This window comes from Stenotrophomonas sp. NPDC077461 (assembly GCF_049545475.1).
In the GTDB taxonomy this organism is placed as follows: domain Bacteria; phylum Pseudomonadota; class Gammaproteobacteria; order Xanthomonadales; family Xanthomonadaceae; genus Stenotrophomonas; species Stenotrophomonas nematodicola.
On sequence record NZ_JBMWDO010000009.1, the window covers coordinates 170132 to 210529 of the forward strand.

46 protein-coding genes are annotated in these 40398 nt (G+C 67.2%); 16 read left to right on the top strand and 30 right to left on the bottom strand.

Going from position 1 to position 40398, the window contains the following annotated elements; translation table 11 throughout:
- Positions 1–62 precede the first annotated feature (62 nt).
- Entirely contained in the window at positions 63–977 is a 915-nt protein-coding gene (locus ACPEH8_RS15735; RefSeq protein WP_153164945.1) for an oxygenase MpaB family protein, read from the bottom strand.
- Between the two features lie 309 nt (positions 978–1286).
- Here ACPEH8_RS15735 and ACPEH8_RS15740 point away from each other — a divergent pair, with 309 nt between their 5' ends.
- Positions 1287–1901 (top strand): hypothetical protein, encoded by a 615-nt coding sequence (locus ACPEH8_RS15740; RefSeq protein WP_206147344.1) that lies wholly within the window; start codon positions 1287–1289, stop codon positions 1899–1901.
- Positions 1902–1940: 39 nt separating this feature from the next.
- Here the strand turns inward: ACPEH8_RS15740 and ACPEH8_RS15745 are convergent, their stop codons facing one another.
- From ACPEH8_RS15745 to ACPEH8_RS15780, 8 genes are all read right to left on the bottom strand, one after another.
- Positions 1941–2285, bottom strand: coding sequence for a hypothetical protein (locus tag ACPEH8_RS15745; RefSeq protein ID WP_136003510.1), 345 nt, complete (start codon positions 2283–2285; stop codon positions 1941–1943).
- A 26-nt stretch (positions 2286–2311) separates the two neighbouring features.
- Positions 2312–3085, bottom strand: coding sequence for a LytR/AlgR family response regulator transcription factor (locus ACPEH8_RS15750; RefSeq protein WP_017356522.1), 774 nt, complete (start codon positions 3083–3085; stop codon positions 2312–2314).
- Entirely contained in the window at positions 3075–4334 is a 1260-nt protein-coding gene (locus ACPEH8_RS15755) for a sensor histidine kinase (protein WP_136003508.1), read from the bottom strand. Before ACPEH8_RS15755 ends, ACPEH8_RS15750 begins: the two co-directional genes overlap by 11 nt.
- Before the next feature lie 196 nt (positions 4335–4530).
- Positions 4531–6180, bottom strand: a complete 1650-nt coding sequence (locus ACPEH8_RS15760) for a M28 family metallopeptidase (protein ID WP_423667374.1) — start codon at positions 6178–6180, stop codon at positions 4531–4533.
- 70 nt (positions 6181–6250) lie between these two features.
- Entirely contained in the window at positions 6251–7504 is a 1254-nt protein-coding gene (locus ACPEH8_RS15765) for an RNA polymerase sigma factor (protein WP_136003505.1), read from the bottom strand.
- 49 nt (positions 7505–7553) lie between these two features.
- Positions 7554–7961, bottom strand: a complete 408-nt coding sequence (locus ACPEH8_RS15770) for a VOC family protein (RefSeq protein WP_017357120.1) — start codon at positions 7959–7961, stop codon at positions 7554–7556.
- Between the two features lie 22 nt (positions 7962–7983).
- On the bottom strand, positions 7984–8406 hold the full coding sequence (locus ACPEH8_RS15775; RefSeq protein WP_313275024.1) for a VOC family protein: 423 nt from the start codon (positions 8404–8406) through the stop codon (positions 7984–7986).
- Between the two features lie 30 nt (positions 8407–8436).
- The gene (locus ACPEH8_RS15780) at positions 8437–8856 is read right to left on the bottom strand and encodes a YciI family protein (protein WP_026070933.1); all 420 of its coding nucleotides are present in this window, start codon (positions 8854–8856) and stop codon (positions 8437–8439) included.
- A gap of 326 nt (positions 8857–9182) precedes the next feature.
- On the opposite strand from ACPEH8_RS15780, the gene ACPEH8_RS15785 reads away from it, so the two are divergent.
- On the top strand, positions 9183–9557 hold the full coding sequence (locus ACPEH8_RS15785) for a YciI family protein (protein ID WP_017357123.1): 375 nt from the start codon (positions 9183–9185) through the stop codon (positions 9555–9557).
- A 9-nt stretch (positions 9558–9566) separates the two neighbouring features.
- Here the strand turns inward: ACPEH8_RS15785 and ACPEH8_RS15790 are convergent, their stop codons facing one another.
- Positions 9567–11645, bottom strand: a complete 2079-nt coding sequence (locus tag ACPEH8_RS15790; RefSeq protein ID WP_136003503.1) for an NHL repeat-containing protein — start codon at positions 11643–11645, stop codon at positions 9567–9569.
- A gap of 149 nt (positions 11646–11794) precedes the next feature.
- Between ACPEH8_RS15790 and ACPEH8_RS15795 the strand changes: the two genes are divergently transcribed.
- Positions 11795–13318 carry a hypothetical protein gene (locus tag ACPEH8_RS15795; protein WP_423667377.1) on the top strand — a complete coding sequence of 508 codons (1524 nt, stop codon included), beginning with the start codon at positions 11795–11797 and terminating at the stop codon, positions 13316–13318.
- Positions 13319–13341: 23 nt separating this feature from the next.
- Here ACPEH8_RS15795 and ACPEH8_RS15800 read toward each other — a convergent pair whose 3' ends face one another.
- Positions 13342–14115, bottom strand: a complete 774-nt coding sequence (locus tag ACPEH8_RS15800; protein ID WP_136003500.1) for a lytic transglycosylase domain-containing protein — start codon at positions 14113–14115, stop codon at positions 13342–13344.
- Between the two features lie 496 nt (positions 14116–14611).
- Between ACPEH8_RS15800 and ACPEH8_RS15805 the strand changes: the two genes are divergently transcribed.
- Entirely contained in the window at positions 14612–16213 is a 1602-nt protein-coding gene (locus ACPEH8_RS15805; protein WP_166472565.1) for an EAL domain-containing protein, read from the top strand.
- 13 nt (positions 16214–16226) lie between these two features.
- Here the strand turns inward: ACPEH8_RS15805 and ACPEH8_RS15810 are convergent, their stop codons facing one another.
- The 3 genes from ACPEH8_RS15810 to ACPEH8_RS15820 all read right to left on the bottom strand — a co-directional run bounded on the left by ACPEH8_RS15810 (position 16227) and on the right by ACPEH8_RS15820 (position 19654).
- Positions 16227–17156 carry a polysaccharide deacetylase family protein gene (locus ACPEH8_RS15810; RefSeq protein WP_017355661.1) on the bottom strand — a complete coding sequence of 310 codons (930 nt, stop codon included), beginning with the start codon at positions 17154–17156 and terminating at the stop codon, positions 16227–16229.
- Positions 17157–17264: 108 nt separating this feature from the next.
- Positions 17265–18464 carry an MFS transporter gene (locus ACPEH8_RS15815; protein WP_423667380.1) on the bottom strand — a complete coding sequence of 400 codons (1200 nt, stop codon included), beginning with the start codon at positions 18462–18464 and terminating at the stop codon, positions 17265–17267.
- Positions 18461–19654 carry a serine hydrolase domain-containing protein gene (locus ACPEH8_RS15820; RefSeq protein ID WP_153164952.1) on the bottom strand — a complete coding sequence of 398 codons (1194 nt, stop codon included), beginning with the start codon at positions 19652–19654 and terminating at the stop codon, positions 18461–18463. Before ACPEH8_RS15820 ends, ACPEH8_RS15815 begins: the two co-directional genes overlap by 4 nt.
- 219 nt (positions 19655–19873) lie before the next feature.
- On the opposite strand from ACPEH8_RS15820, the gene ACPEH8_RS15825 reads away from it, so the two are divergent.
- Positions 19874–20776 carry a LysR family transcriptional regulator gene (locus ACPEH8_RS15825; protein ID WP_423667383.1) on the top strand — a complete coding sequence of 301 codons (903 nt, stop codon included), beginning with the start codon at positions 19874–19876 and terminating at the stop codon, positions 20774–20776.
- Positions 20777–20951: 175 nt separating this feature from the next.
- Positions 20952–22562 (top strand): ABC-F family ATP-binding cassette domain-containing protein, encoded by a 1611-nt coding sequence (locus ACPEH8_RS15830; protein ID WP_423667386.1) that lies wholly within the window; start codon positions 20952–20954, stop codon positions 22560–22562.
- A 12-nt stretch (positions 22563–22574) separates the two neighbouring features.
- On the opposite strand, the gene ACPEH8_RS15835 is transcribed toward ACPEH8_RS15830, so the two are convergent.
- On the bottom strand, positions 22575–23906 hold the full coding sequence (locus ACPEH8_RS15835; protein WP_153164955.1) for a GTP-binding protein: 1332 nt from the start codon (positions 23904–23906) through the stop codon (positions 22575–22577).
- Positions 23907–23973: 67 nt separating this feature from the next.
- Between ACPEH8_RS15835 and ACPEH8_RS15840 the strand changes: the two genes are divergently transcribed.
- A complete protein-coding gene (locus ACPEH8_RS15840; protein WP_017355668.1) occupies positions 23974–24345 on the top strand; it encodes a MerC family mercury resistance protein in 372 nt (123 codons plus the stop codon).
- Between the two features lie 48 nt (positions 24346–24393).
- Here ACPEH8_RS15840 and ACPEH8_RS15845 read toward each other — a convergent pair whose 3' ends face one another.
- Positions 24394–24717, bottom strand: a complete 324-nt coding sequence (locus ACPEH8_RS15845; protein ID WP_229296516.1) for a hypothetical protein — start codon at positions 24715–24717, stop codon at positions 24394–24396.
- 148 nt (positions 24718–24865) lie between these two features.
- On the opposite strand from ACPEH8_RS15845, the gene ACPEH8_RS15850 reads away from it, so the two are divergent.
- A complete protein-coding gene (locus tag ACPEH8_RS15850; RefSeq protein ID WP_423667389.1) occupies positions 24866–25303 on the top strand; it encodes a hypothetical protein in 438 nt (145 codons plus the stop codon).
- 196 nt (positions 25304–25499) lie between these two features.
- Here the strand turns inward: ACPEH8_RS15850 and ACPEH8_RS15855 are convergent, their stop codons facing one another.
- The gene (locus tag ACPEH8_RS15855; RefSeq protein ID WP_423667392.1) at positions 25500–26069 is read right to left on the bottom strand and encodes an REP-associated tyrosine transposase; all 570 of its coding nucleotides are present in this window, start codon (positions 26067–26069) and stop codon (positions 25500–25502) included.
- Between the two features lie 127 nt (positions 26070–26196).
- On the opposite strand from ACPEH8_RS15855, the gene ACPEH8_RS15860 reads away from it, so the two are divergent.
- Entirely contained in the window at positions 26197–26649 is a 453-nt protein-coding gene (locus tag ACPEH8_RS15860) for a hypothetical protein (RefSeq protein WP_312710708.1), read from the top strand.
- Here ACPEH8_RS15860 and ACPEH8_RS15865 read toward each other — a convergent pair.
- Positions 26637–27497, bottom strand: coding sequence for a hypothetical protein (locus tag ACPEH8_RS15865; RefSeq protein WP_136003485.1), 861 nt, complete (start codon positions 27495–27497; stop codon positions 26637–26639). The genes ACPEH8_RS15860 and ACPEH8_RS15865 overlap by 13 nt on opposite strands.
- 129 nt (positions 27498–27626) lie before the next feature.
- Between ACPEH8_RS15865 and ACPEH8_RS15870 the strand changes: the two genes are divergently transcribed.
- Positions 27627–28499: a class I SAM-dependent methyltransferase gene (locus ACPEH8_RS15870; protein WP_423667424.1), complete on the top strand. Its 873-nt coding sequence runs from the start codon at positions 27627–27629 to the stop codon at positions 28497–28499.
- 12 nt (positions 28500–28511) lie between these two features.
- Here the strand turns inward: ACPEH8_RS15870 and ACPEH8_RS15875 are convergent, their stop codons facing one another.
- On the bottom strand, positions 28512–29090 hold the full coding sequence (locus ACPEH8_RS15875) for a hypothetical protein (RefSeq protein ID WP_136003483.1): 579 nt from the start codon (positions 29088–29090) through the stop codon (positions 28512–28514).
- A gap of 152 nt (positions 29091–29242) precedes the next feature.
- On the opposite strand from ACPEH8_RS15875, the gene ACPEH8_RS15880 reads away from it, so the two are divergent.
- From ACPEH8_RS15880 to ACPEH8_RS15895, 4 genes are all read left to right on the top strand, one after another.
- Positions 29243–29434, top strand: a complete 192-nt coding sequence (locus ACPEH8_RS15880) for a hypothetical protein (protein ID WP_136003482.1) — start codon at positions 29243–29245, stop codon at positions 29432–29434.
- Between the two features lie 170 nt (positions 29435–29604).
- Positions 29605–30006, top strand: a complete 402-nt coding sequence (locus ACPEH8_RS15885; RefSeq protein WP_229296518.1) for a PAAR domain-containing protein — start codon at positions 29605–29607, stop codon at positions 30004–30006.
- Positions 30003–30434: a DUF4123 domain-containing protein gene (locus tag ACPEH8_RS15890; RefSeq protein ID WP_136003478.1), complete on the top strand. Its 432-nt coding sequence runs from the start codon at positions 30003–30005 to the stop codon at positions 30432–30434. The genes ACPEH8_RS15885 and ACPEH8_RS15890 overlap by 4 nt, the downstream gene beginning before the upstream one ends.
- A gap of 67 nt (positions 30435–30501) precedes the next feature.
- Entirely contained in the window at positions 30502–30975 is a 474-nt protein-coding gene (locus ACPEH8_RS15895; protein WP_166472556.1) for a hypothetical protein, read from the top strand.
- A gap of 46 nt (positions 30976–31021) precedes the next feature.
- Here ACPEH8_RS15895 and ACPEH8_RS15900 read toward each other — a convergent pair whose 3' ends face one another.
- From ACPEH8_RS15900 to ACPEH8_RS15945, 10 genes are all read right to left on the bottom strand, one after another.
- Positions 31022–32164, bottom strand: a complete 1143-nt coding sequence (locus ACPEH8_RS15900) for a YncE family protein (protein WP_423667395.1) — start codon at positions 32162–32164, stop codon at positions 31022–31024.
- A gap of 269 nt (positions 32165–32433) precedes the next feature.
- Complete coding sequence (locus tag ACPEH8_RS15905; protein ID WP_423667398.1) at positions 32434–33156, bottom strand: hypothetical protein; 723 nt, start codon at positions 33154–33156, stop codon at positions 32434–32436.
- A 91-nt stretch (positions 33157–33247) separates the two neighbouring features.
- Entirely contained in the window at positions 33248–33985 is a 738-nt protein-coding gene (locus ACPEH8_RS15910) for a hypothetical protein (RefSeq protein WP_423667401.1), read from the bottom strand.
- A gap of 91 nt (positions 33986–34076) precedes the next feature.
- Positions 34077–34799 (bottom strand): hypothetical protein, encoded by a 723-nt coding sequence (locus ACPEH8_RS15915; RefSeq protein WP_423667404.1) that lies wholly within the window; start codon positions 34797–34799, stop codon positions 34077–34079.
- A 210-nt stretch (positions 34800–35009) separates the two neighbouring features.
- The gene (locus ACPEH8_RS15920; protein WP_423667407.1) at positions 35010–35747 is read right to left on the bottom strand and encodes a hypothetical protein; all 738 of its coding nucleotides are present in this window, start codon (positions 35745–35747) and stop codon (positions 35010–35012) included.
- Positions 35748–35760: 13 nt separating this feature from the next.
- A complete protein-coding gene (locus ACPEH8_RS15925) occupies positions 35761–36315 on the bottom strand; it encodes an Imm52 family immunity protein (RefSeq protein ID WP_313274999.1) in 555 nt (184 codons plus the stop codon).
- Between the two features lie 180 nt (positions 36316–36495).
- Positions 36496–37191 carry a Tox-REase-5 domain-containing protein gene (locus tag ACPEH8_RS15930; protein WP_423667410.1) on the bottom strand — a complete coding sequence of 232 codons (696 nt, stop codon included), beginning with the start codon at positions 37189–37191 and terminating at the stop codon, positions 36496–36498.
- The gene (locus tag ACPEH8_RS15935) at positions 37191–37556 is read right to left on the bottom strand and encodes a hypothetical protein (RefSeq protein WP_017356934.1); all 366 of its coding nucleotides are present in this window, start codon (positions 37554–37556) and stop codon (positions 37191–37193) included. Before ACPEH8_RS15935 ends, ACPEH8_RS15930 begins: the two co-directional genes overlap by 1 nt.
- A gap of 205 nt (positions 37557–37761) precedes the next feature.
- A complete protein-coding gene (locus ACPEH8_RS15940; protein ID WP_262072049.1) occupies positions 37762–38088 on the bottom strand; it encodes a hypothetical protein in 327 nt (108 codons plus the stop codon).
- 199 nt (positions 38089–38287) lie between these two features.
- Complete coding sequence (locus ACPEH8_RS15945) at positions 38288–38602, bottom strand: SymE family type I addiction module toxin (RefSeq protein WP_423667413.1); 315 nt, start codon at positions 38600–38602, stop codon at positions 38288–38290.
- Positions 38603–38935: 333 nt separating this feature from the next.
- Between ACPEH8_RS15945 and ACPEH8_RS15950 the strand changes: the two genes are divergently transcribed.
- Positions 38936–39142 carry a hypothetical protein gene (locus tag ACPEH8_RS15950; protein WP_423667416.1) on the top strand — a complete coding sequence of 69 codons (207 nt, stop codon included), beginning with the start codon at positions 38936–38938 and terminating at the stop codon, positions 39140–39142.
- 95 nt (positions 39143–39237) lie between these two features.
- Entirely contained in the window at positions 39238–40011 is a 774-nt protein-coding gene (locus tag ACPEH8_RS15955; protein ID WP_423667418.1) for an HNH endonuclease, read from the top strand.
- Positions 40012–40128: 117 nt separating this feature from the next.
- Here the strand turns inward: ACPEH8_RS15955 and ACPEH8_RS15960 are convergent.
- The coding region (locus ACPEH8_RS15960; RefSeq protein WP_423667421.1) for a transposase at positions 40129–40398 on the bottom strand (270 nt) is incomplete at its 5' end.

A 40398-nucleotide genomic window follows, 5' to 3' on the forward strand; every position in this document is an offset into this window, starting at 1 on the left:
ATCGCGGTGCGATGATCGGAAAACGGGCGCTTCGGCGCCCGTTTTTTATGCGCGCCACTCTGTCACCACCTCGTGAGCACGCTGGCCGGCACACCGACGCGGGCGCAGGCGCGGGTGGCCACACCATCCGGCAGCGCGCGGCGGAACAGCGGCGCCATGCCACGCAACAGGCGGGCCGAGGTCTGCGCCTGCGCCCGTTGCAGCGCAGTGCGTTCCAGCATCGACACCGCCCACGGCGGCAGCAACGCGGCGCCCGCACCGAGGAACAGATCACGCGACAGCCCCGCCATCGGCACCGGCAGTCGGATGCCGGCGAGCACCGCCAGCACCTCGCGCGAGCGCGCATCGAAGCGCAACCGCGGCAGCTCCCGCACGAAGTACGCCGCCACCTCCGCTTCCGAGGCCGGCACTGCGGTCGCCCCCAATGCCTCGGCCACGCGGCGGTACTCGTCGTAATAGCGGTCGGCAACCGACGCCGGTACCTCACGGCAATAGCGGCGGCAGCCCTGCAGGAAGCCGTACGCCTCGGTGACGTGAACCCAGGTCAGCAGATCCGGATCGTCGGCGGCGTAGGCCTGCCCGTCCGGGGTATGCCCGCGCACCTGCGCATGAATGCGTTTGACCCGGGCAACCAGCGTCTCCACTTCGCCGGCGGGGGCATAGCTCGTGCCCGCCACGAAAGCGGTGGTGCGGCGCAGCCGGCCGACCAGGTCGCCGCGGAAGTTGGAGTGGTCGTACACCCCCGCCAGGGCCAACGGGTGCAGGGTCTGCAGCATCAGTGCGCACAGGCCGCCGGCGAGCATCCCGGGCAGCTCCGCATGCACGCGCCAGGTGGCGCTGTCCGGGCCAAACCAGCCCGGATCGCCCTGCGGATGGTCGTAGTCGATGTTGCTCTGGCCGCGCGGGAACGCGTCCAGGACCCAGCGTCGGATGGGCGCCGCAATGGGGCGGGAGAGACGGTTGAGCAGCGGCGGCATCGCAGGTCCGGTCGGCGGGAGAAACGACCGCTGGCTGCGCGGTCGGCCTCGATTCTGGCCGATCCCGGCCGGGGCGGCGACCCACCCCGGTCACGGCGCGTTTCATGTGCACCCGCAACATGAATCACCCTGCGACATCTTGTCGCAGGCTGCGCGCGCAATGATGCACTGCATCACGCCACCCGCATTCAGAAAAACGGTCGGCCACCCTTCGCGTTCTCCCCATTGCACCGTCCGCTGGAAGTGCTAGAACTGAATCCGCCTCAAGTTCGTCCAATGCGCTGCCGCACGTTCCAGAAGGAGCACGTCATGATCGCTTTGTTCAAGGGTTTGGGTTTGCTGTTGCAGGACAACGAGCTGTACAACAGCCCGTTCGAAAAACAGGTCGCGCATTGGCGTAACAAGAGCGAGCAGCAGATCCGCGAGGAAGTGGCCGTGCTCGCCAAGGCCAAGGGTCAATGGCTGATGGCTTCGATCGTCGGGTGGCAGGCGTCCTCGCTGCTCATCCTCGGCCTGATCAGCAACTACCTGTGGAAGGACGACTTCCATATCACCTTCACCCGCGTGGTGATCGTGTTCGGTTCCTGGGTCTCGATCCTGTTCGTGATCTGGTTCATGGCCAACATGTTCGACCACAAGGCCGGTTTCGAGCGCTGGATGAAGGCGTTCAACAGCCGCGAGCGGATCACCGCCGATGCCGACAGCGTCGAGTGCGTGGCCGATGCGCTGGAGATGGCCCAGCACTATCCGGAAGTGCTCAACTACAAGCAGGTCGTCAGCGCGCGGCGCGAGCTGCGCCACGAAGACATCCGCATCATGCGCGAGATCGGCCGGATGCATCAGCATTCCGAGCTGGTTGGCCGCCTCAATCATGTCGGCGAGCAGGACCCCGGCAACAATCTGCACCTGCAGCCGGCCTTCTGACCGGCCCGTGAAGTGGGGGGAGCCACGATGCCACCGTGATCAGTCACGGTGGCATCGTTCTTTGCGGACCTCGCTGACGCACAGCTTGAAACCGGTCGGCAGGTCGGGCATCGCCCGGGTCTGCCCCACCGCCACCGCGAACTGCTGCAGTGGCGGCTGCGCGCACGCCGCCTCCAGCGTACAGCGCGGATCCAGCACCAGGTAGTGGCATTGCCCGCTACGGCTGGCAATGCACGCGAAGCGCGCAACGCCATCCACGACCGTGGTGCGGCTGTACAGCGTATCCACCCCGTTGGCGCTGACGCGGGTGACGGAGGTGTTGCCGGACTGCTGGCAGGCCGCGAGGAGCAGCAGACAGGCAGCGGCAAGAGCGGGCGTACGCATACGGGACGACTCCGTGCGGGAGCGGCTTACATGCCGCGGAACAGGCTCATGAACGGTTGGCTGACGTTGAGGATCTCCGGCCGGCATTTCAGCCGCAGCTGGCCCCGTCCGGTGTCATCACGGCTCACCGCCGCCACCGCCTGCATGTTGACGATGGTGGAACGGTGGACCTGACGGAAGCGCTGCGGATCCAGCACCTCCAGCAACTCGCGCAGCGGCGTGCGCAGCAGGCTTTCGCCCTGCGCGGTGACCACCGTGGTGTATTTGCTGTCGGCGCGGAAGTACACCACGTCCTCCAGCATGATCAGGTGAGTATCGCGGCCGTTGCTGGCGGTGATCCAGGCCAGCGGCGGGGCCGTGGACCGTGCCGCCGGCTGCTGGCCCAGCCGCTGCAGCAGCTGTTCCAGCATCGCACTGTCCGGGCGCCCGGCCTGCATGCGGGTGAGGATGCGCTCGCGCGTGGCCAGCAGGCGCTCGTCGCTGACCGGCTTGAGCAGGTAGTCCACCGCGCCCTGCTCGAACGCATCGATGGCGTACTGGTCATAGGCGGTCACGAACACCACCTGGGTGCGCGGGCTGATCTCGGGCAGCGCGCGCGCCACCTCGATACCGCTGATGCCGGGCATGCGGATGTCCAGCAGCGCCAGGTCCGGCTTGAGCTCCGCCAACCGCTCCAGCGCGCTGGCGCCGTCTTCGCATTCGGCCACCAGCCGCAGGTCCGGCCACAGGCGTTGCAACTGGCTGACCAATGACTGGCGCAGCAGGTCTTCGTCTTCGGCGATGAGGGCATCAAGCTGCATGGATTGCCTCGCGTGCGTCATACGGCAGGGTGATGGTGGCCGCCACGCCGCTGGGGAAGTTGGCCACGATCGCGACACCGGCGTGTTCACCGCAGGTCAGGCGCAGGCGCTCGCGCAGGTTCTTCAGCCCGATGCCGGTGCCACTGGTGGTGTGGCCGAAGCCCAATCCGTCGTCGGCCACGGTCAGGGTGACATGGTCATCGAAGGCACGCGCGATGATCCATACCGTGCCGCCGCCGGGCTTGGGTTCCAGGCCGTGCTTGATGGCGTTCTCCACCAGGGTCTGCAGCGCCATCGACGGCAGCGGCAGCACGTTCAGTGCCGGCGGCACGTCCACCTGCAGCAGCAGGCGTGCGCCCATGCGGATCTTCAGGATCTCCAGGTACGCCTGGGTACGCTCCAGTTCCACGCCCAGCGTGGACATCGACTCGTCCACGCGGGGCAGCGAGCTGCGCAGGTACTGGATCAGGTGGCCCAGCATCTGGTCCGCGCGCGGCGGATCGGTGCGGGTCAACACCTGGGCGTTGGCCAGCGTGTTGTAGAGGAAATGCGGTTCCACCTGCGCGTGCAGCAGGTTCAACCGCGCCACGCTCAGTTCCTTCTCGGTGGCGGTCTGCGCGGCGGCGGCCTGTTCGTCGCGGCGCTGCTCGGCGACGCGGCGGGTAATCGCACGCCCGACTGCTTCGGCGTTCTCGTAGTTGCTGCCTTCATCGACAGCGAGCAGGTCGGCCCACACACCGGCGTCGGGTTCGAACAGCAGGGTCACGCTGCTGGTGCCCTGCCCCGGCGTGACGGTGGCCAGTACGCTGTTGCGCTTGATCGCCAGGCGCGCGGGCAGATTCCAGCGCGACGGCGGGCGGCCGTTGTAGGGGTCGACACGGCGCACGTAGGCGCGCACCTGCAGGCTGCCGGCAGCGCTCTCCATGTCTTCCACGCGGGGCAGCTCGGCCAGCGCCGCCTCGACCAGCGCAAAGGCCGGGCCGGCATCCATCGGCAGTTCGATCTGCCGGCGCTGTCGGCTGGACAGGGTGGTGCCGTCCAGGCGTCCGGCCACCAGCCACACCCGGCGGATGTGGGTGATGCAGCTGCCCAGAGCGGTCACCATCAGGAACATCGCCAGCAGCCCGAACACCCAGCCAGGGCCGTCGCGCATGCCGCTGAAGATGCCACTCCAGACGAAGCCGGCCACGATGACCGCGGCGGTCCAGGCCAACAGAATGCGGACGATCAGAGCGAGACTGGCAAGCACGGCGGCGTTTCCGGCAAAGGGGTGAAGCGAGCATAGCCCTGCCGCCCGCAAGGACAAGCCGCATGCGACGAAGCCGGGAATCGGGAGGATGAAGCGGGATCAGCCGGGTCTGGCTGTCGGAACGGTTGCCACGACAGCCGACCTGCGGCCGGCCTGCCGGGATGCCCCGCCGGCGGGACCGGCGGGGCGTGCAGCGTTACTTGCGCTCGGCCGCGCTGGCGTCACGCGGGGCGCGGAACTGCGAATCGGCGCTCCAGTTCGGCCAGGCGTTCGAGTTGGCCAACTGGTTGCCCAGCGTGTACAGCACTTCCAGATCGCGTGCCGCGCCGGCAAAGGTCCAGTCCGGCTGCCATTCGTCGCCCTGCTGGTGGTAGCGCTTGGCGGTGTAATCGTCGGAGGCCTTCTTGCCGGCCGCCACACCCCCGTCCACCCAGTCCTGGCCCGCCGAGTACGACACCGCCGGCACACCGCGCTTGGCGAACGGGAAATGATCGGAACGGAAGAACAGGCCGGCTTCCGGTTTGGGATCGGGGGTGTAGCGGATATCCCAGCCCTTGGCCACGTCCTTGAGCTGGTCCAGCAGTTCCAGCTTGGCCGAGCCGTAGATGCCGAAATCGCGCGACGGACTGAACGGCGCCATCCCGTCCATGTTGATCACCGCCACCGTCTTGGCCAGCGGGTACAGCGGATGGCTGGCGTAGTACTCCGAGCCCAGCAGGCCCTTTTCTTCGGCGGTCACCGCCAGGAACAGCACCGAGCGCTCCGGGCGCTTGCCCTTGGCGAAGCCGCGCGCCAGCTCGATCAGCGAGGCGGTGCCGCTGGCGTTGTCCAGCGCGCCGTTGAAGATGGTGTCGCCGTCGGCATCGGGCTTGCCCACACCGATGTGATCCCAGTGCGCGCTGTAGACCACGGTCTCGTCCGGGCGCGTGCTGCCTTCCAGGCGGGCGGCCACGTTGTGCGAGGTGATCACTTCGGTCTTGACCGCGTAATTTGCCGAGAAGGTTTCACCCTTCAGTTCCACCGGCTTGAAGTCGCGGGTCTGCGCCTGCTTCTTGAGCGCCTCGAAATCCAGGCCGGAACGCTTGAACAGTTCGACCGCCAGATCGCGCTGAATCCAGCCTTCCAGCAGCGGATGCGCCTCGGCCGGCCTGTCGCGGACCACATCGAACATGGTGTTGGTGTTGGAGCCGGCCACGGTCGCCCAGCCGTACGACGCCGGTGCGGTCTCGTGCACGATCAGCACGCCGAGCGCGCCCTGGCGTGCGCCTTCCTCGTACTTGTAGGTCCAGCGGCCGTAATAGGTCATGCCCTTGCCGTCGAAATCGCCCTGACCGGTCTCGAAGTCGGGATCGTTGATCAGCACCACGGCGATCTTGCCCTTCAGGTCGACGCCCTTGAAGTCGTCCCAGTTGCGCTCATCGGCCTTGACGCCGTAGCCGAGGAAGACCAGCGGCGCGTTGCGGATATCCACTTCGCTGGCGCCGTTCATGGCCGCGCGCACGGCGATTTCCTTGCCCTGGCTGAGGGCCTGCGGCGTGCCCTTGCTGCTCAGCGACAGGGTCGGGGTACCCACAATATCGCCCTTGAGCAGCGGCACGGCCTGGGTCCACAGGCGCTTGCCGTCCTTGAGGTCGCCGCCCGGCTGCAGGCCGGCCGCAGCGAACTGCCTGCTCAGGAACGCGACGGTTTTTTCTTCACCGGCGGTGGCCGGCGAGCGGCCCTCATAGGCGTCCGATGCCAGTTCCTTGACGTCGGCGGAGATCCGCGCGCCATCGAATTTGGGGGTGGCCGCCATCAGGGCCGACGACACCGACAACGCCAACAGGCTGATTACCACTCGCTTCACGCTGCACCTCAGTACGGGACGACAATCGCCCGAGTGTAGGACAGCCGACGCGGTTTGCGGCAGTGCCGGTCTACAGGGCGGCCGCGCGTGCGAGCAGCAGGTCTTTTTCGCGCGCATTGGCGGTCAACGCGGCGGCTTCCTCGAACGCCGCCCGCGCTTCGGCCGGGCGCCCCAGCTGCTGCAGCACATCGCCACGCACCGCCGCCAGCGGTACGTAGCCACGCAGGCGTGGATCGTCCTGCAGCGGTTGCAGCAGCGCCCAGGCCGCCTCGGCACCGTCCGCGCGCGCCACCGCCACCACCCGGTTGAGCTCCACCACCGGAGAGGGATGATGATGGGCAAGCGTGGCGTACAACGCGGCCAGACGCGGCCAGTCGGTGTCCTGCGCGCGTCGCGCGCCGGCGTGGCACTCGGCGATGGCCGCCTGCAGCACGTACGCGTCAGTGCTGCCACCCAGTGCCTGCGCCTGCCGCAGTGCCGCCTGGCCGCGCGCGATCTGCAGCCAGTCCCAGCGCGTGCGGTCCTGGTCGGGCAGCAGGACCGGACGACCCTCGGCCGTGGTCCGTGCGGCGGTACGCGACGCCTGCAGCTCCATCAGGGCCAGCAGGCCGTGCACCTGCGGCCAGGTGGGCAGGCGATGCGCCAGCACCCGCCCCAGGCGCAGCGCTTCCTCGCACAGCGCCGGCCGCATCCAGTCATCGCCGGCGCTTGCCGTGTAACCCTCGTTGAAGATCAGATAGACCGCTTCCAGCACCGACGCCAGCCGCTCGGGCAAGGCAGCCTGCCGGGGCACTTCGAACGGCACCTGCTTCTGCGCGAGGGTGCGCTTGGCCCGCACGATGCGCTGGGCGATGGTCGGCTCGGGGGTGAGGAAGGCGCGGGCGATTTCATCGGTGGTCAGGCCGCCCAGCAGGCGCAGGGTCAGCGCCACCCGTGCATCGGCGGCGAGGACCGGGTGGCAGGCCACGAACATCAGCCGCAGCAGGTCATCGCCGATGTCATCTTCCAGCGCGGCGGTGTCATCCGGTGCGGGCAGCGGCTGAGGTTCCAGCGCGCTGCCCCACTGTGCATGCTGGCCCGCCACCCGCTGGTGCTGGCGCAGGACGTCGATGGCGCGGTTGCGCGCGGTGGTCATCAGCCACGCTCCGGGGTTGTCTGGAACGCCCTGCTGCGGCCAGCGCTCCAGCGCGGCCAGCCAGGTGTCCTGGGCCAGTTCTTCGGCACGCCCCACATCGCCGCCCAGCATCCGGGTCAGGCGTGCGATCAGGGCCGGCGCTTCCATGCGCCAGAGGGTGTCCAGCCGGTGCGTCAGAGCAGTGTCCATGCCCCCGATCAGAGCATCGCCCCGCGCATCGCACAAGCCACCGGGCGGCTCATCCCGGCTGGCCCTCCATGTACGCGACCTCCCACAGGTGACCGTCGAGGTCCTGGAAGCCACGCTGGTACATGAAGCCGTAGTCACGTGCCGGTTGCGGTTCGCTGGCGCCGGCCTTGAGTGCCTTGTCCAACGTGGCGTCCACCGCCGCGCGGCTGGGTGCGGACAGCGCGGTGATCACCTCGGTCTGCGCGCGCGCGTCGCTGATCGGCTTGTGGGTGAACTGGGTGAAGAACGACTCCACCAGCAGCATGACGAAGATGCTGTCGCTCACCACCATGCACGCGGCGTTGTCATCGGTGAAGGTGGGGTTGAAGGTGTAGCCCAGCGCGGCGAAGAAGGCCTTGGAGGCCTCCAGGTCGCGCACCGGCAGGTTGACGAAGATCATCTGCGGCGAATCGGTCATGGTCGGTATCCTTGGTGGGAGATCAGGGTTGTTTCATGCAGTTGACCATCCACGGCTTGCCGTAGCGGTCGATCAGGAAACCCCAGCGATGCGCCCAGAAGGTCTCGCCGATCGGCATCCTGACCTCGCCGCCCTCGGCCAGGGCCGCGAACACGCGCTCGGCTTCGTCCACCGACGCGACGTCGATGTTGATGGTCGTGCTGCCCTCACCCGCGCCCGACGGACTGTCGGCGGCCATCAGGATGGCCTGGCCTACCTCGAGCTGGCTGTGCGCCACGTGGTCCAGGGTCTCCGGCGGCATCTCGCCGCAGCCGTCGGTGTTCTCCATCGGCGGCATGTCGCGGTACTTCATTTCCGAGGTGACCTTGCCGTTGAGAACCTTGGCGTAGAAGGCCATCGCGTCATGGGTCTGGCCGTTGAAGCTCAGGAACGGAATCAGTTTCATGGGAATGCTCCAGGGGATGCGGGGGGATGGTCAGCCGGCGTTGCCGATCTGGTCGCGCAGACGCTGTTCCTGCGCCTGTAGTTCGGGAGTGAAGGCCGCACCGAAATCCTCGGCACTGAGAACAGGCCGCAGCTCGACGACATCGCCGGCGGCGAACGGGGCGCGGGTGAGCCATTCGGTGGCCTCGTCCAGCGAGCGCACCTGCCACAGCCAGAATCCACAGACCAGTTCGCGGGTTTCAGCGAACGGGCCGTCGATGACCCGTGGCGCATCGGTGCCAAAGGCGACGCGCCGGGCGCGCGAGGTGGGGTGCAGGCCCTCCCCGGCCAGCATGATGCCGGCCTGCACCAGTTGTTCGTTGTAAGCGCCCATCGCGCGGATCTCCTCCTCGGTCGGCATCTGACCGGCTTCGGTCGCCGCGCTCGCCTTGACCAGTACCATCACTTTCATCGGTGTCTCCTTCGGTGCGGGTCCGGTTGGCGGGCCCTTCATGGATACAACGTCGCAGCGGGGCGGAAATCGACACGTCGGCGAAAAGAAATTCGTCTTTCCTTTCCCTCCGCCTGTTCAGGCCATTGCCGACAGCGGGAGGGCGTCCTGGTCCAAGGGCCGTTGCGGATAGCGCCTGATGTCTCCGCCCGCGCTGCCGCAGCTTGCGGGGCCTCTTGGCAACCGGCGCTCGAGCGGCCGGGCGGCGGCATCCGCTGCGGCGCTGCAACACGGCCGTTGCGGCGTCTGGGGCATCATGGACACCCCCTGCCGACACGGACCCGGCCATGCAGTTCCTGCTGCTGATCTATATCGACGAAAGCCTGCTGCAGGCCCTGCCCGGCGAGGAGTACGATCGCCTGATGCACGACTGCCTGCAGCATGCCGATGCCCTGCAGGCCGAGGGCACGCTGGTGCTGGCACAGAAGCTCGAACCGGTTGCCAGCGCGCAGACGGTTCGCGTGCGCCAGGGCCAGTCGCGGATCACCGACGGCCCCTTCGCTGAAACCCGCGAACTGCTGGCCGGCTTCAACCTGATCAACGCCCCCGACCGCGACGCGGCGATGCGCATCGCCCAGCAGTTCCCGTGGTCGCGCTTCGGCAGCATCGAAGTGCGGCCGCTGGCGGACATGGACGCCGAGCGCGAGCGCGTCGGCGCCTGAGATGCCAGCTCAGGGCAGCAGCGTGATCTTCAGGTCGCGCGGGCCGGTCGCCTCGTTGCCGCTGTAGTCGCGCGCACTGCCACGGATCACGTAGTCGCCCGCCGGCAGCGCATCGGCCTGCCAGCGTCCGGTCTCCACCAGCCCGTCGCGGACGGTATTGGTGACCAGGTAGCGGAAGCGGGTCACCGCACTGCCATGCACGGTGATGCCGCTGTCCGGTGCATAGGCCACCACGGTGGCACTGTCCTGCGGCGGCATGCGGTTGAACACGATGTTGAAGCGGGGCTGCTCGTAGCCCGGCAGGGGGTGTCCCTGCGCGTCGAGAATCTGGTAGCCGACCTGGTACAGGCCCAACCGGCGCCGTGGCAGGTTGCGGTCCACCTGGTCCCACGCCTCCACCACGATCTGCACGCCCGGCCCCTGCCGTGGCACTGCCACGCGACCGTCGGCACCGGCGGCGAGCGGCTGCTCCAGATCATCCAGCAGGCTCACCGCCGTCATGCGCGGAGCCACCGTATCGGCATAGTGGACAAATCCCAGCGCCACGGCATTACGTTCGAACCCGCTGGCGCCCACGCTCAGGTGCACATGCGCCATGCGATTGATGCTGCCCAGCGGTTCGCCCGCCTGGAAGCGCGTGCCGCGCCGCACGCGGATGCGTTCCAGGTTGCCGTCCGCATCCCGCAGCTGCTGCCAGCGCGCATCCAGCGGGCGGTCGCGCGGATCGCGCCCGACCTTCATGTGGATGTATTTGAGCGTGTCCAGCGCCAGACCTTCGCCCTGCCCACCCACTGCCCAGCTTGCGGCCGGGCTGCTGACCTTGGCGTCGGCAATCGCCAGCACCGGCTGGCCCACATCGCCACGGATATCAAAACCGCCGTGCAGGTGGTGGCGGCTCTCGCCACTGAAGTTGCCGCGTACTTCGCCCAGCGTGCCCACCACTTCGTGCCAGCCATCCTGCGGGGCGAGCGGCCAGCGCCCGCCGGTGGCCGGCAACGGCGCGTCCGGCGCAGGACCGACCAGGGCCGGTGGCGCGACCTTCCCCTCTCCCAGCGCACGCAGCCGGTGTACGCGATAGGCGGCCGCATCGGCGAGATACAGCCCCCCCTCGGCGTCCAGCGCCAGCGCGGTCGGTCGTGCAAAGCGCGGCTGCGGCGGAACACCGGCCAGCGCAAGCTGATGGCCGTGTGCCGAGATCTGCACCACCCTGCCGTTGATGTCGCTGGCGTAGATCACCCCGTCATGGGTCACCGCCATCGACAACGGGCCACTGAGCAGGCCGCCGCTGGCGACGCGGGTGGTCAGCGTGCCATCCGGGGCAAGCTGGCGGATCGCATTGTTGAAAAGATCGGCGATCAGCAGGTTGCCCTGCCCATCCAATGTCAGCGACACCGGCGTATCCAGCCGTGCACCGATGCCGGCGCCGTCGATGTGACCGGGCACCTCGCCACCGGCCAGCGTGCGCACCTGGCCGTCGGTCTCGATTACACGGATGCGGTCGTTGTAGGTGTCGGCCACGAACACGCGGCCACCGGCATCCACCGCCACGCCCATCGGCGCATCGAAGCGGGCCTGGCCCGCCGGGCCGTCGCGGAAGCCACGCTGGCCATCGCCCGCCAATGTGCTGACCGTGCCATCGCGGCCGATGCGCCGGATCGCATGGTTGCCGGTGTCGGCCACGTACACCGTGCCAGCGGCGTCCAGCGCGATCGCCGACGGCGTGTGGAACTGTGCCTGCAGCGCCGGGCCATCGCGCCAGCCTTCCCCCTGACCCGCCAATGTGTCTACGCGACCATCCGGATGGATGCGGCGAATGCGGTTGTTGTCACCGGCATCGGCAACGTACACCACGCCCTGCGCATCGACCGCCATCCCGTTCGGATCGGCGAAGCGGGCCTGCATGCCCGCACCTTCGCGCGCACCGGCGACACCGTCGCCGGCCAGCGCCTCGATCCGCGCCGTCCAGCCCAGCACGGTGGGCGGCGGACCCGGCGGAGGCGCGGGCGGCGCGGGCGCGTCCAGAAAGGTCCACGCCAGCAGCGCGGCCGTGACCACGGCGATTCCTGCTGCCCAGTACGCACGCGCCATGCCGCTTCCTGTCTGATGTCGGGGCCACGACGATAGTCGCTCCACGCGCGCATGCAAACCCGCCGCATCGTCAGTGGCGCACACGCGCGACTTGTGCCGATCGGCCATCCCGGGTTCAATCCCTGTTGTTGCCACGGAAGGACCCCACCATGCCCCTGCGTCGTCATGCTCTTGCACTGCTGCTCGCGTTGGCGGCCAGCAGCGCTGCGTCGGCCGCCATCAGCGTTGCCTCCGACACACCGCTCAATGCGGATGCACAGCGTCTGGTCGATTCGGTAGCCGAGGCGATCATGCAGTCCGATCGCGGCGACACGCTCGGCGCAATGATCGTGTTCGAGCGCGTGCTCGCCGACCCGGCACTGTCCCAGGTGCCGGCAGATGCGCGTCAGGATGCCTGGGTGGCGGCCGGCATGACCGCGCTGAAGAGCGGGCAGCAGGCCGATGCCGAGCGCTACCTGCGCACGGCGCTGGCCGCGCGCGACGACGATCCCCGTGCCGTGTACCTGCTCGGCCGCCTGCAGGTGCAGCAGCAGAAGCCGCGCGATGCCGCCCTCAGCCTGGCCCGTTCGCTGCAGCTTACCGACCGCTTCAACGACGATATCGACGTCGATCTGATCGGCTATCTGCTGCATCAGCTGAAAGACGATCCCGCCACCCGCCGTACCCTGCTGCAGGCGCTGTTCGATCGCAAATGGCAGAACAAGGGGACGGAGCCGGCACGCCTGTGGCGCTCGCTGGCCACGCTGCAGGCCGAGGCCGGCGAGCAGGATCGGCTGGCCGACACCATCGCGCGCATCGATGACCCGGTCCAGCTGATCGCGCTGCGCAGCGACAAGCGGTTCGACCGGGTCGTTGACCGCGCCAGCCCACGCTTCGATCCGGCGCTGGCGGCACGGCGCCATACCGACGCCCTGCGCGTGGCCGCACTGCTGCGGCCCGAGGAAGGTGTCCTGCCGGTGCGCATGGCCGACACCCTGCTGATGACCGGCGACAACGCTGCCGTGATCGCCATGACCGACAGCATCGCCGCATCGGTACAGGCGCAGGACCCGACGGCGCAGCGCACCTACGAAGGCGCCGACAACCTGGCGTGGCTGCTGTCCTACCGTGCAGGCGCGCAGCGGCGTCTGGGCGAGATGGACGCGGCGTTGGCCACTCAGACGCAGGCCCTGCGGTTCCACGATTCAGACGCACCCAACACGGTTCAGCACCTGCTGCTCGCTGGCTGGCAGATGTCGCTGCAGCGACCGCAGCAGGGCCTGGATACCCTGGCAGTGCTGCCGGCGGAGCTGGGCTTCTGGGAGTTCGGACGCCATTGGCTGCGCCTGATTGCGTTCCGCCAGCTGGACGACCGCACCCAGGGCGATGCCGCACGCGACTGGCTGCTGGGCCATCCCGACGACGCCGACCTGATCCTGCTCGACGTCCTGCTTGAAGAGAATCGCATGGACGAGGCGGCGGCCCGCCTGATCGCCAAGCTGCGCGCCCCGGAGGAGCGCGGCGATGCGCTGGTGTCGCTGCAGAACTACCGCACCTTGCCGTCGTTGCCCGGCGATGCCGTGCGCGACCAGCGCTGGCGCCAGCTCAAGCAGCGTACCGACGTGCGTGCCGCGGTGCAGGCGGTTGGCCGTATCGAACGCGTTGACCTGTTTGGTTCCAACCCGACCCGCTGAGCGGTGCCGCGCGGCTCGCCAGCCTACTTCGCCGGCGTTTCCACGCGGAACCCCATTGCCTCGCGGTACCGCACATACAGCGCGCTGACCTTCTCCACGTAGGCCAGCGTCTCGGCGTAGGGCGGCACGCCCTTGTAACGCGTCACTGCACCGATGCCCGCGTTGTAGGCCGCAGCGGCCAGCACGCGGTCGCCGTTGTAGCGGCGCAGCAGCGTCTTCATGTAGCGCGCGCCGCCGTTGATCGACTGCTCGGCCGACAGTGGATCGGCCACACCGAACTCGGTGGCCGTATCGGGCATCAGCTGCATCACGCCCTGCGCCCCCTTGGGTGATACCGCGCCGGCATCGAAACCACTCTCGGCGTGCGCGATCGCCCGCAGCCACGCATCGTCCACCCCGGTGGCTTTCGCGGCGGCCTTGAACTGCCTGGCATGCCGGTTCAACTGCGGCGCACCGACCTTGCCCAGCCCTTCATGCGCGGGCTCGCCCGGCGGCGTGGCAACGGTGAACTTCAGGAACACCCGCGAGCCGGGCAGATTGCGGGTCGAGTAGACCCGCGTGCCGTCCTGCTCGCGCTCATACAGGGTGCCGCTGAAGACCCCCATGTTTCCCCACAGGTTGGGGGTCTGCACCGCGTTGTCGTCGATCTGCCGCGGGGTGCATGTCGACCCCGGCTCGGGCGCGGTGGCCAGGCTCACCGTATTGCCCTGCACGCAGCGATACACCGTGCGCGCGCCTGCAACGCCGGGCATCAGCAACAGCAGCACAACCAGCGCGGCGGGCAGGGACAGGTTCATGGGCTCGGTGCGGGGCACGTCAGTCGTGCGGCGCGATCATCCGGCCACGGCTGCGAACCGAAGGTGAATGCCGGTCCCGGCATCAGGGCAGGCCCGCGCAGCGTCACGCCGGGCGCGAAGACCGCCTCACCAAGGACAGCATCGCCGGTGATCAGGGAGACCGGCACGATGGGCGGGCCGGCCAGGCTGATGGTCCTGCCCGAGCCCCGGAACAGGCCGGTACCGATGGCGGTCGGGTGCCGATGCCGTTGGAGAGGCTGCGCCGGCGGTGTTCTGCCCCTCGAAGACGGCCCGCGCGGCCGCCCGCCCGGATCAGGTGCGAGGTGCCTGCGGTGGCCGCAGTGCGCGCGGCTGTCGGGTTTCACCCGCTGCTGCCGTGGCGGAGACCCGCCTGGGCCTTGTCCGACCACGAACGCGGGGTTTTCCTGTTCCTTTCCGTGCGCGCAGGTGGTGAGATAGGGCTTCCAGGCCACGGGCCGGCTGGCACGAGGTCTGCTTGAACCGCACCCGGAACATCGCCGTCACCGTGCTGTTCGCCCTGCTGGGCGCGCTCGTGCCGATGGCCACCCTGCTCTATTTCAACGTCAATCGCGCCAACGATGCCGCGCGGGATCGGCTGCAGTTCACGGCCGAACGGACCCTGCTGCGCGCCCACCGCGCCTACGAAGCCGGGCTGACCGCTCTCCGCCAGGCCAATGCCAGCACGCTCGAACCCTGCTCGGCGGCCCACCTGCAACTCATGCGCGGCCTGGTGATCAATACCGTCTCGGCCGAGCAGATGGGCTATTTCCAGGACGACCGGCTGATCTGCACCTCCTGGGGGCCGATGGAGGCGCCGATCCGCCGCCCCGAGCCGGACCACCTCACCGCCGACGGCGTCGGCATCAAGCTCGACGTGCGCCCGCTGGCCGGCAATGGCGTGCCGCTGCTGGCCCTGTACTACGGCCGCTACGACATCCTGATGAACCCCGAACGGCTGGTTGACGTCATCACCGACCCGGACGTACGCCTGGCCGTGGCCAGCCCGGACGGACGCCTGATCGCCCATCAGCCGATCGCCGATCCGCAGCTGATGCTCGATCTGCTGCGCGCGCCACGCAGCGGCATGGATGCACGCACCCTGTTTGCCACCGCCCAGGACCAGCAGTGGCTGGCCATCGCCACGGCGCCACGCACCCCTCTGGTGGCCAGCATCCGCCCGCTGCTCTGGCAGTTCGCCCCGGCCGGCGCGCTTGGCGCTGCCGCCGCGATCGCCCTGGCGGTGTGGCTGTCGCGCCGACGTCTGTCGCTGCGCGCCGAGCTGGCCACGGCGGTCCGGCGGCGCGAGTTCTTCATGCACTACCAGCCCATCATCGAGCTGGACACCGGCATCTGCATCGGTGCCGAATCACTGGTGCGCTGGCAGCGGCCCGACGGCAGCCTGGTGCGCCCGGACCTGTTCATCCCGCTGGCCGAGGACACCGGCCTGATCGAGGCGCTGACCGACCAGGTGATGGACAACGTCATCGCCGACATGCGCGACCTGCTGGTACAGGACCGCAGCGCTCACATCGCGATCAATCTCGCCGCCGAGGACGTCAGCAGCGGCCGCGCACTGAAGGTGCTGACGCAGAAGCTGCAGGGGACGGGCATCCATCCCCAGCAGATCTGGCTGGAGGCCACCGAACGCGGCTTCATCGACATCCAGCGCGCCCGCAACAGCCTGGCCGCCACGCGCCGCGCCGGGCACTGCGTGGCCATTGACGACTTCGGCGTCGGCTATTCCAGCCTGCAGTACCTGCAGCAGTTGCCGCTGGATGCCTTGAAGATCGACAAGTCCTTCATCGATGCCATCGGCACCGACAGCGCCACCAGCCCGGTCACCTCGCACATCATCGACATGGCGAAAACGCTGGGCCTGTTCACCGTGGCCGAGGGGGTGGAAACACCTGCCCAGCTCGCCTACCTGCAATCGCGCCAGGTCGAGTTCGGTCAGGGCTGGCTGTTCTCCAAACCGCTGCCACCGGAGGCCTTCGCCGCCTTCCATTGGCAGCGCAAGGAACAGTACGGCAAGGCCCGCGAGAACATGCAGAACCCAAACCACAGCATCAGCGACTAGGCCACTGCCGGGCTCAGTCGGCGTCCACTCCGGCCAACGCCTGCACCCAGCGCGGCACCACCGGTTCACCGGCATGGAACGTGCGCGGCACGTGATCGGCCATCGCCCATCGATGGATCCAACTGATGCCACTGTCGCCGTTGTAGCCATCGGCGTGCTGGTAGGCCGGGTCCTGCAGGGCCTGCTCCAGCGAAATGAAGCGGTAGCCACGGCGCTGCGTGGCCGCCACCAGGTCCTCGAACGTTGCCGCGTTCAGCGCATTGGCGTGCATCAACCACACCTGTGCCGGCAGGCGGCCGAGCAGCTGCTGCGACTGCGCTTCGTAGTAGTCCAGCTTGTTCAGCATGTAGGGGATGTAGCCGCGACGCAGCTGCGCCAGCCGCGCCTCGCGTTCGGCCGGCGGCAGGTCGCTGACCCGCACCGTGTCGTAGGCGAACGCCCAGACCCATTCGCTGTTGTCCACCGTCACAGGAGCGATGCGGTACCCGTGCTCCTGCAGGAACGCCGCCAGCGCGTCGCGCTGTGCCGGCGAGCGGCCGGCGCGCAGGTACGGATGGCGGAACCAGCGCAGCGACTGCCCGCGCTCGGCCAGCAGCGGCCGCAGCGTGTCTTCGCCGCGCAGGATGTCCTGCGTATACGCTGGCAGGCCCACCGCGTGCAGATCGACGTGACCCCAGGTGTGGTTGCCCAGCTCGGCACCGGCGTCGAGCCAGTCGCGCAGCATCTGCACGCGCGCCGGCACTACCTCGCCCTGCTCGACCAGCTTGCCCGCGTTGACGAAGCCCACCACCGGGATGCCCGTGGCGTTGAGCGCGGCCATCAACTGCGCGTGCCGCTCGGCCAGCTCCGGTTCGGCACGTGTGTCCAGCCGCTGCCACGGCAGGTCGTCGATCGTCATCGCGATGCGACGGTCCGGCGTGGCCGCCTGCGCCAGGCCGGCCATGCACAGCAGCGCCAGCCCCCATCCACTACATAAACCTCGCTGCACCTGCATCTCCTCCCGGTCGATGCCGACCAGCATACCGGTGCGCGATCGCCCGCTCCGCAGGCGTCACGGCAGCACCGGCTGCCAGGCGCGTGGCTGTCGCAGCACCACCGCCAACGCCGCCACCAGCATCGCCAACAGCGCCACCGGCAGCCAGCGTTCGCCCACCGTCTCCAGCATCACGCCACCGGCCACCCCACCCAGCGCGATCGCCAGGTTCCAACCGGTCACCACGAACGACTGCGCGATGTCGGCCGCCTCACCGGCGCGCCGCGCCACTGCCGTCTGGAACTGCGTCGCCACGCCGCCGAAGGCCAGCCCCCACACCACCGTGGCGGCCACCAGCACCGCCGGCGAACCTGGCCAGCAGGCCAGCGCCAGGGCGGCCACGATGAAGCCCAGCGTGCTCGCCACCACCAGCAGGCCGAGGCCGCGATCCACCCACACGCCGGTGATCCAGATCCCCACCAGCGACGCCACGCCGAACACCAGCAGCAGCCGGTCCAGCCAACCGGCCGCGCCGGCCAACGCTGCGAACGGCTCGATGTAGGTGTACAGCACGTTGTGCGCCAGCACGAACAGGAACATCGCCAGCAGCGCCGTGCGCAGCCCCGGCAGCCTCAGCACCGTCAGCAGCGGCTGGCGGGCAGCCGCACCGGGCGCCGACAGCGCGGGCAGCGTCAGCCGTGCCCACACCAGCAGCGCCACGCTGATCAGCGACATCACCCCGAACGCCCAGCGCCAGCCGATGGTCTGCCCCAGCAACGTCCCGGCAGGAATGCCGAGCGACAGCGCCAGCGGCGTGCCCACCATCGCCACCGCGATCGCGCGGCCCTGCAGCGACGGCACCACCATGCGGCTCGCATAGCCGGCCACCAGCGACCACAACAGACCGGCACTGATCCCGGCCACGAAGCGCGCCACCAGCATGACCGTGTAGTCGTGGGTCAGCGCGGTAAGTGTGTTGATCACGGCGAAGCCGGCAATCGCGGCCAGCAGCAGCGGGCGACGCGGGAGCCGCCGGGTCAATGCGGTCATCGGCAGCGCCGCCAGCAGCGAGCCCAATGCGTACACGGTGACGAGCTGTCCGACCAGCGCCCGGCTCACGCCCAGGTCGACACTCATCGGCGACAGCAGACCGGCCGGCAGTGCCTCGGTCAGAATCGTCACAAAGCCCGCGCAGGCCAGGGCCAGCAGGCCCCCCAGCGGTAGCCGCGTGACTGCGGTCGCTGCCACGCCCTGACAGGCCTCGGCCGGCGCGCTCATGGCGCCACCGCCACGGCGCAGTCGGCATACACCGCGTCGCGCAGGCGATCCACGAAGGCGCCGTGCATGCCTTCGTACAGCGTATTGGTCAGTGCGACCACGCTCAGCCCGCAGGCCGGATCGACGAACCAGCTGTGCCCATACGCACCGCCCCAGCGCCAGCTGCCGTCGGCCTGCGGCGTGGCTGCCGCGATCCGGTCGCGCAGCACCGCAACGCCCAGCCCGAAGCCCCAGCCTGGCGGGTCCGGCGGGCCCTGCTCACCCACCTGTGCGCGCGTCATCTCCGCCACGTGCGTGGCCGCAAGCCAATCGCGGTGCGCTTCGCCGCGCAGCGCCTCCAGCAGCCGCATCACATCATCGGCCGTGCCGACCATGCCGCCACCGGCCGAGGCAAATGCCAGCGGATCGCTGGCACGGGCGAGGCTGTAGGCGATGCCGACCGTGCCGTCGAACACCGGCACCACCTCGCCTTCGCGCAGGCGGCGCGGCCGTGGCTGATCGCTGACATAGGGCGTGGCCAGCCGCGTCGGCGTGTCCGTATGAAAGCCGGTGTCGTGCATGTCCAACGGCGCGGTGACCTGCACACGGACAATCTCGGCCAGCGGCAGGCCGGTTGCCGCCTCCAGCATCGCCCCGGCCACATCCACCCCGAGCGAGTAGTGCCAGCCGTGGCCCGGCGCGAACGCAAGGGGTACCTGCGCGATCCGGCGCACGTTCTCCTGCAGGCTATGGGCGCATGCATCCATGCCATCGCTGACCCCGGCCATCGCCAGCGGCCCGTCGGCATCGGTTTCCAGGAAACGGTATCCCAGACCCGCGCTGTGACTGAGCAGATGGCGCAACGTCAGCGCCGGTCGGGTGCCATCGGCCAGCGCCGGGCGGAAGTCGGGCAGCAGCGCATGGGCCGGCGTGTCCAGCGACAGCACGCCCCTCGCCACCAGGCGCAGGGCTGCGGCCGTCACGATCGGCTTGCTGACCGAGGCCAGGCGGAACTGCGTCCCGCGCGACATCGGCCGCTGCTGCTCACGATCCGCCCAGCCCGTGGCATCGGCGTGCAGCAGCTGGCCGTGCCGGCGTACCAGTACCACCGCACCCACCAGGCGCGCGTCGTGGTGCTGCTGGCGCAGCAGGGCATCCACGGCAGGCAGCCGGGGCGTAGCGGAAAGGGCGTCAGGGGAGGAGACGGTCATCGGGGCAGTGCCAGTGGAATCGGAGCGCCACGGTAGGCGCTGCCCGCAGCGGCAAAAAGCCCGGTAACGCTCCGCACATTCCGGACAGTTTGTTCCGCAATTGCATAACACCCAGTCCCCGCAAGGGTTTCCCGCCCCCCGGCCGGCGCGCCACTGCTGTCGGCCGCCCCCCGCCCCCCCGCACTCGCTACAGTGCGGCTTTCCGCCCGTGTCCCGCCCATGTCAGCCTTGGACAATCTGGGCAACCTGCAGACCTTCGTGCAGGTTGCCGACACCCGCAGCTTCGTCGAGACCGGCCGCCTGCAGGGCATCACCGCCTCGGCCGCCGGCAAGAGCGTCACCCGCCTGGAGCAGGCGCTGGGGGTGCGCCTGTTTCACCGCAGCACGCGCAGCATCACCCTGACCGCCGAAGGCGAGCGCTTCCTGGTGCGTTGCCGTCGCATCCTCGACGAGCGCGACGCCGCCCGCACCGAGCTGGCCGATCAGACCGCCGCGCCGGTCGGCGTGCTGCGGCTTGGCCTGCCGCTGGTGGGCGACCTGTCGCTGCCGATCCTCACCGAATTCATGGCCGCCTATCCCGGCATCCGGCTCGAGCTGGACTTCAATGACCGCCTGGTGGATGTCGTCGAAGAAGGGTTCGACGCCGTGCTGCGCGTCGGCGACCCCGGCGACTCGCGCCTCAGCGCGCGCCGACTGGGCGTGTTCCCGCGCTACCTGGTCGCCGCACCGGAGTATCTGGCGTGCCGTGGCACCCCGCGCACCGCGGCCGATCTGCGTCAGCACGACTGCCTGCACTACCGCTTCCCGAGCACCGGCAAACTGGAGCCGTGGCCCGTGCCAGCCGCCCCCGGCCAGCCCCCGCTGGACCTGCCGGTGTCGATGGTGAGCAACACCATCGAAGCACGCCTGGCATTCGCCCTGGCAGGGCGCGGCATCGCCTACCTTCCCGAGCACTCCGCGCGCGACGCACTCGCCGACGGCCGCCTGCAGCGGGTGCTGGCCGACCAGATCCATGCCTGCGGCACCTTCTACCTGCTCTGGCCATCGGGCCGGCACGTGCTACCCAAACTGCGCGTCTTCATCGATTTCGTCAGCGCCCGCCTCACCGGCGTGGACTGCTGAGCAGCGCGCGTTCATCGCTGGCCACCGGTGCCTCCGTATACTGGGTTCGCGACAGCCAGTCGCCTGAGTTGCCGAGGTATGCCCGCATGCGCCATTGATGCCGCCGTCGTCTGACGGCCTGTCTCCTCACCACCCTGCCCGGCAGGGAGGAGTTCACGGCATCTATGGAGGTCGCATGACCGCATTCGCCCTTACGCTCGACCGCGTGGCAGTTACGCTGCCCGACGGCCGTGCGCTGTTTTCCGATCTTTCGCTTTCCTTCAACACCACGCCGACCGGCCTGGTCGGGCGCAACGGTGTCGGTAAAAGTGTGCTCGCGCGTCTGCTCAGCGGCGAGCTGGCCCCCACCGCCGGACGCATCCAGCGCCACGGCCACGTACAGCGGCTGGCGCAGCTCAGCGGCGTTCCGTGCGGTCGCATCGTCGACCTTGCCGGTGTCGGGCCGGTGTTCGACGCACTGGCCCGCATCGAGGCGGGCAGTGTCGATCCCGAGGATTTCGCCTGCGTCGGCGACCGTTGGGACCTGCGCGACCGGTTGCAGGCGCAGTGGCATCGCCTCGGCCTGCCCGCGCTCGATCCGCTGCGCCCGGCCGCCACGCTGAGCGGCGGCCAGGTCATGCAGGTGGCACTGTCCGGTGCCTTCCTGTCCAACGCCGACGCGCTGGTGCTCGACGAGCCCAGCAACCACCTCGACGCCTGGCACCGCGATCGGCTGCTGGACGCAATGGCGGACTGGCGCGGCGGTCTCATCGTCATCAGCCACGACCGCACCGTGCTGCAACGCATGCAGCGCATCGTCGAACTCTCGCCTACGGGGCTGCGCAGCTACGGCGGCGATTACGCCCATTACACCGCGCGGAAGCACGACGAACGCAAGGCCGCCGAGGCGCTGCTCGAGCTGCGCAAGCGTGAGCGCCGCCAGCAGCACGAGGTCCTGCGCGAGCAGCGCGAGCGGCAGGCGCACCGGCAATCGCGCGCGCAGCGCGACGCACGCACCGCCAACCAGGCCCCCATCCTGCTTGGCGGCATGAAGAACCGCAGCGAACACAGTGCCGGCCGCCTGCAGATGCAGCAGGCGGAACGGCGCGCCGCACTGGACGCGCGCGTGGACGCGGCTGCCGTCGACGTCGAACGGGAGGCCGCCATCGCAATGCTGCCCCCGGTGCTCGACGATCCCGGCCCGCAACGCGTGGCCAACCTCGTTGCCGCCGGGCTGCCGTGGGTCGCGCCACCGTGGCACACCCTCGACCTCACAGTGCAACGCGGCCAGCGCATCGGCGTGAGCGGCCGCAACGGCAGTGGCAAATCCACGCTGCTGCGTCTGCTGGCCGGCACTGTCGCGCCCTGCAGCGGCCGCGTGGACGTCTCTGCGCGAACGGCCCTGCTCGATCAGTCGCTGTCCGCGCTGCCGGCGCATGACAGTGCCCTGTCATGGCTGCAGCGCGCGCACCCCGGCGAGGATCAGGGCAGCCTGCGCACGCGCCTGGCCCTGCTTGGGCTGGATGCCGGACGCAGCCTGCGGCCGCTGCATGCGCTCAGCGGCGGCGAACGGCTGAAGGCGGCGCTGGCCGCCCTGCTGTACGCCGAGCACCCGCCACAGCTGCTGCTGTTGGACGAGCCCGGCAACCATCTCGACCTGCCCTCACTGGCGGCGCTGGAGCACATGCTCAACCAGTATCCCGGCACGCTGATCGTGGTCTCGCACGATCCCGATCTGCTCGACGCGCTGCACCTGACCCATCGGCTCGACGCCGGCGACCACGGCTGGGTCTTGCATGCCCGCTGACCGCTACCGTGGCTACTGGCGCGCCCAGGCAGGGAACGCGTCGGGCAACACCTGCCACAGCAGCGGCCCGGCACGCATCTCGTCATCGTTGAGCAGGCACGCATCCAGTTCGGCGCGCACCGCGGCCGCATCCATCGCCACCCCGATCACCGCCAGCTCCTGGCGGCGGTCGCCCCACCACGGGTGCCACAGCCTGCGCATCGCCTGGTACTCGCCCGGGTCACCCACCTCGTCCACTGCGGGCATCGGCGCTGTCCAGCATGCCATCTGCTGGCGCGCCCACCCCACGTCGGTGTAGGGCACCGGCGTGGGCGGCAACACCGGCGCGGTGCCCTCCAGCCCGGCCGCCACGCGCTCCCGCGCGGCGTACCAGAAGCCAGCGGCCTGGGTCTGCATGGCCGGACCGACGCCGGAGAGCTCACCCACCCAGTCCATCCGGTTGGCCAGCCAGAAGAAACCCTTGCTGCGGATGACGCTGCCCAGCCCATGCTCCAGCACCCGCGCGAAACGCTGCGGGTGGAACGGTCGCCGCGCGCGGTACACGAAGCTGGTGATGTCGTACTCCTCGGTCTCCGGTGTATGCCCGCCGCGCAGCGCCTGCATCCAGCCCGGTGCCAGCTGCGCACGCACGAAGTCGAAGCGTCGCGTGTCCAGCAGTTCATGCAACGGCACGTCCCCCCGCGACGCGAGCAGCAACCGCGCGTCGCGGTTCATCGCGCGCAGCACTGCCAGTGTCGATTGCAGCGTGTCGTCATCGGTGAGGTCGCATTTGCTCACCACGATCACATTGGCGAACTCCACCTGCTCGGCCAGCAGCGTAACCACCCCACGTGCATCGTCCTCCCCGACCTGCTGGCCGCGGTCGGCCAGGCGGTCGGTCGAGCCGAAGTCGCGCAGGAACTGCTGCCCGTCCACCACCGTCACCAGCGTGTCCAGCCGGGCGATGTCGTTGAGGCAGAACCCGTCTGCATCGCGCACCTGGAAGGTGGCGGCCACCGGCATCGGTTCGGCGATGCCGGTCGACTCGATCAGCAGGTAGTCATAGCACCCCGCAGCAGCCAGCCGCTTCACTTCCTGCAGCAGGTCATCGCGCAACGTGCAGCAGATGCAGCCATTGCTGAACTCCACCAGCGTCTCTTCGGTGCGGCTCAGCGCCGCGCCGCCATCGCGCACCAGCTGCGCATCGATGTTGATCTCGCTCATGTCGTTGACGATCACCGCCACGCGCCGTCCCTCGCGGTTGCGCAGGATCTGATTGAGCAACGTGGTCTTGCCGGCGCCAAGGAAGCCGGACAGCACCGTCACCGGCAGGCGTGAATCAGGGGAAGGACGGGAGGCAGTCATGGCAGGGCAGGCAGCAAGGAGAACTGAAATGTTACTATATAACATTCAAAAACCAAGGCCCCCCGCCATGAAGCGATCCTCCGCCCTGCTCGATGCCGGTGCCCTCGCCCTCTCCGGCCTGTGTCTCCTGCACTGCCTGGCCCTGCCGTTGCTGGCCGCCACCCTTCCGTTGATGGGGGTATGGGCCGAGGCCGAGTGGGTGCACGCGCTGTTCGTGGCCATCGCCGTCCCGCTGACCGGTGTGGCCCTGTGGCGCGCGCACCGTCAGCGGCCCCTACCTGCGGCAGCGCTGATCAGCGCCGCCGCCGGCCTGCTGTTGCTGCTCGCCGGCGCACTCGGGTGGCCCACGCACGACAGCGAAACGCCCCTGACCGTCGCCGGCAGCCTCCTGCTGGCCAGTACCCATGTCTGGAACGCGTGGCGGCGGCACCGACACTGACCTCCGGCACGCCGCCTGTGGCAGCGCGGTCTACCGCACGCGCATGGCTCAGCGCATCACCATCATGCCGGCGATGAACACCACCAGCGGCGCGGCACTCACCACCGCGCCCACGATGCCCAGCCACGGCCACCGCTCCTGGCGCACGCGCGCGCCCACCGTGGCCATCAGGCCGATCACCGCCGCGGCCAGCACACCAATGGCCGCCCCCGTGGTGCCTTCCCCCGTGGCGGCGGCACTGCCCAGGTGTGCCGCCACGTAACCGGCTGCACCGCCAAGCGGCAATCCAAGGAAACTGGCCAACCCCAACCACGGCGCGCGTGCGGTCCGCGCTGGACGCGGCGCGGTAGTCAACGATGGTTCGGAGCTCACTCGCGTTCTCCCAGGGCGAGCCTCCACGCTACACCACCTTTCGGCGTCGCAGCCACCCTTGCCGCCCGCACGGCGCACGGCCTGCACGGCCTGCACGGCGTCTTTGCACGCTCGTCCTAGAATGCTGCAAGGCCTACAGGGAACCGCCATGCGTCACTCTCTCCGCCCGTCCATCTACAGCGTGATGCTCCTCGCCGCGCTGCCGCTCACGGCGTGCCGAAACGGCACCAACAGCGCCAACGTGTTTTCCGCCGATCCCATGCTCGGCTGCTACGCCACCCACCCGCGCAAGCCGGCGGAGTTCCGCATCGAGCAGCAGCAGGGCCGCTACTACGTATCCTTCCAGCGCGACGATCAATGGCAGCGTGAGCCGACGCCTCTGCAGGAATCCACACGCGCCGATATCGCGCGGTTCTTCAAGGACGACGCCGACCAGATCGGCAAGGCACTGGTCAGCCCCCGCGGCGGCTTTGGCCTGTTCAAGTTCAATGCCGGCGCCACCCTCAAAGGCAAGGCATCGGACAGCGACTACATGGGCCTGCTGCTGATCGGCGCCGGCCCCATTTATCCGGTCGCATGCCCCTGAGCGTCCCCTGCCGCCCCGGGTAGCGGCCCAGCGCCAGCGGTTCCGCCCCCCGGTTGTGCGGAACCCTGGCGCTCCCCACCTGGCGTCATGGCTTCGCCGGGGGCCCGCCCATGTGGCGTGTCGTCGACTCCCCAGCCGTCACGCCCCTGCATCGCCGCCACCTGCACGGCCCCCACCGGCATTCCCTGCCCATACTTCAGCATCCCCTTGCATCCTCCTGATCCATCCCACTGGCCGCGTCTTCGCCCAGGGCGCTGCCCGTTCCCGGTTCCCGGCACTCCCCAAACCCCGCCACCGGCCGCCCGACGCCCCGATGGATTGAACTGAGCGGCCACTGCCGGGCATCGCGGACATGCCCGTGCTTGACCGGGTTCTCATGCACGTACGCCACATGACGCGCCAGATCCGCATCGTCCAGGATGCGATGCTCGCGGAACCCGCTGTGCCAGAGCGGACGCACCTGCCGGTCACGGCGCAGGACGGCGCGAGGCGGGTTGCCCGGCAGGTGCCGGTCGAACACGGCCTGGATCTGGCTCCAGCGTTGATGCCCTTCGGTGTCCCCTTCCGGCAGCGTCCAAACGCCGTGCAGGTGATCGGGCAGCACGACGATGGCGTTGATGCGGAACGGGCGCACCACCCGCGCAATCCGGAACGCCAGCCGCAGGTAGGTGGCGTGCTCCACCAGCAGTTGGCTGTGACCATCACGCAGGTGCGCACTGAAGAAGTACGTGGCACCGGGCGACCAAGGGCGGGTAGGCGGGGACATGCGGCCAGTGTGCGAATCCCACCACGCCGGTGCGATCAGGGGATGCCGCAGCTCGCACCGGGAATGCGCCGCACCAACGCGTCAGGGACTTGCCTACACTTGACCTCTGCCTCCCTTCGGTCACGCCATGCGCCGCCCCCCACTTCTGCTGGTCTCCCTGATCCTGCTGCTCGGTGCCTGCCGTGATGGCCACAGCACCGGCCAGGGCCGGCTGATCGGCTGCTATGCCGACACCTCCCGTGCCAAGGAATCAGTGAAGGTCGTGCGCGAGAACGGGGCCTATGTCATGTCGTTGCGCGAGGGCCAGCCCTGGCGGCGCGTCGATACCCCGCTGGGCACCGCCCTCGACGCCCAGATCGCCACCCGGTTCAGCCCGGAAGATGCGGCCGGCATCGATGACATTCTGCTGACGCCCGATGGCCTCAACGGAGTTGCGCTGCTCAAGCCGGATGCCACATTCCAGGGCCAGGCCAGCGCAGGAAACCCGGTCGTGATCGAACGCGGCCGTCCGCGGCTGATGGTAAAGAAACGGTGCCAGTGGCTGTTCGCGCGCGGGCACTATCTCCGTCACGGCGGTTGATGGCCGGCGGCGCATTCCGCCTGCGCGGCAAGCAGCAGGCGTGAGGTCATGTGCCGGTAGGAGGTGCTCTCCAGCCGCTCGGCGGCGGCCGAGGCCGGCGGCAGCACCCGGGCGATGGCCTCGGTCAGCGGCACCGACCAGTTCAGGCGCGGCGTGTCCGAAGGCCCCCCCATCTGCCACGGCAACATGCGCACCTTCTGCGACGTGGACTGCACCACCGACGCCGTCCCGTCGTCGTAGCGGATCGTCATGCGCAGTGAGGGGGCATCATCGGTCCAGCCATAGGCATCGCTGTAGTAGGCAAGCAACTGCGCGCGCAACGCATCACCGCCCAGCGCCGCGCCCATGCGTTTGCGGAGGTCCGCCGCGCTGCAGCCCGGAGAGGCCATGTCCCGCGGCACCACGTCCTCGATCAGGGCGTCCGGACGCAGCCGTCGCGCGGCCATGTCCACCGCACGTTGCCGGGACCACACCGGTGCCGCCGCCGCACGCAGCACTTCGGCCACACGCTGCGGCGGTACCGTGCCGGTGGTGACCGTCGCGGGGCCGCCGCGCCACGTCACTTCGGAGGTGCGTTCAAAGACACGATGCCCGGCGCCCTGCTGCAGGCGATGCACCTCCTCGACGTCCTCGAAGGGGCCTTGTACGAACGTGATCTCGATGCTCGCCACCTCGTGCAGGCGTACTGGCGGCCCCACATCGTCCGGCTGCCCACAGCCGGTCAGGCTCAGCAGCACGGCCAGCATCACGCCGGCTGCCACCCCCTCGCCCGCCCGGGAATGCCAAGGAAATCGGGACTGCTCGATGGCTGCGTTCATGGTCCGCCCGGAGGTTAGCGCTCGTGCCATGCCTGGGCGTTCCACCCACATGGTGCGCTCCGATTGTAGACCGGCCATCCTGCGGCAGCGCATCCCGGTCACACGGCCCGGCCGCGTTCTCGGGTACGATGCCCACCCCTTGACTGCCCTGTCGCCCGGCTGCCCCGCAGCACCGGCGCCCCCGATCCCGTGCCCCATTACACCGGCCCCCTGCTGACCCGCCCGCTCGCCGATGCCCTGCTCCGCGCCCGCGATGCCGGCACAGGCGAATGGAGCGGCTCGCTGGATCTCGGCCGCAGCACCGGCACCGCCATTCTCGGGGCCGACCGCTGGCGCTGGCACGGCCAGTTCTACGCCTACCCCGGCAAGACCAAGGACCGCACGCTCTACTACTGGGATGGCGAGGACTTCGCGCCGATCTCGCGCTTCGGCTCAGCGCTCATCAAACTGGTGCCCACCGACTGGGACGCGCCCACCTTCGAGATCGACGGCATCAAGATGCTGCCCAGCGCGCAGGTGTCGCCGTTCGAGGATGCCCGGCGCAAGGTCGCGCTGATCGCCCCGGCGGGCAAAACGGTGCTGGACACCTGCGGCGGGCTCGGCTACTTCGCTGCCTGCTGCCTGGAAGGCGGTGTCACCCGCCTTCTCTCGTTCGAGAAGAATGCCGATGTGCTGTGGCTTCGCACGCTGAACCCGTGGTCGCCGGATCCGGAGGCCGCCAGCAGCGGCGGCCGCCTGTCGCTGACCCATGCCGATGTATCGCAGGCCATCGAAACGCTGGAAACCGCCTCCGTCGACGCCATCCTGCACGACCCGCCGCGCTTCGGCATCGCCGGTGAACTGTACTCCCAGGTGTTCTACGACCAGCTCGCCCGGGTGATCCGCAAGGGCGGCCGCATGTTCCACTACACCGGCGCACCCAACAGATTCACCAGCGGCCGCGATGTGCCGCGCGAAGTGGCCAAGCGCCTGGAGAAGGCCGGCTTCAAGGCCGAGCTTGCGCTGGATGGCGTATTGGCGATCAAGCGCTGAACGCGGGCGCATTCACCGCCTGAAGCTGAAACTCCCGAGACCGCGCGACCAGCGCGCCTGGCCCGCCACGCTTGCCGCGCTGGAGCAGAACTGCCCCCGCCATTCGCCGCGGCCAACGCGGCGCTCCAACCGGTGCGTGGTGGCGTGGCTGCGATGCGCACCATGTTCACGGAACAGCAGCTGGAACTGGCGCCGCTCGAAAACCCCGCCCAACAGCCCGCCGCTGATCTCCGCACGCTGCCGATGGCTGCCGGTGTAGTTGCGCACGCTGCCATCGGCATGCACGTCGCGCACGCGCTCGGCGATTCCCTCCACCCGCCCACGGCGCTGGGACAGCATCACCAGATACGTCACATCCATGCCAGGCGTCTCGCTCGCGAGCGAGCTCTGCTGACGGGTGGTCATAGTCCATACGCCGGAGATATCCGGCACGCGCGTGGCAGCCAACACCCCCAGGCCCACCATGCCACCGGCCGCAACGCAGCCCAGCATCGGCCCCGCCCACGACGACCACCACATCGATGCATCCACACCTGTACTCCCAACCGGTTCTCGGTGGCGATTGTTGGAAATGCCGTACGCGATGACCATAGGATCGGTTGCAACTGCCTGGCCCCACGACGCCGGCACGCTACTGCACCCATCGCAACGGTGCGCAGCGCGCATGCGGAACTGAGACGCCATTCCGTGCGGACACGCGCCCCGCGCTGGCAGGCTGGCGCTCCGTCCTTCAGGAGCCTCCGATGCCCTCGCCCGATCACGATTGGCTGCTCGCTTTCGACGAGGAGCTGTGGCGCGTCTACGCGCTGGATCACCACATCGCCGGGCTCGACACGGTGCTGCTCGCCCGCTACGCCCATCTGAGCGGTGCGCAGGCGGCGCGTCAGTTTGCGGCCGACCACGCGGTCGTACCCGTCGATGCCTGCGCGAAGTGACGCATGCAGCCTCATCCACAGACATCGACGCTGCCCACACATGTCGCGTTCAACCCGTTTCCGCACGCACTGCGTGACGCACTGTGCAGGACCGTTGCAGAACGGCACGTCGCCAGCGGCCAGCGTGCTAGAAGACTCCCCCGCGTCCAACCCAGGGTATGCATATGCGAATGCTCATCGTCGTGGGCGACCGCACCAGTAGCGGCGGCCGTGTCATCACCGGTTCGCCCTTCACCGACATCGAGGGCAAGCCCCTCGCCCGCATCAACGACTACGCCACCTGCCCCGCGCATGGCGGTGCCTTTCCGATCGTTTCCGGGGACACCACCCTCATCATCGATGGCCAGCCGGTGGCACGCGAGGGTGATCGTCTGGCCTGTGGCTGCAGCCTGACCGCCGGGCAGCAGCACCTGGTCCATGTCGACGATGGCCCTGCCGCGACCACTGCCGTGGCGAAGGCACCGGCGGCATTTAACGCACCCGCGCGCCCGCAGCAGACCACCCCCATCTGCGAGCGCTGCCTGCGGAGTGCCGGCGAGCGGGGCACGGCCTTTCTGTCGCGTGCCGCATGATCGCCTACGTGATCCTCGACGCCGCCGTGCGCCCCGACACACCGGAAGCGTTGTTGCGCCTTGCCCCCCCGGCCAGCTACCGCTCACTGTTCCTGGGCACTCCCGATGCGACGGCCTCCACCTCCGGGCCGTGGCTGCTCGCACCCGCCGATGCGCCGCAGCTCGCACAGTGGTTGGCCGAGGTAGAGCGCCAGCACCCCAACGGCATCACCCTGTTGACCAGCATGCGCCCCTTCGAGACGGTGTTCGCGCACCTGCAGAGGCTGCTCACGCTGCGCCTCCCCGGCGGCGGTGCGGGCCTGCTGCGCTACTACGACCCGCGCGTGATGGAGCAGCTGCACCGGGTGCTCACCGCCGAGCAACGGCATGCCCTGTTTGCGCCGTTCACCGGCTGGCGCACCTGCCGCGGGCAATACCTGCCGGAGTGAGGGAGCGCGCACGTGCACACCGGGTGCGGCAGAATGGACCCACCATCTGCGCGCCAAGGAAGGAAACGTGCTGCCTGTAACGTCCTGGCACCTTGCATGGCTTGTCGTGTTGCCGGCGATGGCAGCGGCCACTCCGGCGCGCGTGCCGCTGGCCTGCGCCGGCGACTTCGCCCGCGCCTGGGCCGACACCGCCGCGCAACTCACCGATGGTGAACAAGCCACCACACTCGTGGATGCGCTGTTGTGCCGCCCCGACAGCGAAGGCGCGCAGGACTATCTGAGAGCGCATGGAGCGGGTGCCGCACCCGCGGGGCCAGATGCCCCCGCACGCCCTGCCAACGCGGTGCCCCTGCCCACCCTGCAGGCCACGCATGCGGAGGCGATTGCCGCCCATCTCCGCCCTGCGGAGGCGCCGGTGGCACCGGAAACCCGCGATATCCACCTGGCCGTGCGCGCGGCGGGCTGCGCGGACAGCTACCAGCTGATCTACACCGGCCACAACGACTGGCGGCTGGCAGGCTACGTGAGCGCCTGCCATTGATGCAGGGGCGCGCAGTGACCCACTGCGCGCCCGATACCCGAAGGCGTCAGAGCGCGATGCGCGCCACGCTCTCCCGGCTGCCCTCGGCATCCTTGTCGCCGTTCTTGATGGTTACGTACAGCACGTTCTTCTTGGCATCCAGCGCCAGGCTGTTCGGATGCGTCGGCACCGAGTACGTCTTCAGCAGCTTGTAGTTATCGCTGTTGTAGGCCGTCACCGTGCCCGCTTCGCGGTTGGTCACGTACAGGCGCTTGCGCTTGGCATCCAGCAGAATGCCGAGCGGACCGGCGTCGGTGGGGATGCTGGCCAGCTCCTTGCCGGTGGCGCGGTCCAGCACCAGCACACGGTTGCCCGGGTGCTTGGACGCAAAGCCCGAGCTGCTGGCCTGGTACTTGCGGATCATCGCCGAGCCTTGGTCGGTAACGAACAGGCGCTTGCCGGCGGAGTCCAGCGCGATGTTCATCGGCTGCTCGGCACTGATCGGGAAGCGCTGCTCCACCATGCCGCTGTCGGTGCCCACCACCACCAGCTCGGCCAGCAGGTTGGAGGTGTACACGCGCTTGCCCTTGGCATCCAGCGCCAGGCCCGGTGCCTTGGCATTACCCAGGCCCGGAATGGTGTCGATCACCTTCAGCGACTGCGTATCCACCACGAACAGCACGCTGCCCTCGCCCGAGTGGCCGGTCACGTACAGGCGGTTGGCCGGGCCATCCACCACCAGCTCGCGCAGGTCGTGGGTGTAGGCGGCCTTGCCATCCTTGCCCACCTTCTTCTCCATCAACTGCACAATGCCCAGCACCCTGTGCGTAGCCGTATCGAGCACCGTGACCGAGGTATCCACGGTGTTGCCGAGGTACAGGCGGTTGTTGGCGTCGTCCAGCACCATGCCGAACGGCTTGCGCTCCAGCGGGATCTGGGCCTCGAGATCGAGGTTGGTGGGGTCCAGCAGCAGCAGCTGCGGCTGGCCGGCGCTATCGCCAAAGCCACCGGACGAGGCGACATACACGACATCCACCTTGGGGCTGTAGGCCAGTTCGTACAGGCCCTTGGCAAGGACGCTGCGCTGAATGGCGGCCTCGGTGCTGGCCGGCGTGGCGGCTTCGCCCACGGCGAAGGCAGAGGGAGCGCCCAGCGAAAGGGTGACGGCGAGAGCCAGGGTGGCCGAACGGAGAAGGGAACGAGGGTTCATGCAGGCGTCCTTGATGACAGTCAGGAAGAGAAGTCCTTGGCTCGCATGACCGCGTGACGCGGCCAATCCCACACTGTGAAGAGGTGGGGAGGCTGGCTGGCCCGAGGATGTTAACAGGAAGCCCAGCCCCGCCGCAGACCCATGCCCCATCACCGCTCCACCCCGCTCATTCCGCCCCGACCATCGGCACCAACATGCTGCGGATTCGGTGCCATGTAGTTGCTCAGGGTAGAGACTCATGTTTGGTGTCGCGCATATGAGCGTAATGTTCATAACAGCCGTGAATCAGTGACAGGCAACAGCCCAAGTTCGGCCAGACGTATCTCCACGCGATTGGCCTGCTCTACGGCGCTTGCGTCGAACAAGTCGAGGTTCTCTGTTGCCATGATCAGCGTGCCCTCACCAGCATGTTCCATGCGGGCGGCCTCTGGAATCTGGTCGGCGGTGAGCCGCCGACTCACATAGCCCATCCAGCCCAGGAACTCTCTGTGCGGAAAGGCGCCGCAGTGGAGGCTGTAGAGCTTTCTCTCCTTGCCCCAGCCCTGCTGGACATTGGTGTTCACAAAGTTGACCCTCGAATCGTGCGCTAGTGCACGTAGTGAGGCCCATACCAATTCAGTCGGCGAGGGAAAGACCTGTTCAATACGATTGATCTCAAGCTGTACTTCTCCGGGCCCCGGATTGATGGAAAGTGAAATGCTGCCACGCGCTAACCACTCTGCCTCGCTCGTGACGTTCGTGAGCAGGACACCGCCGCTCAAGGAAATAGGTGCGCTCGGGTACTCAAGCTGGAACGCGTCCTTGCCTGCCTGTATCCAGGCTGTCATCCGCGCCCGATCATCAAACGCAATGCGCGTGTCGGTAGGCTTGGCGAGCATTGACCACCAGTGCTGGAAGCCAACATGAGCTGCCGCCAGGCGTGCGATCAGACCCGCCGAGTAATCGTACGTCTCAGACGCGGTCAGAACGCACGGCAAGATGGAGATGTTCATGTGGCCTACCTCATTGGGATGTAGATCGTCTGGAGAGCTGCGTCAGCGGATTCGGCACTTCAAACGCCCGCGTGCCAGCGAGAACACCGCATCACCCTCCAAGACCAGCTCCTCTCATCGCCAAGAGGCCCAGCTCGGCCATTGCGATTTCGACCCGGTTGACCTGCTCAACTGAGTGCGCGTCGAAAAGGTCTATCGACTCCGTGGCCAGAATCAGTGTCCCTGAACCATGACGCTCTATACGCGCCGCATCGGGAATCTGCTGGGCGCTGACGGGCTGGTTTACGTACCCCATCCAGCCCATGAAATCGCGATGCTGAAACACCGCCAGTTGGCTGCTGTAGTGTCGCCTCTCTCCTCCCCTTGCCTGCTGGACATGGGTTTGCGCAAAGGTCGCCTGCGGTCTGGACGTGAGCACCTTGAGCACTCCCCACATTACGTCGCATGGGGAGTCGTAGATCTGCTCTAATCGATTGATCTCCAGCCTCAACTCGCCCATTCCCGGCCTGATCGAGAGCGCAACACTTCCTCGCTCACGCCAGCTCGCTTCGTCCGGCGCGTTCGTCAACAGAATGCTATGGTTCGCCAGGGAACTCGTGCCTGGATACTGCTTGTCAAAGTAGGCACTTCTGGCTTCGATGCGCGTGATGATCTGCTCTCGGTCGGACATAGGAATCTCCGGCTCACGAGCGGAGGATGGCATCAGCCACCATTGTTCGAAGTGTGGATGGACCGTGGCCAGTGTGCTTACCCGTCGGATCGCCTCCTCGTAGATCATGGCTGGTGTCAGTTTTGCTGATACCTCCTTGCAGACAAGCCTGACTTTCACCGTAGAACGCCTTTTGCGGTGGTGTTGGCAAACCGACATTCTGAGGATGCCCACCGAGGGCAATGGAACTCTATGTACGACATGCAGTTGGCTACCAGAGACTCGGATCAATCACAGGAAGAAGGCCAAGCTCGGCAAGGCCGATCTCAGTTCTATTCGTTTGCTCGATAGCTGCGTGATCGGCAAGATCCAGTACTTCTGTTGCAAGAATCAGCGTGCCGCGGCCCTGTGCCTCCAAGCGCGCCGCTTGTGGTAATTGATCGGCGGACAGCGGCTTGTCCACGTAGCCCATCCACCCCAGGAATTCCCGGTGCTGGTAGACGGACCGATCGTAGCTGTACAGGATGATCTCCTCCGCAACCCTTTGTACGATGTTCGTGTTTGCAAAGGTCACACGCGGATCGGACGAAAGCACCTTCAACAGCGACCAGACGACATCCCCGGGTGTGGGATACAGCTCGCTTACTCGCGATATCTCAAGGCAGATGCGACCCGATGCGGGCTTTACCGAAAGAAACACCTTTCCTCGCTCTCGCCACTGCTTGTCGCTTTCGGAATTCGTAAGCAGAACACCGATGCTGCCATTGGATTCCGCGCTGGGAAACTCATTGAAGAACCTTCGATCAGATCGTCGAATTGACGCCGAGACAGCATCGGCATCGTCGAGTGGAACGTAAGGGTCTTTTGGTCCATCGGGCACGACCCACCACTTGCTGAAGTCGGCGTGCGCTTGGGACAGCCGCCCAACCAACGCTGTGGCTTGACGATGGACCTTCACGGAATCAGAGCGCGTCGAAGGCAGGTAGCAGTTCATGACAATCTTCACAGGTTGATTCCCAGAGCAAAGGGGGGCAGTTCCATTCGAATCACCGCCCCCTTCCAGGCAGCCCGCGTCGCGCGTTCGGGTGCTAGGCCGATCCTTCACAGCCTCCCTGTCACCCGTCACAGCGGCCACGACTGGTGCCCCTTTGACCAGCAGTTGAGTCACCTTCCACATGGCAGGTGCGTATGTGGCCGCTATTACCTATCCGCCCAACCGCGCATCGGTCACCGGGAGAAGGCCAAGCTCGGCAAGTCGTATCTCGACGCGATTCACCTGCTCTACCGCCGAGGGCTCGGCCACGTCCAGCAGGTCGGTAGCAAGAATCAGCGTGCCTTTTCCATGTCGCTCCATCCGCGAGGCTTCCGGTAGTTGTTCTGGCAGGAGAGCGTGATCCACATAGCCCATCCAGCCCAGGAAGTCGCGGTGTGGGTACACCGAGCGATCAATGCTGTAGACGACGAGCCTGCCAGCGACCAGCGCCTGCACGTTGGTTCTTGCATAGGTCACGCGCGGATCTGAAGAGAGTGCTTTCAGAAGGGACCACACCATGTGACCTGGCGCCTTATACACTGCTTCAATGCGGTAGATCGCCAACGTTACGTCACCGGATGCAGGCTGTACTACAAGCGCCACCTTCCCACGCTCCTTCCAGAGCTGCTCCGTTCGCCCGTTGGTGAGAGCCAGCCCTGTACTGCCAAGAGCATGAGCACCTGGAAACTCTCGGTAGAACTTCTCATCTGCCTTATGGATCGACGATAGCGTCGCAGCAGCATCCCGAAAGCCGACATGATGATCATTGGGGCCGTCGGGCAGCACCCACCACTCTTCGAAATGCGGGTGCACTGAGGACAGTCGGTCGATCCATCCAGCTGCCTCGCGGTATGCCCCTTCTGCATCGAGTTGCATCACGGGGAGACTACAAGTGAGTGTGATGTTCATACATGGAATCGCGCTAGAGACTCGGGGTGACCACAGGAAGAAGGCCAAGTTCAGCGAGGCTGATCTCAACCCGGTTCATCTGCTCCACCGAGCGGGCATCGAACAGGTCTGCATCTTCTGTCGCCATGATCATCGTTCCCCGCCCATGACGCTCCACACGCGCAGCATCAGGAATCTGGGATTCATCGAGTGGCTGATCCACATAGCCCATCCAGCCTAGGAAGTCTCTGTGTGGGTAAACGCCGCAATGGAGGCTATAGAGCCGTCTCTCTCTACCAACGGCCTGCATGATGTTGGTTTGTGCAAGCGTGATCTGTGGATCTGCGGTCAACGCTTTAAGTGATGACCAGACCAACTCCACAGGCGTCGCGTGAGCCGCATCGAGATTGCCGATGTCCAGTCGGATCTCGCCCGGACCAGGGTTGATGGCTATGGAGACACTTCCTTTCGCCGCCCACCCCTCCTCGTCCGCAGCGTTTGCAAGCAGAATCCCATTACTTGCGGACAACGAAATCCCTGGATACTTCGCTTGGAAGTCCTGCCTCTGCTGCTTGATCAGCTTGATCATGTTATCGCGATCTTCAAATGCAATGGGTGAACTGCTTGCATGGGTCGGCACTGACCACCATTTTCCGAACCCGCCATGAATAGATGAGAGACGGTTCAGGACATCTCCGGCATGTTCGTATGAACGGTCAGCCTCAAGGACTTGCGGCCTCATCTTGCATCGAATAGTTGCTTTCATGATTTATCTCAGGGCTGGTAGGGGAGTCAGCCTCGCATTGACCACGGGGATGCCTATCTCCACGCCGACGACGTAGCAGATTTCCTGCATGAAGTGCCATTCCAGCTTCCCACTGGGTTTCGTGGGTTCCATAGCCAACGATTGGGCGCGAAACTGCTCCACCCAGCGATCTATTTCCGGCTGCATGAACTTCTTCTTGTACGTCCCGTCGTCGTTGAATACGTGCCCGTAGTTCGCTTTGGTCTCGATGACTGTGCACTTGCTACGCCAGAAGCCATCAAAAGCAATCCCACCGAACATCCACTCCAACGTCGTGTACTTCCCACCTGTGCCAAAGAAGTCCTTCAGCATCGACAGCTCGATGTTGACGATGCTGTTCGAGTTGTCTCCAGCCCTCACGTAGCCAAACCGCTCCGGCCCCGCGTGCAGATTCGCGACGTAGAGCTGGTAGTCGTAGTTGATGCGGTTGCTCTTGGCGATGTACCGCGGGGTGGGCGGCGGCCCGATCCGTCCGTTGATCAGCAGGCACTGGTCGCAGTCGGCGTCATCGGACACCTCCGAGCAATCCGCCTCGCGCGCGCGGGTGCCGGGCCGATCCTTCACGGTCTCCTTGATGCCCATCGCTGCCGCCGCTGCGGCAGCCGCTTTGCCGAGCAGCTCAAGCACCTTTCCCACGGCGGGTGCCGGCGTGGCAGCCATTACGCACCGCTCCGGGGCGTGGGCCAGCGGTGGGAGGCGGCCAGAGCCGCCAGCAGATCGGCGGCAGCCAGGTTGGGGTCGTCTGCCTGGCGAATGGTCAGGTCCACCGTCATTTCGCGATGTAGCGCGCCTCCGCTGCCGACGTCGGTCTTCGTCCACCGCACCAGCACCGGCAGGCGGGTGATGCCCAGCTCGTAGGCGGCGTAGGTGTAGCAGCGCTCGGTTTCGGCTGCCAAGGTGCGGTTGTCCAGGCCGATCACGCGCTCTGGCATGTCGCGGCGGATTTCATCGGCCAATCGGGGCAGGAACGTTGCGGGGTATGGCAGGCGCAACAGCGCTTCCTGTCGTGCATCCAGCGTCAGCATGAGGTCTCCTCCGTGAGGCTGACAGGCTAGCAGTGGCCCTGAGCTCGCCTATTGATGTGGCTCACAGAGAAGGCTTGCGTGGGATCACGGTTCGGGTACGGTGCACAGATTCCTAGGTGCCGAATTGCGGTACACGGGGTGAGCCCGCGGAGTGCGCGGGCTCAGCGACGCCCCGCTGATCAGGTGAATTGAGCGCGCGGCCTCATCAGCGGGTACCAAACGGACACGCGCTCCAGCCGTGCTGACGGCGTGCCAACGCCTCGAGGTCCTGCTCGCCACTGTCCTCGTGCGGCGGCGGCTCGGGTGTGCCGGCTGTGTACTGATCGATAGCTGCTGCCTTGGCTGCGCGCTCGACCGGTTCAGCGGCTCCGGTTGCGCCGGCGGCGCTCTGGCCCGCCTGCCGCGCCACATACTCGCGCATCAGGCGTTGAAGCACCTGGGCGGCAGGGCGACGTTCGCACGCCGCTGCCTGCTGGAAGCGTGCACGCAGGCCGGCGTCCATCTCCAGTTGCATGAAGACACTCTCGTTCATGGGTTCCTCCCACTGCTGGGTAGTGAAGTTGAAGGCACGCGCGCGCCGCACCCGAGGCGCAGTGACGTATAGGTTTGTGCCGGTGCCAGCGCTGCGCGGCCGGGCCGTGTTACTCCGTGCCGCCCAAAGGCGGCGTGGCGTGCGCGGTATCCCGCTTGATGGCTGTGCTGATGCCCGCCGCGAAGGTGGGCGCGGCCGCTCAGCGGGCTTGCCGCTGCAGCTTCCTGGGGACCTTCGGGGGTACCACGACGGGCCGCTCCACCACCGTGAGGGTGATGCTGCCGTGGGTAGCCTCCACTTTCAGGAGGGCGCCGATATCGAAGCCGAGGCTGCCCAGCCAGCGGCCGCGCAGCCGGATATAAGGCATGATCTCGTTGCGGCCGTAGTCCTCGCGGGCGGCATACATCAACGAACCCACGCGGTTGGAGCGCGCTGGCCGGATGGAGGGCTTGCGCCTGGGGCGCTCGATGACGGGCGACTCGGTGACGGGCAACTCTATGAATGACGTCAGCATGTTGGACCTCCGGTATGGCGTACCCTCGTCGGGATGGCGAGGGTGTCGGGAGGTTAGAAACCGTCTGACTAGAACCGGCGGGCGTATTTCCACAGGGGGTGTTGTATTAGCCACCCTCCCGACGTGGGACGTCCAACATTGTCTAGCCAGAGGAGTTTCTACGCTCCGGTGTGCACCATGCGGGTTGGTGCGGATGTTGGGAAATCGCTTGTTTCTGTTGGCTTTGAGATGTTCGGTTGACGCCGCCTACGGGGTGGCGCAATCAACCCACCTTAGTCGCAGCCTTTGTGACGGGGTACGCGCATCCTCGCTCGCCTAGTGGGAGGACTGTGGATGAACAGAATTGACTCGGAGTGGCTCGAGGCGTTCGACGACGCCATGTTGGGCTTCTTTGCCATTGACCACGCCGATGCCGGGATGGATCAGACCGACCTGGGTCGCTACTCGGACTTGCCGGCCAGGGATGCCGCGTTGGCGTTTGGGCACGACTACGAGCTTTGCCGAGTGGATACGTTCTGGCCCTTACAAGACTCGCCGTGAGCAGCTAACCAGCTGATTGCGTCAAGGCCACGCGATCTGCGCGATACTTAGAACCTATTGAAGCGGCGCTTCCAATAGGACGAGAGATGGCAGGCTTGAGCGATTGGACCCAAGATCAGTTGGTTGCCGCAGTGGGGGCATACCGGATGATGCAACAGAGGGCTGCGCAAGGGCTTGCGCTGAACAAGGCTCAGGTGTATCGCGAATTGGCCGAGGAACATGGGCGTACTCCGAAAGCATGGGAGTACCGGATGCAGAACATCTCGCACGTCCTTGACCAGCTACAGCAGCCGTGGCTTTCAGGCCTACGCCCAGCTGCGAATGTGGGCCCAGAGGTGACCGGCCAGTTGATCAAGCTGCTCGGGGGCACGTCGCCCGCTGAAACTCTCACGGCAACCACTGGGGACACACGTACCCAACTTCTAGCAGAGAGGCGCTACGCCGAAGAGTTACTTGCGTTTTCTCCTGCAGATGCGGAGGACCAGCGACGCAAAGTGCTCGCGACTATCGTACGCCGCCAGGGTCAGGCATCGTTCCGCGCTGCCCTGCTTGAAGCCTACTCAGGTAGGTGTGCGATGACCGGATGCAACGTCCTGGATGTACTTGAGGCCGCACACGTGTACCCCTATCAGGGTGCAGCGACGAACTCTTTAACGAACGGGCTTCTGCTCCGGGCCGATGTTCACACCCTCTTCGACCTGTATCTCATCAGTGTGGAGCCGGAGACAAAGATTGTTCAAGCGGCCCCTACTCTTCGTGACACAGAGTACGGACGGCTAGGGGGATTGAAGCTGGGACAGCCGGTGGCAGAGCATATGGCTGTGAGCGTAGAGCTATTGCAGTGGCATCGGTCACAATGCCAGTGGTAAGTAGTTCTGTACCGCCGGTTGCTGCTCAGGTCATGAGTTCAATGTAGCGACGTTGGCTGCATCCAGGGTCATTATCTTCACCGCCTGATTGTAATGACCCACCGTTTTCTGCTCAGGTCATGCGGTTAATGTAGCGGCATGAGCCGCGTCTGGGGTCATCATCTTCAGCGCCTGATGTGGGCGCTGTTGGTTGTAGAAGCCAATCCAGTCGCCAATGATCCGCAGGGCGTGGACTTGGCTCTCAAACCGGTGTCGATGCACGCACTGCTCCTTAAGCGTCCGGATAACCCGTTCCACCATCCCGTTCTGCTGCGGGCAGTGCGGTGTGATGAATTCCTGTTTCAGGCCGTAACTGCGCACCAGGCGCGTGTAGTCACGGCTGGTGAA

Bases quoted from the DNA above. Each gene is read 5' to 3' on its own strand.
- ACPEH8_RS15735 (WP_153164945.1), bottom strand. From the start codon at position 977: ATGCCGCCGCTGCTCAACCGTCTCTCCCGCCCCATTGCGGCGCCCATC.
- ACPEH8_RS15740 (WP_206147344.1), top strand. From the start codon at position 1,287: ATGATCGCTTTGTTCAAGGGTTTGGGTTTGCTGTTGCAGGACAACGAG.
- ACPEH8_RS15745 (WP_136003510.1), bottom strand. From the start codon at position 2,285: ATGCGTACGCCCGCTCTTGCCGCTGCCTGTCTGCTGCTCCTCGCGGCC.
- ACPEH8_RS15750 (WP_017356522.1), bottom strand. From the start codon at position 3,085: ATGCAGCTTGATGCCCTCATCGCCGAAGACGAAGACCTGCTGCGCCAG.
- ACPEH8_RS15765 (WP_136003505.1), bottom strand. From the start codon at position 7,504: ATGGACACTGCTCTGACGCACCGGCTGGACACCCTCTGGCGCATGGAA.
- ACPEH8_RS15770 (WP_017357120.1), bottom strand. From the start codon at position 7,961: ATGACCGATTCGCCGCAGATGATCTTCGTCAACCTGCCGGTGCGCGAC.
- ACPEH8_RS15775 (WP_313275024.1), bottom strand. From the start codon at position 8,406: ATGAAACTGATTCCGTTCCTGAGCTTCAACGGCCAGACCCATGACGCG.
- ACPEH8_RS15780 (WP_026070933.1), bottom strand. From the start codon at position 8,856: ATGAAAGTGATGGTACTGGTCAAGGCGAGCGCGGCGACCGAAGCCGGT.
- ACPEH8_RS15785 (WP_017357123.1), top strand. From the start codon at position 9,183: ATGCAGTTCCTGCTGCTGATCTATATCGACGAAAGCCTGCTGCAGGCC.
- ACPEH8_RS15790 (WP_136003503.1), bottom strand. From the start codon at position 11,645: ATGGCGCGTGCGTACTGGGCAGCAGGAATCGCCGTGGTCACGGCCGCG.
- ACPEH8_RS15795 (WP_423667377.1), top strand. From the start codon at position 11,795: ATGCCCCTGCGTCGTCATGCTCTTGCACTGCTGCTCGCGTTGGCGGCC.
- ACPEH8_RS15800 (WP_136003500.1), bottom strand. From the start codon at position 14,115: ATGAACCTGTCCCTGCCCGCCGCGCTGGTTGTGCTGCTGTTGCTGATG.
- ACPEH8_RS15810 (WP_017355661.1), bottom strand. From the start codon at position 17,156: ATGGCCGGCCTGGCGCAGGCGGCCACGCCGGACCGTCGCATCGCGATG.
- ACPEH8_RS15815 (WP_423667380.1), bottom strand. From the start codon at position 18,464: ATGAGCGCGCCGGCCGAGGCCTGTCAGGGCGTGGCAGCGACCGCAGTC.
- ACPEH8_RS15820 (WP_153164952.1), bottom strand. From the start codon at position 19,654: ATGACCGTCTCCTCCCCTGACGCCCTTTCCGCTACGCCCCGGCTGCCT.
- ACPEH8_RS15825 (WP_423667383.1), top strand. From the start codon at position 19,874: ATGTCAGCCTTGGACAATCTGGGCAACCTGCAGACCTTCGTGCAGGTT.
- ACPEH8_RS15830 (WP_423667386.1), top strand. From the start codon at position 20,952: ATGACCGCATTCGCCCTTACGCTCGACCGCGTGGCAGTTACGCTGCCC.
- ACPEH8_RS15835 (WP_153164955.1), bottom strand. From the start codon at position 23,906: ATGACTGCCTCCCGTCCTTCCCCTGATTCACGCCTGCCGGTGACGGTG.
- ACPEH8_RS15840 (WP_017355668.1), top strand. From the start codon at position 23,974: ATGAAGCGATCCTCCGCCCTGCTCGATGCCGGTGCCCTCGCCCTCTCC.
- ACPEH8_RS15850 (WP_423667389.1), top strand. From the start codon at position 24,866: ATGCGTCACTCTCTCCGCCCGTCCATCTACAGCGTGATGCTCCTCGCC.
- ACPEH8_RS15855 (WP_423667392.1), bottom strand. From the start codon at position 26,069: ATGTCCCCGCCTACCCGCCCTTGGTCGCCCGGTGCCACGTACTTCTTC.
- ACPEH8_RS15860 (WP_312710708.1), top strand. From the start codon at position 26,197: ATGCGCCGCCCCCCACTTCTGCTGGTCTCCCTGATCCTGCTGCTCGGT.
- ACPEH8_RS15865 (WP_136003485.1), bottom strand. From the start codon at position 27,497: ATGGCACGAGCGCTAACCTCCGGGCGGACCATGAACGCAGCCATCGAG.
- ACPEH8_RS15875 (WP_136003483.1), bottom strand. From the start codon at position 29,090: ATGGTCATCGCGTACGGCATTTCCAACAATCGCCACCGAGAACCGGTT.
- ACPEH8_RS15880 (WP_136003482.1), top strand. From the start codon at position 29,243: ATGCCCTCGCCCGATCACGATTGGCTGCTCGCTTTCGACGAGGAGCTG.
- ACPEH8_RS15885 (WP_229296518.1), top strand. From the start codon at position 29,605: ATGCTCATCGTCGTGGGCGACCGCACCAGTAGCGGCGGCCGTGTCATC.
- ACPEH8_RS15890 (WP_136003478.1), top strand. From the start codon at position 30,003: ATGATCGCCTACGTGATCCTCGACGCCGCCGTGCGCCCCGACACACCG.
- ACPEH8_RS15900 (WP_423667395.1), bottom strand. From the start codon at position 32,164: ATGAACCCTCGTTCCCTTCTCCGTTCGGCCACCCTGGCTCTCGCCGTC.
- ACPEH8_RS15905 (WP_423667398.1), bottom strand. From the start codon at position 33,156: ATGAACATCTCCATCTTGCCGTGCGTTCTGACCGCGTCTGAGACGTAC.
- ACPEH8_RS15915 (WP_423667404.1), bottom strand. From the start codon at position 34,799: ATGAACTGCTACCTGCCTTCGACGCGCTCTGATTCCGTGAAGGTCCAT.
- ACPEH8_RS15920 (WP_423667407.1), bottom strand. From the start codon at position 35,747: ATGAACATCACACTCACTTGTAGTCTCCCCGTGATGCAACTCGATGCA.
- ACPEH8_RS15925 (WP_313274999.1), bottom strand. From the start codon at position 36,315: ATGATCAAGCTGATCAAGCAGCAGAGGCAGGACTTCCAAGCGAAGTAT.
- ACPEH8_RS15930 (WP_423667410.1), bottom strand. From the start codon at position 37,191: ATGGCTGCCACGCCGGCACCCGCCGTGGGAAAGGTGCTTGAGCTGCTC.
- ACPEH8_RS15935 (WP_017356934.1), bottom strand. From the start codon at position 37,556: ATGCTGACGCTGGATGCACGACAGGAAGCGCTGTTGCGCCTGCCATAC.
- ACPEH8_RS15940 (WP_262072049.1), bottom strand. From the start codon at position 38,088: ATGAACGAGAGTGTCTTCATGCAACTGGAGATGGACGCCGGCCTGCGT.
- ACPEH8_RS15945 (WP_423667413.1), bottom strand. From the start codon at position 38,602: ATGCTGACGTCATTCATAGAGTTGCCCGTCACCGAGTCGCCCGTCATC.
- ACPEH8_RS15950 (WP_423667416.1), top strand. From the start codon at position 38,936: ATGAACAGAATTGACTCGGAGTGGCTCGAGGCGTTCGACGACGCCATG.